Origin of the sequence: Streptomyces sp. NPDC059008, assembly GCF_042749045.1 — a bacterium.
GTDB lineage: Bacteria > Actinomycetota > Actinomycetes > Streptomycetales > Streptomycetaceae > Streptomyces.
On sequence record NZ_JBHYJC010000006.1, the window covers coordinates 1 to 57,008 of the forward strand.

Sequence of the window (57,008 nt, forward strand, 5' to 3'; positions counted from 1 at the left end):
GGCCCACGGAGGTCGGGGAGCCGGGCTCTTCAGCTCTGTACCTCGCGGACCCAGGCCGTGAGTCCGGCCAGGAAGCCGGCCCGGTCGCCGGGGGAGAGTCCGTCCAGCGCGCGCAGCAGCGGCTCGGTGCGCCGGGCGACGAAGGTTTCCAGCGGGGGGCGGTAGTCCTCGGACAGCGACACCAGGATCCGGCGGCGGTTCGTCGGGTCCTCGGCGCGTTCCACGATCCCGGCCCGGCTCAGGGCGCCGACCAGCTCGCTGGCGGTGGGCAGCGACACGTGCAGCCGTCGGGCGATCTCACCGACGGTCAGCGGCTTCCCGGCCAGCAGCTGCGGGAGCACCGCGCCGTGACGCGGTGTCAGCCCGTGGGCCTCCATGGCGTCGCGCAGGGGTGCCGGCATGAGGTCGCGCACCACCGAGCCGCGGAAGAACGGCTCCAGCAGCGGCACGAGGCCGGTGATCCGGAGCTCGTCGGGGTTCGGCATCCGGGGTGGCTGCCCGGCCTCGTGCGTATGCGGCATACTGCGAGTGTAGATGGTTTGTATATCCAAACCATTGGGACAACCGAAAGGTGGAGCCCGTATGCCGTCGCTCAGCTACAGCGATGCCCTCAACGACGCCCTGGAGCGGTTGGACGACCTCGGATACGAGCGAGGGCAGGGAGTGGACCTCGCCAACCACGGCCCGATGGGCGCCGAGGCGCTCGCCCGGCTCGGGCAGCAGGACGAGGTCGCCGCCTGGGTGCGGCGCTACCGGCGCGCGATGGAGCACCACGAGCCGCCCGCCGCGCGCTTCCCCCTGGACCCCGCCGACGAGTCCTCCTGGCGCCCCGCGCTCGGCGCCTTCGACCGGGCCGGGGACTGGGAGCGGCTCTTCGTGCGCGAACTGGCCGAGGCGCACTGGCGCGAGGTCCTCATCCGCTGGTGGCCCCGGCTGATCCCGGGCCTGTTCGCCGGGCTGACCCATGGCCTGATCCGCACCGCACACGCGGTGCGCGGCCTGCACGCCGCCGCCGACCGCCCCACCCGGCTCCAACTCGACGAGCTGGCGAGAGGGTTGGCGTACTGGGCGGCCCGCCACACCGTGCTCCCCGGCCGGCCCCGGCTGCGCGGGCACCGCAGTCTGTCGGCCGCGGTCGCCGCGCTGCCCCGTGTCCCGCAGGACGGCGGACTGCGACCCGGCACCGCCCGCCACCGCCTGGATGCCCTGGCCGAACTCCCCGGCTACCACGAGGCGTTGGAGTGGCCGGCGCCGGACGGGGCGGCCGCGCTGCTGAGCGAGATGACCAGTCAGTTCGCCGATGTCTACCTCGGTCACCCCGAGGTGTACCCGGTCCCGCTGGTCCACGGTGTCACCGCGCCGGCCGCGGTGCGCCTGGTGCTGCCCCATCTGCCGCCCGCCCTGCACGAGCCGACGCTGGAGCGGCTGTGGCAGGTGCAGACGGCGTTCCTGCTGGCCTTCACCGTCGACCGGCGGGACGAGGGCACCGAGGCGTGGCGCGGGGAGGTTCCGGAGCCGCCCCCGATGAGCGAACTCGGCGCCCGGGCCGCCGAACACGGCGACGAGCACGTCATCAAGTTCACCGAGGCCTGTCTGCGCGAGTACGCCCTGCGGCCCGATCCGCGCTACCCGGCCGCCGCGTTCGCGGCGCTGCGGCGCATACCGCGGCTGGACGCGGGCGGCGGGGTCGGCGGCGTGCGGGCGGACACGCCGTAGGCCGCACCCGGAGGCGGTGCGGGGAGCGGTCCCGCCCCCTTCACGGTGCGCAGGACGGGCGCGGTCTCCAGGGTGCGGATCTCGGTGCGGCTGCCCAGGCGGTGGGTGAGGTAGTGGTGCAGGGCCGCGGGCCCGGGGCACAGGGCGTGCGCGACCAGGTTCGTAGGGCCGGTGGTGGCGGCGACGAAGGCCAACTCGTCGTGCCGGGCGAGGTCGGTGGCGACCTGGTCGAGGTGGGTGGGGGCCACGGTCATCCAGAGCAGGGCCTGTGTGGTGGCGCCGTATGGCGCGTTGTCGACCTCGACGTCGAAGAAGAGCGTGCCGGCTGCTCGTAGCGCGGTGAGGCGGCGCGCGACGGTGGCCGGGGACCAGCCGGTGACCGCGGCCAGTTCGGCCTGGCCGGTCCGGCCGTCCCGCTGGAGCGCGGCCAGCAGACGGTCGTCGCCGTCGGTCAACTCCGCCGCGGCGTCGGGGATCCGGCCGCCGCCATGGTCGTCCCGGTCGTCCCGGCCGGTGTTCCCCTCGTCGTCCGCCCGTGTGTGGGGCGCCAGTTGGCGCTGCTGGGCCTCGTCCAGGGCGTTGGCGCGACCGCGCCAGGCGGTGGGGCCGCCGAGGTAGGTGTGGAGCAGGTAGTGGGCGGAGACCGCGGTGATGCCGGCGGTACGCGGGATGTCGTGCAGCAGCAGTGAGTGCCCGGCGGCATCGGCCGGGGTGTGCACGACCGTGATGATCTCGGTGCCGCCGGAGGCGAGCTTCACCCAGGAGGTGTCCGCGCGTCTGGCCAGCGCCTGGGCAAGGTCCTGGGCGCTGTGCGGGGCGGCGGTGAGCCGTACCAGCCACTGCGCCCGGCCCGCGCGGTGCGGATCGGCGAGTCCGACGACCCGCAGTCCGGCCACCGCGCACAGCCGCCGGTAGCGGCGGGCCACGGTCTGCGTCGACACCCCGAGCACCGCGGCGATCCGGCTGAACGGCGCCCGCCCGTCGAGGTGCAGCGCGTGAACCAGCCCGCGGTCGACGTCGTCCAGCCGCACGGCCGCACCTTCATGGACCCGCTCGATGGATGGATCCTTCATCAGCCTGGCTCCGATGGAAAAGATCGGCGGTCTTGGCGCCGTAGGTGGAATCCCACCGTACGCGCCCGCAGGCTCTCCCGTGCGCTTGGCCGCATCCATCGCATCCATCGCATCCGTCGCATCACACCCGCCGAAGGAGGACCCGTGCCCGCTCGCCGGCGCTGGGCCGCCCTGGTGATCCTGCTGATCGCCGAGGCCATGAATCTGCTCGACTCCACGATCATGACGGTCACCGCCCCGGTGATCCATGCCGATCTCGGCGGCCCCGCCTCCGCCATCCCCTGGTTCAGCGCCGCCTACACGCTGCCGTTCGCGGTGCTGCTGATCACCGGTGGCCGGCTGGGGGACATCGCCGGGCGCAAGCGGGTGTTCCGGATCGGGACCGCCGGGTTCGTGGCCGCCTCGGTGGCCTGTGCGCTGGCCACCTCGCCGGCGCTGCTGATCACCGCGCGGGCCGCCCAGGGCGCCGCGGCGGCGCTCGTCATCCCGCAGACCATCGGTCTGATCCGGAGCATGTTCGACGGCGACGAACTGGCCAGGGCCATGGGCAGCATCGGCCCGGTCATGGGCCTGGCCGCGGTCTGCGGTCCGGTACTCGCCGGCGTCGTGACGCACGCCGATCTGCTCGGCTCCTCCTGGCGGGCGGTGTTCTTCGTCAACGTCCCGCTCGGCCTGGGCGTGCTCGCCGCGACGCCCCTCCTGCGGGAGGACCACTCCGCGCGGCGGGTGCGCCTCGACCTCGCGGGCACCGCGCTGGCGGTCCTCGGCATGGGCCTGACCGTCCACCCGCTCATCGACGGCGGCCCGGCCTGGGGATCGCCCCGGCCCTGGGCCGTGCTGGCCACCGGCCTCGCCGTGCTGGCGGTCTTCGGCGCCCACCAGCGCCGCCGCGGCGCGCGGGGCCGCAGCGCGCTGGTCGAGGCCGGGCTCTTCCGCGACCGCGGCTTCCCGGCCGCGCTGGCCGCCTCCGTGCTCTTCTTCGCGGTGATCAACGGCCTGATGATGGTGATCGTGCTGCAGCTCCAACTCGGGCCGCACACCGATGTCCGGTCCGCGGGTCTCACCCTGCTGCCGTGGTCGTGCGCGATGGCGGTCTCCTCCTGGCTCGCGGGCGCGCGCCTGGTGCCCCGCCACGGCTCACGCGTGATGTTCGCCGGGCTGGCCGCCCTGCTCGTGGGCGCCCTGGCCGCCACCGCGGTCTACGTGTCCGGCCCGGCGACGTCCTACCCGTGGCCGCTGCCGGCCGCGCTGGCCGCCTGCGGCCTGGGGCAGGGGCTGTTCGCCGTCGCGTTCTTCACCACCGCACTGCACCGGGTCCGCCCGCACGAGACGGGCTCGGCGGCCGGGTTGCTCAACGCCGCCCAGCAACTCGGCGGCACGCTCGGCGTCGCGCTGCTCGGCGCGGTCTTCTTCCATGCCGCCGGCGCATCCGGCAGCGCCACCGCCACCGGTGCCTCGGCCGCGGACGCCGCGCTGCTCGGCGCCCGCAACGCCTTCTGCGCCGCCGTGGTGGCGCTCGCCGCCACCGGCGTCGCCGCGGCGCTGATGCACCGGCCTCGCAGCGGCTCGGCGCCGGCGGAGCGTCGCGACCGGACCGTCAAGTCCCGTGCCGGCTACGGAGGGTGACAGTTGCCTGGTGGGGGCCGCCGCGCTCAAAAGCGAGGCCGCATTCGGAGCGTCACCCGAAGGCACTTTGTGTGGTGATGAAAAGAATTTCAGCTTATGTCTGAAATTTCACGCATTTTTCCTTGTTGGTGGCAGGTTGGCGTCGTAGCTTGGGAGTTGACGGACCTGAAAAACGGCTCGTCAGCAAAGAACCCAACCGAGGAGGAAGCATGAGCTTCCGGAACGTCTTCCCACGTAGGCGCGACAGGTGCGACTGGGACGACCACGGCAGGGGCCGCGGCCGTCGGCGGTTCCGCCGCAGGCACGGTCGCAGGCTCCGTAGGCGCCGTTACTTCGGCTACTACGACTAAGTCAAAGCTCTGAGCTCGAGGCTGGCTCGCGTGACACGCGAGTCCGCCTCGTGCGTATAGGGGCACCCCGCGGTACCCCAGCCGAGGGCGTGTCCTTTGTGACCGGCCCTCCCGAGCAGCCCGAGATGACGTAGTCACCATGCATCTGCGCAGCTCCCGCCGGCGCACGGCACCGGACCAGGCGCCGACGCCGCCGCCCCAACAAGGCTCCGGAACACCGCCCGTTGGCCAGGGCCAAGGCCTCGGGCGAGGCCTGTGGGCGGCGCAGGCGGACCCCACGATCCGCACCAGGCGCGTCGGCCTCAAGGAATCGATCCGCCGCTTCTGGCCGCTGACCAGAGGCGACCGCCGCTGGATCTTCCTGGTCTGCCTGGCCGCCATCGCGGCCGCGGCCACCGAGACCGTGGCGATCCTGGTCTTCGCCCAACTCACCGACAACGCCCTGCAGAAGGGCTCGGTCAGCGCCTTCTGGCAGCCCGCCGGGGTGTGGCTGGGCGTCGCCGTCATCGGCGCGGTGGTGGCCTACCTCGGCAACTCGCTCGCGGCCTGGACCGCCGAGCGCTTCGTGATGCGCCTACGGGCCCGGGTCTTCGCCCATCTGCAGAAGCTGCCACCGCACTTCTTCCAGCGCAACCGCCGCGGCGACCTGCTGGAGCGGATGACCGGCGATGTCGACGCCATCGAGGAACTCGTGGTCTCCGGTCTCGTACAGGCCGCCGCGGCCCTGTTCGGCATCGTCTTCTACGCCGGCGCAGCCCTCTGGCTGCGCTGGGAGCTGGCGCTGGCCACGTTCCTGCTGGCCCCGCTGTTCTGGTACGCCACACAACGCTTCACCAGCCGGGTGAAGGAGGTCTCCCGCCGGGAGCGCGCCGCCGACGGCGCCATCACCTCGGTCGTCGAAGAGGGCCTGGTGAACGTCGTGATGACCCAGGCCTACAACCGGCAGCACGACGAGGAGCAGCGCCTCCAGCGCCGGGCGGACAACTGGTTCAGGGCCTCGGTGAGCAGCGCCCGCCTCAACGGCCTCTACGACCAGATCGTGGAGCTGCTCGAAACCCTCTGCGTGCTGGCGATCATCGGCCTCGGGGCGTGGGAGATCTCCGCGGGCCGGATGACCCTCGGACAGCTGCTGGCCTTCGCCGCCTTCGTCGGCTACCTCTACCCGCCGATCCGCTCCCTCGGCCAGCTCGGCCTGACGGCCACCGAAGCGACCGCCGGCTCCGAACGCCTGCTGGAGATCCTCGACGCCCGCCCCGCCGTCAGCGACCCGCCCCCGTCCCTGGCCGCCCCGCCGCGCTTCGACCGCGCCATCGGGGAGGTGGAGGCGCGGGAGGTCGACTTCCGCTACCCGGGAGGCACCGAGGACGTGCTGCACGACTTCTCCTTCACCGCGGTCCCCGGCGAACTGCTGGTCATCACCGGACCGAGCGGCGCGGGCAAGTCGACCCTGGCGGCGCTGCTGCTGAGGTTCTACGACCCGGACACCGGCAGCATCCGGCTGGACGACGTACCCGTGGACCAGATGCCGCTGGCCCAGCTCCGCCGCAACATCACGCTCCTGCCGCAGGACACCCTCGTCCTGCACGACACCGTGGAGGAGAACATCGCCTGCGGGCTCGTCCACGCCCGCGCCTCCCACGACGAGGTCGTACGCGCCGCACGGGCGGCCGACGCCCACGCCTTCATCAGCGCCCTCCCGGACGGCTACGACACCGTCATCGCCCCCGGCACCGCCCGCCTCTCCGGCGGCCAGATGCAGCGCGTCGCGATCGCCCGCGCCATGCTGCGCGACGCCCCCGTACTCGTCCTCGACGAGCCGACCACCGGCCTGGACGTGCTGGCCACCCAGCGCATCCTCGGCCCGCTGCGGCGCCTCGCCGAGGGCCGCACCGCGATCGTGATCAGCCACGACCTGGACCTCGCCGCGGAAGCCGACCGCATCCTCGTCCTGGACGGCGGCCGGCTGGTGGAGTCGGGCACCCACCCTCAGCTCCTGGCCCGGCACGGCCTGTACGACACGCTCTTCCACGCCCATCCCCCCACCCGCACCCACAACGGCGCCCCGAGCCGCGCCGCCGACCGAGCGAGGACCGGCCCGGTCAGAGAAGAGGCCGGTCAAGGGCCTGCTCGGCCCAGATGATCTTGCCGTCGGGGGTGTAGCGGGTCCCCCAGCGCAGGGCGAGCTGGGCGACGAGGAACAGACCGCGCCCCCCTTCGTCCTCCGCGGCGGCGTAGCGCAGGTGCGGAGCGGTGCTGCTGGTGTCGGAGACCTCGCAGATCAGCGTGGAGTCGAGCAGCAGGCGCACCCGGATCGGGCCGGTGGCGTGCCGGATGGCGTTGGTGATCAGCTCGCTGACGATGAGTTCGGTGGTGAAGGCCGCCTCCTCCAGGCCCCACCGCGTCAGCTGCCGGGTGATCTCCGCGCGCGCGTCGGCCACCGCCGCCGGGTCGGAGGGGACCTCCCGGTCCGCGATGCGCTCGGGGGCCAGCCGGCGGGTGCGCGCGACGAGCAGGGCGATGTCGTCGCGCTGGCGGTCCGGCAGCAGGGCGCCCAGCACGGCCTCGCAGGTCTCGTGCGGTGTGCGGCCCGGCTGCGCCAGCGCCGTCGCCAGCAGCTGCAGCCCGGTGTCGATGTCCCGCTTGCGGTCCTCCACGAGGCCGTCGGTGTACAGCACGAGGCTGCTGCCCTCGGGCAGCGGCAGGTCCGTCGACTCGAAGGGCAGCACGCCGAGGCCGAGCGGCGGGCCGGCGGGCAGCTCGGGGAACTCCACGGTGCCGTCGGGACGGACCAGCGCCGGCAGGAGGTGGCCGGCGCGGGACATGCTGCACACACCGGTGGAGGGGTCGTAGATCGCGTACAGGCAGGTGGCGCCCGCGACCATGGCGTCCTCGTTCGCCGCGGCCGTCTCCTGGTCGATGCGGTTGATCAGCTCGTCCAGGTGGCTGAGGAGGTCGTCGGGCGGCAGGTCGAGGGTGGAGAAGTTCTGCACCGCGGTGCGCAGCCGGCCCATCGTGGCGGCCGCGTGCAGGCCGTGACCGACCACGTCGCCGACGACCAGCGCGACCCGGGCGCCCGGCAGCGGGATGACGTCGAACCAGTCGCCGCCCACCCCGGTCTGCGCGGGCAGATAGCGGTGGGCGATGTCGAGGGCGTTCTGCTCGGGCAGACCGCGCGGGAGCAGGCTGTGCTGCAGCGTGACGGCCAGGGCGTGCTCACGGGTGAAGCGCCGGGCGTTGTCGATGCACACCGCGGCCCGGGCCGCCATCTCCTCGGCCAGGGACAGCTCGCCCTCCTCGAAGGGGGTGCTCTCCCGGGTACGCCAGAAATTGGCGACCCCCATGAGCACCCCGCGCGCCTGGAGCGGCACGGTGATCAGCGACTGGCACCCATGGCTCAGCACCAGCTGGAAGCGCTCGGTGTCCTGGTCGCGCCAGTGGTCGGCGACCTGCAGATCCGGTACGAGCACGGACTGCCCGGTCACGAAGACCATGGCCATCGGAGTCGTCCCGGCGAACCTGTGCAGCTCGCCCGCCGGGTAGAGGGGGTGGTCGTCGCGGATACCGGCGAGTGCCACCCGACGCAGCTCCGGAGCCTCCTGATACGACCCCTGCGGCGGCTCCTCGCCGCTCAGCACGGGCTCGGCCAGATCGACGGTGACGTAGTCGGCGAAGCGGCCCACGGCGACCTGGGTCAGCTCCTCGGCGGTGCGCCGCACATCCAGGGTGGTGCCGATCGCCACGCTCGCGTCGTACAGCAGCCGCAGACGGCTCTGGGCGGCCTCGGCCTTCCCCGCGAGGGCGAGCAGCTCGGTGGAGTCCCGCAGCGTGGCCACGCTGCCGGGCGGGCCCCCGCGGCGGTCGGTGGGCCGGCTGTTCACCGCCAGCAGCCGGTCCCCGACCTGGAGCACCTCGTCGGTGACCGCGCGCCGGGACGTCAGCAGGTCGGCCACCTGGGGGGAGAGCCCCAGGTCGTCGACCTGGCGCCCCTCCGCGTCGGGCGCCAGGTCGAGCAGCCGGCGCGCCTCGTCGTTCGCCAGCAGGACGCACCCGTCCGCGTCGACGATGAGTACGCCCTCGCGCACGGCGTGCAGCACCGCGTCGTGGTGCTCGTACATGCGGGTCATCTCCGCCGGTCCGAGCCCGTGCGTCTGGCGCTGCAACCGCCGGCTCACCAGCGCGGTGCCGGCCGTGGCCAGGCCGAGCGCCGCCGCCCCGGTGCCGAGGACGACCGGCAGCTGCCGGTCGATCGCGCTGCTGACACGGCTCACCCGCATACCGGCCGACACCAGGGCCACGATCTTGCCGCGCGCGTCCCTGACCGGCACCACCGCCTGCACCTCGTGGCCGAGCGGGCCGTTGACGCTCTCCAGCGTGACCTTGCCGGCGAGCGACGGCTTGATGGTGCCGACGAAACGCTTGCCGATCAGCTCCGGCTTGGGGTGTGTGTAGCGGATGCCGTTGCGGTCCATGACGACGATGAAGTCGAGCCCGCCCCGTTTGCGGGCGGCCTCCGTCCGCGGCTGGAGCACCGCCGACGGATGCTTCCCGTCCAGCGTCTCCACCAGGCCGGGGCTGTGCGCGAAGGCCTCGGCCGCCGCCAGCGAACGATCGCGCGCCCCCTGGAACCGGTCGCTGCGGGCCTGCACCAGCAGCGTGATCACCGCGGCCACGACGAGCAGCAGCACGATCAGGACCTGCAGAAGGAACAGCTGACCGGCGACGCTGTGGACACTGGCCAGCGGCCGCGGGCGCCGTCCTGGCGGTCCCGGCGAGGCGGCACTCCGTGCACGCCGACTGCGGCCCGGGCGCCGACCGGTGAACCAGCGCCCCGAAGGCAGCCACGGGAAGCGGCCGGAATTTCGGGCCATGTCCCATATGTACCGCTCGTTTGGCGCCTCCGACACACACCACGCCGGGGTATCGGATGACTGTACGACGGGAGTCGGTGACACCGACCCGCCTGGCGGGGCCGCCGAAGGGGCCGACGGGGGCGCTGAGGCGGCCGGGGAGACGGGCCCGCGTCCATGTCCCCCAGATGGCCCAGGCGGCCCGGGCGGTGCCTGGATGCGGCCGGCGGCCCGCCGACCCGGCGGACTGTCGAGCGGCGCCCGCCGACCAGGCTCAGCCGGCCCAGTGGCCGGTCATGAAGGTGACGGCGAGAACGGTCATGAGGGGGGCCGCGAGGCAGGCGTAAGCGGTGGTGACGCGGGGGTGGCGCACGCTCCGTGCGGCGATCAGGACCCACAGCGGCCACCACAGGAGGGTGGCGCGGGGTACGGACATGTACCAGTAGGAGGTGCCGAGCGCCCACAGGCTGAGGCCGGTGTAGACGGCCTCCGGCCAGCGTCGTCGGTACAGGAGCAGGCCGGTCAGGAGGAGGCCGAGGAGCATGGCGAGGATCTCCGCCTGGAACTCGATGGCGTAGCCGGTGGTCTGGGTCTGTCCGAAGGCGGCGTTCCAGGTGTGCCGGAAGGCCTCCCACGGGGTGTGGAAGTCGCGGTGCCAGCCGCGTTCCTGTGCGTGTTTCCATGCCATCCAGTCGCCGGTGTGCAGCCGCAGGTACCAGCTGTGGAGCAGCGGCGGAAGGGCGGGCAGCGCGAGCCAGGGCAGCGCCCGCCACCGGGGGCGGGGGCGCGTGGTGGTGAGCCAGTGGACGGCGAGGGCCGCGGCGAGGAAGAGACCGCTGACGCGGACGGTGACGGCCAGGCTCGCCAGGACACCCGCGAGGGGCCAGTTGTGCCGCTGGGCGGCGTGCCAGGCCGGCAGGGCCAGAGCGAGGAAGAGGGCCTCGGTGTAGCCGGCGGCGAGGAACACCGCGCAGGGCGAGAGCAGGAAGAACAGCACGGCGCGTCGGCCCGCGCCCACGTCGCGCAGGGCGAGCCGGGCGATGCGGGCGAGCGCCAGGACGGCGATGCCTCCGGCGACGAACGAGATCACCAGGCCGGCCGCCGTCCAGTGCGGGACGACGACGTGAACGGCGCGGAGCGCGAGGGGGAAGCCGGGGAAGAAGGCTTCCCGGTTGTCCCATCCGAGCACCCAGGGGCCGCCCCCGCCGGGGAAGTATCCGTCCTGGGCTATGTGCTGGTAGTGCCACCAGTCCCACTGCTGCCACGGCGCGAGCACCGGGAGCGGCAAACGGGTGGCGCCGTGCTGGGGGAAGAGCCAGCGCACGCAGTAGGCGGTGGTCCACAGCCCGACGCGGGTCAGCAGATACAGCCACAGCACCTCACGGTCGTCCCGCCCGAGCCGGCCCCACAGACGCCCCGCCACCACCCGGTACGACGACCCCCGGCCGGCCCAGCCGGCCGTACGCGCAAAGCCACCGGCCGCGGGAGGCGTACGCGTACGAGTACGAGTACCCGGAGGCGTACCGGTACCGGCACCAGCGCCAGCACCGGTACCAGCACCAGCACCGGCACTCGCACTGGTGCGGGCACTTGCACTGGTACCGGCATCGAACTCCGTGCCAACACCGGAAGAGGCACATCTCCCGCTCCCCTGCCCACCCACTCCCGCCCCACCGACTCCCGTCCCACCCACTCCTGCCCCATCGACTCCTCTGCCGGTCACGCGCGGCTGGTGCTGTTGACGACGAAGCCGCCGGCGACCCGGAGCGAAAGTGGGCATAGCGGTATCTCCTGGACGGGTTGAGGTGTGCGGGATCGCCTCGCGGCGGGATGCGGGGCCGACGAGGTGGGGCGAGAGGTCGTCAGCGGGACGGCGGCCCGGTCTGTGTCGCGGTGGCCGAAGCACCCGGAGGCGCAGTGGTGGGGGCTCCCGTCCCACTCGGTCCGTGCGTGCGGTCCGGGGTCGTCGGCGGGCCGGTACGGGACGCGTCCGGCCCCGGTGGCGGCGACGGCGGCGCCGTGGTCTCCGAGGGCAAGGCCGGAGGCTGCGAAGCCGGCGCCGTACGCGGTGAGTGCGACGGCTGCGACGGCGAGGGCGACGTGGCCGGCACGGTGCCGCCCGGGCCCCGGCCCAACAGCGCCGCCACCGCGACACCGGTGCCCGCGACGGCGAGAGCGGCCGCGACGGCCATGGCGGCGATCAGATTGCGGTGGGCCCGCCGTCCGCGCCGCGTGACGGCGGAGACGGGTGCGGCCTGGGTGTGGTCCTGCCCGGCCGCGGCGGCCTGCTGGAACAAGGAACGCAGGGGATCGTGCGGTTCAGTCACCCGGGGCCTCCTCGATGCGCGGGTCCTGCAGGCGGTGCGCGAGCGCGGCCCGGCCCCGGGACAGATGGGTCTTGACGGAACTGGCGGACAGCCCGGTCTCGGCGGCGATCTGCTCGACGGCGAGATCGCACACGTAGTGCAGGGCCAGCGTGCGGCGCTGCTGGGCAGGCAACTCCCGCAACGCCTCCACCAGCGCCACCGACTCCAGGCCCGGCCCCTCGGCCGGGGGCGGGGCGCCACTGCGCTGCCAGGCCACCGCCGAGCGGCGCACCCTGCGCCAACGGCTCACCGCCAACCGCCAGGCCACCGTACGGATCCACGCCTCGGGCGCACCGTCGCGGTCGAGCTGGCGCAGCCGGCCCCAGCCCTTGACGAACGCCTCCTGCACCACGTCCTGCGCCTCGTGCAGATCGCCGAGCATCACGTACAACTGCCCCGTCAGCCGGGTGACCGTTTGCGCATAGAACTCTTCGAACTCTTCGACGGTCACCCACCAGCTCCTGGATCTCTTCGGTCTCAGTGGGCATACGCCCACCGGCCCTCATCCGGTCGACACGAGCCAGTGTGATGCGCGTCACGAATGGCGCGGCACAGCCGACACACCAGCCACCCGAGCCGGCAACCAATCCGGAGCCCGCCCCCGGACAACACGCCAAAGACCCCGACCAGACCCCGACCGGGGCCTTACCCCGCCCCACCCGGCCCCTTCATCACCTCTTCAACGTCAACGCCGGCCCGTCCTCCAGAAACCCCCATCGGCATCCCCCGGACCGCTCCACCCCGTCCACTTCCCTCCCCTCACCTCACCTTGACCCGCACCGGCCGCCACGACGGGTCCTTGCCCATCTGTGCCGCCGCGGCGATCTCCATCCATCCATGCTCCTCGGCGAACACCTCGCCGGTGGCCTCGTCCAGAGCCCTGCGGACGATGCCGCACACATCGACCGGTCCCGCCTTGTGCACGGGGTCGACCACCACGACGGGATCCCCTTCCTGGTACCCGGACCACTCCCAGTGCCCCCCGGCCGTGCGCAAGACGGCCTCCCCCAGGTAGGCGCCCAGCCCACGAACGAGGAGATCGGCATTGCCCCCCTGCTCCAGGTAGGCGATTGCCGCTGCCTCCAGGACGGGCAGCGTCCCCGGGCTGTAGTCGTCCGCGAAGCCCTCCGGAAGCGGAAGCGCCCCCAGCTTGGACAACTCGACGACGATCTCGTCCAGCCACCCCCCAAGAAACCCCCCGGCCCCGGGCCCCTGGTCGCCTCCAGCCACCTGGCCACCTCCGCGGACGCCGCACTCTCACAATGGCCGCCCAGGGTACGGCCCCGGCCGGCCCTGTCGCGCTCAAGTGTCAAGTGAGCCTGCCGGGTTGGGGGGCGCCGAGCGCCATATGCGCGTCAGTCGAGTCACGCCCCTGTCGGCCGTCGCGAAGCAGGTCGGAGGTTTTCCGGACATCCCCACGGGTCTCGTGCGTGAGCACTACAGTCTTCAACTGTGTCGTACATCACATAACGGCACTGGGTGGGCTGCCTGGGTGGGGCAGCCAAGTGCCCGAGTTGCGAGATCTGGGGGGCTCCATGCATGACATGGCCAAGGGCTCGAACGTCGCGCTGACGACCCTGAGTGAGAATGCCGGTTCGGTGATCATCAGTTTGAGCTGGGTCAGTCCGACCGGCGAAGGCGATGCGGATGTGTCCGTCCTGCTGCTGGGTGCGAATGGCAAGGTACGCAGCGACAGTGACTTCTACTTTTACAACAACCCGGTTGCCGCCGACGGAAGTGTGCAGCTGCTGGGCAAGACGCCGACGGAGAGCGGTGACGAGGACCGGATCGGCTTCGACCTGACGGCTGTCCCGTCCGACATCGACCGGATCGTCGTGGCAGCGAGCCGCTACAAGGGGGCCGGCTTCGGGGAACTGGAAGACCTGAAGGTGACGCTGGCCGATGGGAGCGGCGAGAGCCTCCTCAGGTTCGCCATCGATGACGCCGGAACGGTGAGCGCGATCATCTTCGGCGAGCTGTATCGGCGCGGGGGAGAGTGGAAGTTCCGTGCCGTCGGACAGGGTTACGACGCCGGCCTGGCCGGACTGGCAACGGATTTCGGCGTCGACATCGACGACGACGCGGGCGCGGAAGAAGCGCTGAATGGCGCAGTGAGCAACGAGCAAGCCGATACGGCGGTTCAGGTTTCGGCCGTTGAGCGCGAACCGCAGGCGCCACCAGGCTTGGTTCCGTCTCCCCGCCCGACTTGCGACGAGGTGGGGCCGAAGAAGGCGGCACGGCCTCGCACAGCGAAGAAGAAGGTCACCATGCCCAAGGTGGCCAGGAAGTCTCTGGCGGAGAACGAGTCCTGGAAGCAGGCCAGGCTCTTTCCGGTTTCGGCGCTCAAGAGCGACCGGGACCGGGAGATGCGCGCTACGTCGGTACTGCTGTCGGTGATGGCACAAGTGCCGGAGTTCGGCCGGAGACTCACGGCGGCGTTCGGAGCACCGGCGGGCCGCATGGAGACGTTCACCGAGGTCTCCCTGCCGCACGGCGATACCCCGCGGCGCCCCGACGGAGTGATCCGCGTCGAGCGGGCCGGCAAGCTATGGACCGCGCTGGTGGAAACCAAGACCAACGGCAATGGCCTCAAGCCCGATCAGGTGCAGGCGTACATGGACATTGCCGCACGCCGTGGATACGAGGCTGTGATCACCCTGTCGAACGATGTGGCGCTGGATGGCAGCCCGCTCGTCGACGTCAAGATCGATGGACGGCGCAAGCACACGGTGGCCCTTTGGCACCTCTCCTGGGCCGAAGTCACGCACCAGGCACAGATGCTGATCCGGCACGAGGGCGTCAGAGACAAGGCACATGCCTGGCTGCTCCAGGAGTTGCTGTACTACCTACGGCATGACAACTCCGGTTGCCACGGCTTCCAGAACATGGGGTCGGCCTGGGTCCCCGTACGCAACGGGATCGATGACGAAACCCTGTGCCAGGGCGACTCGCGCGCTCTGGACGTGGTCGAGAGCTGGGAGCGGCTCGTCCGTCAGATCTGCCTCAGCCTCGGTGGCGAACTTGGACAGAAGACACTGCCCGTCCAGCGAGCCAAGCGTGGAACCGATCCGAAAGCACGCCGTAGCCTCCTGGCCGATCAGCTGTGCCGCGACGGCAGACTTCAGGCAGAGCTCCGCATCGAGGGCGCACCGGGGATCCTGGCGATCAGCGCCGACCTGCGCACCGCCAAGCTCCGCACTTCCATCGAGATCCCCGCACCCGAGCAGGGCTACCCGCTGACTTGGGCCAAGCGCCTCATCCGCCGACTGGCCGAGGCGCCGGCAGACCTGCACATCGAAACGCTCGTCGATGGAGAGGCCGGGGGGCCTCGGGGCACGCTGGAACGGCTCCGCCCGGAGCCGGCGGACATGCTCCCGAAGGGCAACGACACCCGGATCACCGGATTCCGCCTGTCCCTGTTCAAAGGCATGGGAAGCGGCAGGGGGAACGCCGAATCCGGCTTCATCCGCAGCGTCGACGACGCCGTGCAGCGCTTTTACACCGGTGTGGTTGTCCACCTAGATCGCCCAACGCCCCGGCGGGCATCAGCGATGGAACATGCCGTAACCGAATGACCGGCGGTTTGCGTCGCCGATCGCGCTCCCGCCCACGGGGCTTGGGCGCAGGCGCGCGCGTGGAATCCCGGCAAGTATGGCGAGACCGACGGCTGGTAGTCGCGGGTTGTGGATTAGCCGGTGGTCACCTGCCGATCCCGTCCTTGAACCGTCGAAGCCCTCCCCGCCGCATCTCGGAGCGGGGAGGGCTTCGAGGTTGGGATCAGGAGTGCCAGCGATTGCGGCCGTCAGAGGCCGGGCCGCAGATCAAAGGGGTGCCGGAGGAGGAGACAGCGACTGCACCGGCGGGGGAGCAGAACGCACCAGGTCGCTTGACCGGTCGACTGCCGCTGTCGTCGCCGGAGCCGCCCGAAGACGTAGAGCCGCCGGAACTGTTGGAGCCGTCGTTCCCCCCGTCGGGGGGATTCGGAACCGGATGCAACCTGCTGTCCTCAGACATCGGACACGAGGTGCCGGGCTCGGCGACCTTGAGGTAGGCCGTCTGCTGCCCTGGATTCTGGACTTCCTCGCCGGCCTCGGGCTCCTGGAAGCACACCTTCCAGTCGTCCGGCTCGGCGGGCGGGGTGACATCGGTGTACGCGCCCTCGGCCTCGATCTCGGTGATGCCCCTCTTCTCCACCGATTCCGACGCCTTGGCGAAGGTCATGCCGACCACGTCCGGCATCTTCGGCCAGGGGATCGGGTCGCCGTCCTCGGCCGGGCAGGGAGCACCGCTCTGGACTACGCCGAAGTCCAGCGTCGGCTTGGCTCCGGCCTGCTTCGCCTTCGCCTGGAAGCAGACGTGCCAGTTGGCGGCGTCCCACTGCCCGGCGTCGCCCTCGGAGGCGTCGTGGGAGATGGCGTCGTAGCCGTCGGTGGCGGCGGCATCTTTGGCTTCCTCGAGGGTCTTCCCGACGTAGCGAGGAGGCCCGCTCCTGCTGGGGGTGGGCGACGCCGCGGCTGACTGCTCGGTGGTCGGCTTCTGAGGCGGCCTGGCCTTCGCGTCGTCCTGCGGCGCCTTCGGGTCCGAGACGAGGATCACAAGGAACCAGAGCAGGGAGAGCGCCGTTGCGACGATCTTCTTCGTCGGGCTCCAGAGCGTCAGCCATGCCAGCACGATCCCGGCGGGCGGGAAGAAGATCAGCAGGAGGATGACTAACGCCGGGTGCTGCCACCAGCGCCGCACAGGTGCAGGCGGTGGCGGGACATAAGGCTGCGACGGGTACACGGCTTCCCTCGGGGAGATTCGAGCGGACTCTGGGAAGGGGGGTGGACGGGCGAGCGTACGCAGCGGACTGGAGGTTTCTCTGCTGAACAGAGGAGATCGGTCAGATCTGACCTGTCGGGCTCGCGGGTGAGGGGAAACCGATCACGCAAGGGCAACCAAAACTGCAGCCACGGAACGACGAGGGCCCCGACCGGAATCCGGTCGGGGCCCTCGTCTGCCCTACTGGGCGAGTGCGGAGGATACGAGATTCGAACTCGTGAGGGGTTGCCCCCAACACGCTTTCCAAGCGTGCGCCCTAGGCCACTAGGCGAATCCTCCGCCGCAAACAATACAAGACGTTGGGGAGTGCTCGCGAACATGATCCGGGGGAGGGGTGTGGAGGTGGGTCGGAGCGGGGGTGTGGGTGGGGCCGGGTTCGGCTGTCGGGCGGTGGATCCGCTACTGTGGTGCTCAGCCCCTCACGTGGCGCTATCTGACTGAACTCCCCCAGGGCCGGAAGGCAGCAAGGGTAGGTCGGCTCTGGCGGGTGCGTGGGGGGCGCTTGCGTTTGCGAGGGGCCTTCCCTGCTCGGGTGATGCCGGGAACTTGGGGAAGGGCCGGTTGTCAGTGGGGCCCGATATCGTCGTATGCGTGTCGTCCCTTGCGCTGTACCGCCGATACCGACCCGAGACCTTCGCCGAGGTCATCGGGCAAGAGCACGTGACCGATCCGCTGCAGCAGGCGTTGCGGAACAACCGGGTCAACCACGCCTATCTGTTCAGTGGGCCGCGCGGCTGTGGCAAGACGACCAGCGCTCGGATTCTCGCGCGATGCCTGAACTGTGAGGAAGGTCCCACTCCCACGCCCTGCGGGAAGTGCCAGTCGTGTGTGGACCTGGCCAGGAACGGGCGCGGGTCCATCGATGTGATCGAGATCGACGCGGCGTCGCACGGTGGCGTGGACGACGCCCGTGAGCTGCGCGAGAAGGCGTTCTTCGGGCCCGCCAGCAGTCGGTACAAGATCTACATCATCGACGAGGCCCACATGGTCACCTCCGCGGGGTTCAACGCCCTGCTGAAGGTGGTCGAGGAGCCGCCGGAGCATCTGAAGTTCATCTTCGCGACCACCGAGCCCGAGAAGGTCATCGGGACGATTCGGTCGCGGACCCATCACTATCCGTTCCGCCTGGTGCCGCCCGGGACGCTGCGCGACTACCTGGGGCAGGTGTGCGGGCAGGAGGACATTCCGGTCGAGGACGGTGTGCTGCCGCTGGTCGTGCGGGCCGGCGCCGGCTCCGTGCGTGACTCGATGTCGGTGATGGACCAGCTGCTCGCGGGCGCGGGCGCTGAGGGTGTGACGTATGCCATGGCGACGGCCCTGCTGGGGTACACCGACGGGTCGCTGCTGGATTCGGTGGTGGAGGCGTTCGCCGCCGGGGACGGGGCGGCGGCCTTCGAGGTGGTGGACCGCGTCATCGAGGGCGGCAACGACCCCCGCCGGTTCGTGGCGGATCTGCTGGAGCGGCTGCGGGATCTGGTGATCCTGGCGGCGGTGCCGGACGCGGGGGAGAAGGGGCTGATCGACGCCCCCGCGGACGTGGTGGAGCGGATGACGGCGCAGGCGTCCGTGTTCGGGGCGGCCGAGCTGAGCCGGGCGGCCGATCTGGTCAACACGGGCCTGACGGAGATGCGCGGGGCGACCTCGCCCCGGTTGCAGCTGGAACTGATCTGTGCGCGGGTGCTGCTGCCCGCTGCGTACGACGACGAGCGGTCGGTGCAGGCGCGGCTCGACCGCCTGGAGCGCGGCGCGGGTGCGGCGCTGCTCGGTGGGGCGGGCGGTGCCGGCGGTGTGACCGGCGGTGCCGGCGGTGACCTGGGGGCCGGGGTGGCGCCTGTGGTGGCCACCGGGGGGCCCGCGGCCGGGTATGTGCCGGGCCCTGAGGCGCATCCGGCGATGCCGGCCGCGGGGCCGTCCGGCCCGGCGGCGGCCCGTGCCGCGGTGCGGGGCGCGACGGGCGGCGGTGCGGCGGCGAGCGGTGGTCCGGGTGCCGGTGCGGGGGCACCGGCCGCTGCGGGCGGCCCGGCCGCGACGGCCCCTGCGGCTCCGGCTGCAGGTGGCTCGGGCGCGCCCGGTGGAGCCATGGCCGGGTCCGGTGGGGAGCAGCAGCGGGGAGCCGACGGCGGCGCCGCAGGCGCGCCGCAGGGCGGTCCGGCGGGCGGTGCGCAGGACGCCGGCCGTGAGGGCGCGCCCGCACGGCCTGGAGCCTGGCCCGGAGCCGCGGGCCGCGGCAACGGCGCGGGCGGAGCGGGCAGCGCGGGCGGGGCACGGCAGCCCGGCGGCTGGCCGACGGCCGTGGCGCCGGGCCAGGGCGGCCAGGGGCAGCAGAACCAAGGTGGCCAGGGGCAGCAGGGCGGTGCTGCCGCGGCGGCCGGCGCGCCCGTCCCGCCGCAGTCGGCGCAGACCGCTCCGGCGGCCGGTGGACCCCCGGCCGTACAGCAGCAGCCGCAGGCCGGGGCGGCTCCCGGGGCGGCTCCCGGGGCGGCGCAGGGTGCCGCTCAGGTGCGGCAGATGTGGCCGGAGATCCTGGAAGCAGTGAAGGACCGGCGGCGGTTCACCTGGATTCTGCTGAGCCAGAACGCGCAGGTCTCCGGATTCGACGGGACGACGCTGCAGATCGGGTTCCCGAATGCCGGTGCCCGCGACAGCTTCGCCAACGGTGGCAGCGAGGACGTCCTCAAGGACGTGCTCGCCGAGCGGTTCCAGGTGCAGTGGCGGGTGGAGGCGATCGTCGACCCGTCCGGCGGCGCCAATCCGCCCGCCGGCGGCGCGCCCCGCAGCGGCGGTGGCGGCTTCGGCGGCGGCCCCGGCGGAGGTGGCGGCTTCGGTGGCGGAGCGCCCGCCGCGCCGCCGCAGTCCGCACCCCAGCCGCCGCCCCAGCAGGGCGGCCCGGGTGCGTCCGAGTCCTCCGGCGGGCAGTACGGCCAAGGCGGCGCCACCGGCGGCAGCCAGGGTGCGCGGATGGCGCGGGAAGCGGTGGCCCCCTCGGCGTCCGCGGGGGGCGGGCAGGGCGGCGCCCCCGCCGCGGAGCCCTCGTACACCCCGGAGCCTCCGCCGATGTCGATCGAGTACGACATGCCGGCCGAGGACGACCCGGACCTGGTCGACTCCGCGCTCAGCGGCCATGACCTGATCGTGCGGGAGCTGGGCGCCACGGTGGTGGAGGAGTTCAACAATGAGTGAGCGGATACGGGGATGAGCGAATGCATGCGGGGATTGAGTAAGCGCATACGGGGATGAGCGAGCGCATGCGGGGATGAGTGTGTGCCTGCGGGGGAAGGCGGGCGTGGCGCGGTCGTAGGGGCCTGTTCCCGGGCCCCTCGGGCGGGGGCTTCGGTCCTTGTCCGCGGTTGTGGCACGAGGCGTCACCGGCGGGGCGGCGGCACGGCTGCCCCGGCGAATCGCCGCGGATGTCCCAGGTAGGACCGGTACAGGGCGAAAGGTCGGATCGGTGCGCGGCGGGGGACCGGCTCTGGGTGGGCGTACATCAGGCGTACACCCGTGCTCCTCCTTACGCAGTAGGGCGCGGGGCCGGTGAAACACGTAGGCTCGGGCTACCGCACCAATCGTTGTCGTATGGCAGGAGTCACGTCGTGATCCCCGGTGGTCAGCCCAATATGCAGCAGCTGCTCCAGCAGGCCCAGAAGATGCAGCAGGACCTCGCGGCCGCCCAGCAGGAGCTGGCGGAGACGCCCGTGGAGGGCTCCGCGGGCGGCGGCCTGGTCAAGGCGACGGTGACCGGCTCCGGTGAGCTCAAGGGCCTGGTCATCGACCCCAAGGCGGTCGACACCGACTCCGCGGAGGAGACGGCCGAGACGATCGCCGACCTCGTGCTGGCGGCGGTCCGGGACGCCAATGCCAGTGCCCAGCAGCTGCAGCAGCAGAAGCTCGGTCCGCTCGCCCAGGGTCTGGGCGGCGGTGGCATCCCCGGTCTCCCCTTCTGAGGAGTAGCCAACTAGCGTACGCAGCACGGCAGAAGAGAGAGAAGACGTTCCGTGTATGAAGGCGTGGTTCAGGATCTGATCGACGAGTTGGGCAGGCTGCCCGGCGTCGGTCCCAAGAGCGCGCAGCGGATCGCCTTCCACATCCTTCAGGCCGAGCCGACCGATGTCCGCCGGCTCGCGAACGCGCTGATGGAGGTCAAGGCGAAGGTCCGGTTCTGCAGCGTCTGCGGCAATGTGGCGCAGGAGGAGCAGTGCCGGGTCTGCCTGGACCCGCGGCGTGATCCGGCGGTCATCTGTGTCGTGGAGGAGCCCAAGGACGTCGTGGCCATCGAGCGGACCCGGGAGTTCCGCGGCCGCTACCACGTCCTCGGTGGGGCGATCAGCCCGATCGAGGGCGTCGGCCCCGACGACCTGCGGATACGGGAGTTGCTGGCCAGGCTCGCTGACGGCACCGTCACCGAGCTGATCCTGGCCACCGACCCGAATCTGGAGGGCGAGGCCACGGCCACGTATCTGGCCCGCATGATCAAACCCATGGGCCTGAGAGTGACACGACTGGCGAGCGGACTGCCGGTCGGAGGCGATCTGGAGTATGCCGACGAGGTCACGCTCGGGCGGGCCTTCGAAGGGAGGAGACTTCTCGATGTCTGATGCCACGCTGCACAACGCGACACAGGACCCGGACGACTTCGCCGTTTCGATCTCCGACTCGATCGAGAGCTTCATCGTCGCCGTCACGGAGGTCGCCAAGGGCGACGAGCCGGACAGCGCGGTGCCCTTCCTGCTGCTCGAGATCTCCCAGCTGCTGCTCACCGGCGGGCGGCTGGGCGCCCACGAGGACATCGTTCCCGACGAGCGGTACGAGCCGGACACCGGACCGGAGCCGGACGTCGACGAGCTGCGGGAGCGCTTCGCGGTCCTGCTCGACCCGGTGGACGTCTACTCCGAGGTCTTCGACCCGTATGTGCCGCGCAGCGAGCCGGTGGCGTGCCGCATCTCCGACGACCTGGCAGACGTCATCACCGACCTGCGGCACGGTCTGGCGCACTACAGGGCGGGCCGGGTCAGCGAGGCCCTGTGGTGGTGGCAGTTCTCCTACCTCTCCAACTGGGGCCCGACCGCCTCGGCCGCCCTGCGCGCGCTGCAGTCGCTGGTCGCCCACGTACGCCTCGACCAGCCGCTGGACGCGCTGGACGGCCTGGACACCGACAGCGGGGCCGACGGCGACGAGGAACGGCTCGCCGAGGAGGCCGGGAAGGTCATGGCGGCGGAGATCGCCGGCCCGCTGGGGCTGGGCGGGGTCTGAGTTCCGGGGCGCCCCGCCCTGTGACCTGGGTTACGTTTTCGTGTGTACCGGTCTGTAGCGGGCATGTGCTCGCCGAGCGGGCGCGATGGGGCGCCCGGCGGAACCGCCCAGGGAGGCGTGGCTCACGTAGTGGGTCCCGCGTCTCACGATGTGGTATTAGCAGGGCGGACTCCGCTTGCTCGATAGACTGAGCCGACCGCAGTACCCCCAATTTCGGGGGTCCGGGAGGAAACTCCCGAAGAGACAGTTGCGAGGAGCGCACGTGGGCCTTGTCGTGCAGAAGTACGGCGGCTCATCCGTTGCGGATGCCGAGGGCATCAAGCGCGTTGCCAAGCGAGTCGTCGAAGCCAAGAAGAACGGCCACCAGGTGGTCGTCGTGGTTTCGGCGATGGGCGACACGACGGACGAGCTGATCGATCTCGCGCAGGAAGTGTCCCCGATTCCGTCGGGGCGCGAGTTCGACATGCTGCTGACCGCCGGAGAGCGGATCTCCATGGCCCTGCTGGCGATGGCGATCAAAAACCTCGGTCACGAGGCGCAGTCCTTCACCGGTAGCCAGGCCGGTGTCATCACCGACTCCGTGCACAACAAGGCACGGATCATCGATGTCACGCCGGGCCGCATCAAGAGCTCGGTCGACGAGGGCAACATCGCCATCGTCGCCGGCTTCCAGGGCGTGTCCCAGGACAAGAAGGACATCACCACGCTGGGGCGGGGTGGCTCGGACACCACCGCCGTGGCGCTGGCGGCCGCGCTGGACGCCGAGGTCTGTGAGATCTACACCGACGTGGACGGCGTCTTCACCGCCGACCCGCGGGTCGTGAAGAAGGCCCGGAAGATCGACTGGATCTCCTTCGAGGACATGCTGGAGCTGGCCAGCTCCGGCTCCAAGGTGCTGCTGCACCGCTGCGTCGAGTACGCACGCCGTTACAACATCCCGATCCACGTCCGCTCCTCCTTCTCGGGGCTGCAGGGCACGTGGGTCAGCAACGAACCGCAAGGGGACCAGCCGATGGAGCAGGCAATCATCTCGGGCGTCGCACACGACACCTCCGAGGCGAAGGTCACGGTCGTCGGCGTCCCGGACAAGCCGGGCGAGGCCGCGCGCATCTTCCGCGCGATCGCGGACTCCGAGGTCAACATCGACATGGTCGTGCAGAACGTGTCGGCCGCCTCGACCGGCCTGACCGACATCTCCTTCACGCTGCCCAAGGCCGAGGGCCGCAAGGCCGTCGCCGCCCTGGAGAAGACCCGGGCCGCGGTCGGTTTCGAGTCGCTGCGCTACGACGACCAGATCGCCAAGATCTCGCTGGTCGGCGCCGGTATGAAGACCAACCCGGGCGTCACGGCGACGTTCTTCGAGGCGCTGTCGAACGCCGGCGTGAACATCGAGCTCATCTCGACCTCCGAGATCCGCATCTCGGTCGTCACCCGCGCCGACGACGTCAACGAGGCCGTGCGCGCCGTGCACACCGCCTTCGGTCTCGACACGGAGAGCGACGAGGCCGTGGTCTATGGCGGCACCGGACGATGATTCCGGCCGAGGCGGGCCGTCCGTCCCTCGCCGACACGGCGGGGGCGGACGCCCGTACGGCTCGCAGGCCGCATCTCGCCGTCGTCGGCGCCACCGGTGCCGTCGGCTCGGTGCTGCTCGGCATCCTCTCCGAGCGGGCCGACATCTGGGGTGAGATCCGCCTGATCGCCTCGCCCCGGTCGGCCGGCCGCAAGCTGACCGTACGGGGTGAGCAGGTCGAGGTCGTCGCGCTGAGCGAGGAGGCCTTCGACGGCATCGACGTCGCGATGTTCGACGTCCCGGACGAGGCCTCCGCGCAGTGGGCTCCGGTCGCGGTGTCCAAGGGCGCGGTGGTCGTGGACAATTCGGGCGCCTTCCGGATGGACCCGGATGTGCCGCTGGTCGTCCCCGAGGTCAATGCCCATGCCGCGCGGGTGCGTCCGCGTGGCATCATCGCCAACCCCAACTGCACGACGCTGTCGATGATCGTCGCGCTGGGCGCGCTGCATGCCGAGTACGGGCTGAGCGAGCTGATCGTCTCCTCGTACCAGGCCGTCTCGGGGGCGGGGAAGGCCGGCGTCGACACGCTGCGGGCGCAGCTGTCGGCGGTGTCCGGCACGGAGCTGGGCGCGACGCCCGGTGACGTACGGCGGGCCGTCGGTGACACGCTGGGGCCGTTCCCGGCGCCGATCGCGCTCAACGTCGTGCCCTGGGCCGGCTCGCTCCAGGAGGACGGCTGGTCCTCCGAGGAGCTCAAGGTCCGCAACGAGTCCCGCAAGATCCTCGGGCTGCCGGACCTGCGGGTCACCGCGACCTGCGTACGGGTGCCGGTGCTCACGACCCATTCGCTGGCCGTGCACGCGCGGTTCGAGAACGAGGTCACGGTCGCCGGCGCGCACGAGATCCTGGCCGCCGCCCCCGGGGTCGTCCTCAGCGACGACCCGGCCGAGGGGGAGTTCCCCACCCCGTCCGACGTCGTCGGTACGGATCCGACCTGGGTGGGCCGGGTGCGGCGTTCGCTGGACGATCCGCGGGCGCTGGAGCTGTTCGTGTGCGGGGACAATCTGCGCAAGGGTGCGGCTTTGAACACGGCGCAGATCGGCGAGTTGGTGGCGGGGGAGCTGCGGGGGTAGGACGCGGGCCGGGCCGACGGGGTCGCGCAGGCGGGGGCCGGTGGAGCGCGGTGGCCCTGGTGGGGCAAGCTGGGCGTCCGTCACCGGGGGCGTAAGTCCTGGGACGGCGGCAGTGGGTTCGGGTGACTTGGCGGGATTGGCCGTCGCGACCCGACCGCCTGGGAGATACTTTGCGGGATGTGTGAAGATCCTGTGAGCGAATTGCTGGTCCATACGTCTTGATCTGGGCTGACGATCTGTTCGACCATTCGCTCCCCGCCGCACTGCAACCGGCAGTTGGGCGGGGAGCGTCTTTGTGGCCGCCCTCAGGGGTGGCCCGGGATGTCCGCGGGCGGCTTGGTGAGCCCCGGGTATCAGGACAAACGCGTCAAGGTGAATGGGACATTCGGGAAGAGCTGGTACGCATGAGGGCATTTGATGCATCGTCAAAAGCGGTGCCTTGCGCGTACAACCCTTATGGGGGGAAGCGTGTCCAACAGGCGTGGCAGAGGTACTCGGATTCACGATCGCCCCAGCGGGCGCAGCAGGGGCAGCAGTGCGCCCGCAGCGGCCCCGTGTGGCCGGGGGCATGCCGGTGATCGCCCCCTGGCCCACCACGCGCCCCGCGCAGCTTCCTGCTCAGAGTGGGGACTCTGACGAGGCGATGGCAGCGGGCACCACAGTCGACCACCTCACCGAGACCTACCGCGCGCACTACCGCTCGCTGCTCGGTCTCGCCGCGCTGCTCCTCGACGACACCGCCTCCTGCGAGGACGTCGTCCAGGAGGCCTTCATCCGCGTGCACTCCGCGCGCGGACGGGTGCGCGACCCCGAGAAGACCCTCGCCTACCTCCGGCAGACCGTCGTCAACCTCTCGCGCTCCGCGCTGCGCCGCCGCATCATCGGGCTCAAGCTGCTCTCCAAGCCGATGCCCGACATGGCCAGCGCCGAGGAGGGCGCGTACGACCTGCTGGAGCGGGATCAGCTGATCAAGGCGATGCGCGGACTGCAGCGCCGCCAGCGCGAGGTACTGGTCCTGCGCTACTTCGCCGACATGACCGAGGCACAGGTGGCCCAGACGCTGGGCATATCACTGGGCTCGGTCAAGGCGTACGGATCGCGCGGGATCGCGGCGCTCCGCGTCGCGATGGAGGCTCCCGCATGAGTGGCACGAGGTTCGACCGGTACGACTCGGTGGGCGCGTGGGGAACACGTCGCCTGCGAGAGCCGGTTGGTGCGCACGGGGCGTTCGGTTCGTATGCGGTGCGTGAGGCGCAGGGGCGCCAGGAGGGCGAGCCGGCCGGCGGCCGTCCGTGCGGCGGCGCGGCGCTCGGCCGAAGCGTCGAGACGGGCCCGGACGCTGAGACGGGCCGGGGCGGTGAGACGGGTCGGCACACCGCGGTGAGCCGGGGTGCTGAGACGGACCAGGGTGCTGAGACGGACCGGGGCGCTGAGGCGGACCAGGGCGACGCCAGTGCCTGTGACGACGCCAGTGCCTGTGACGACGCCAGTGCCTATGACGACGACGCCGCCTACGACGACGCCGCGCACGACCGTGATGCGCTGGCCGACGTCACCTTCGGCAGCGGTAGCGGCAGTGGCGGCGATGACGACGACCGGCACGGCCGCAGCCATCCCACGGGCGGTGGCTTCGGCGGCGAGGACGAACTGAGGCGGCTCCTGCAGTCCCGCGTCGGCGACCTCGAACCGGCGGCGGACGCGCTGGAGCAGCTGCGCCGCGCGGTGCCCGCCCGCCGCCAGCGCCGTCGTCATCTCGTCGTCGGAGCGGCCGCCGCGCTGCTGCTCGGCGGTACGTCCATCCCCGCCATGGTCCATGTCGTGGACCTCGCGGACGGCTCCACGGACCGCTCCGCCAACACCGCGAGCAGCCAGCGCGCCCAGGGCGGTGCCGAAGGCGCACACGGCGAGGGGACCGAACACGCCGGACCGCGGCCGACCGACGAGGCCGGCGCGAAGCCCGGCGGGCGCGCGCCCGAGGGCAAGGGCAAGGCCGCCGAAAAGAACGGCGCGGGACATGGCGCCGGGGCCGGCACCCCCGCCCCGGACGCGACCATGGACGTCACCTCGCCGGTCTGCTCCCGCGACCAGCTCGGCCAGGGCACCGGCACGGTCCTCCCGGCGGACTCCGCGGGCCGCGTCTATGGCTCGTTCCGCGTGGTCAACACCTCCGCCACGGCCTGCTCCGTCGAGGGCGGTGGCGCCGTCGGCGTCGTCGCCCAGGGCTCCACGAACCCGGACCGCATCCACGTCGTCGACCACACCTCGGGCGACGAGGCCACCGGCCTGCCCGACCCGGCCATCACCCCCGACCAGCTGGTTCTCAAGCCGGGGGAGGCGTACGAGGTCAAGTTCGCCTGGATCCCCGAGTCCGGTGGCGGCCCCACCGGATGCGTCACCCCGGGGCCCTCACCGACCCCCGACGCCTCCCAGCAGCCGGACCAGTCCCCGGACTCCGGGGCGGCACCGGCCGGTGACGGCAGCGGTCAGGCGGGCGGCGACGACGGGACCGGCGGGGGCGGAACCGCGGCCGGAGGGGTCGTTCTCAGCCATACGCCGGAGGCCGGGGAGCCCGCCGCGACCGAGGCGACGATCGCGGACGCGTGCGCCGGGACGGTCTACCGCACCGAGGCGCTGGCGACCCAGTAACGGCCGACGGCCCAGGCCCGCGCGGATCGGTGCGGACCATGGAGGGGCAGTGCGGACCGTGGAGGGGGCGGCGGGGACCGTGGAGGGGGCGGTGCGGCCCCGCCGTACGGGCCCCGTACCGTTGGTGGTGTGTACCGGTTCCTGCTGACCCCGCGGTGGTGGGGGATCAACGTCTTCGCCGTACTGGCGATTCCCTTCTGCATCTTCATGGGCAGCTGGCAGCTGAGCCGCTTCGAGGACCGGGTCGACTCCCACCAGCAGCAGGAGGACCGCTCCGCCCGGGCCAAGGCCGCGGCGGCCCGTCCCCTCGCCAGTCTGCTGCCCGTCGATCAGATCACCTCCGGCCGTCAGGCCAGCGCTCGCGGACACTACGACCCCGGTCACCAACTGCTCGTACCCGACCGCTCCCTGAAGGGCGAACACGGCGACCGGCAGGGCTTCTACGTCCTCAACCTCCTGCGTACGGACAGCGGCAAGGCCCTGCCCGTCGTGCGGGGCTGGCTGCCCGGTGACGCCGGTGCCAAGGCCGATACGGCGAAGGTGCCCGCGCCGCCCAAGGGCGAGGTGACGGTCACCGGGGCGCTGCAGGCCTCCGAGAACCAGGGCACCGACGGCGTCCAGGCCGGCGGCGGGCTGCCGCGGGGGCAGCTCGGCATGATCAGCGCGGCGTCGCTGGTCAACATCGTTCCGTACGAGGTCTACGACGGCTGGATCACGCTCACCGACGTCCAGGCCCCGCTGCGTGCCGTCCCCCCGGCCGCCGCCGAGGGCAGCGGCCTGGACCTCAAGGCCTTCCAGAACCTCGGCTACACCGGCGAGTGGTTCGTCTTCGCCGGCTTCGTCGTCTTCATGTGGTTCCGCCTCTTCCGCCGCGAATCCGAAGCGGCGAGGGACGCAGCGCTGGGGATCCTGCCGGAGGAGTGAAGAAGGACGAGGGGGGAGGGGGAGGGGCCGGGGTGTGGGGGTGTGAGTGCGGGGGCCTGAGGGCTTCCCCCCGGCCCTCCCCCCCCGGGGGGCCTCCCCCCCCGCCCTCCCCACCCCCACCCACCCCACCTGCAATGGTTTTGCACCTGGTCAGCGGGCGTACGACCGTTGTAGCCGCAATCGATTCGGCGTGCCACGGTAGGCCGTATGGCAGGCAACCACTCCCGCTCGCACGGCCATGACCACCCGCACTTCGCCGATCACGGTCACGACCAAGCGCCCGCCGACCGCCATGCATCCGCTGACCCGCACCTCGCCCACCATGGTCACGGCCCCGGTCACGTGCCCCATCACGGTCACGCTGCCCACGACGGTCACCCTCACGGCCACGTCGGCGTCGGCGACCACAGCCATGCCGACCGTCACGGTCAGGCCGCCCCCGGTGCTCATGCCATCCCCGTCGGCGGGAACGTCACCGCGCACGACCACCACGGTGCCGGGCGGTGGGCGCGGCTACGGCACCAGCTCGTCCATCTGGTCACCCCGCATAGCCATGAGGCCATGGACAAGGTCGACACGGCGATGGAGACCTCCCGCGAGGGGATGCGCACCCTCTGGCTTTCGCTCGGGATCCTCGGTCTGACCTGCGTGTTCCAGGCTGTGATCGTTGCGATGTCCGGGTCGGTGGCACTGCTCGGCGACACGATTCACAACGGTGCCGACGCCCTTACCGCCGTCCCGCTGGGCATCGCGTTCGTCCTGGGCCGTCGCGCCGCGAACCGCCGCTACACCTACGGCTACGGCCGTGCCGAAGATCTCGCCGGTATCGCCATCGTGCTGACCATCGCCGCTTCCTCCCTCCTGGCCGGCTATGAAGCCGTCGACCGCTTGCTGCACCCTCGTGAGGTCACGCACCTGTGGGCGGTCGCGCTGGCGGCCCTGGTCGGATGCGTCGGCAACGAGTGGGTGGCCCGATACCGCATCCGCACCGGCCGCAGGATCGGCTCCGCCGCCCTCGTCGCCGACGGACTGCACGCCCGCACCGACGGCTTCACCTCCCTGGCCGTCCTCCTCGGCGCCGGCGGCGCCGCCCTGGGCTGGCGCCTGGCCGACCCCCTCATCGGTCTGCTGATCACCGCCGCCATCCTCCTGGTCCTGCGTGACGCGGCCCGAGAGGTCTACCGGCGGCTGATGGACTCCGTCGACCCCCGTTTCATCGACACCGCCGAGACCGCCCTGCGGACCGTGGACGGTGTCCGCGACGTCGGGCAGGTCCGTATGCGCTGGATAGGCCACACCCTGCGGGCCGAGGCCGACATCGTCGTCGACTCCGCTCTGACCGTGGTGCAGGCCCACGCCCTCGCCGTCGCCGCCGAGCACGCCCTCATACACGCCGTCCCCCGGCTCACCGCCGCGACCGTCCACACCGACCACACCACCGAAGGCACCGACCCGCACGCCGCCCTCGCCCATCACACCGCACGCTGAGCAAGGGCGCCGGCCCTGAGCCGGGGGCGGCGGCCCCCGGCCTAGGGCTCCCCCCGGGGCGAGGGCCGCGCGGCAGTCGGAGCGGTCACCTCACCGAGGGCTGCGTCCGTGTGGCTGTGGCTGTGGCTGTGGCTGTGGCGCTCGGTGGGGCCGGCGCGGCCGGAGTGGCCCGTAGTCCCGGTGGGACGGTGGGATGGTGGGACGGTTGGGGCAGAAGTGGACGAGTGCCTGCCCCACCCGCTGTCCCCGTCAGCTCTCCCGCTTCGTGTCGATGACGTACCGCTGGGCGAATTCCAGCTCCAGTCGGACCTGCTTGATGCGCTCTTCCACGACGAGGGAGCCGTGGCCGGCGTCGTAGCGGTAGACCTCGTGCGGGTGGCCGCGCCGCTCCAGCCGCTCGACGTAGTTCTCCACCTGCCGGATCGGGCAGCGGGGGTCGTTGACGCCTGCGGAGATATAGACCGGTGCCCGCACCGCGTCGACGTACGTCAGCGGAGACGACGCCTCGAAGCGCTCGGGGACCTCCTCGGGGGTGCCGCCCAGCAGCGTCCGGTCCATCGCCTTGAGGGCTTCCATCTCGTCGTTGTAGGCGGTGACATAGTCCGCGACCGGGACCGCCGCCAGGCCCACGGCCCAGGCGTCCGGCTGGGTGCCCAGCCCCAGCAGGGTGAGGTAGCCGCCCCAGGAGCCGCCTGCCAGCACCAGCCGCTCCGGGTCCGCCAGCCCGGACGAGACCGCCCACTCGCGCACCGCGGCGATGTCCTCGAGCTCGATCAGGCCGACACGGTGCTTGAGCGCGTCCGTCCAGGCGCGGCCGTATCCGGTCGAGCCGCGGTAGTTGACGCGTACGACCGCGAAGCCGTGGTCCACCCAGGCCGCCGGGGACGAGGCGAAGGCGTCGCTGTCGTGCCAGGTCGGGCCGCCGTGTATGTCGAACACGGTCGGGAAGGGACCGTCGCCCGCCGGCTGCTGCACCAGCGCATGGATACGGCCTCCGGGGCCCTCCACCCAGACGTCGCGCACCGGCACCGACCCGGGTGCCTTCATTCCGGGCGGGTCCAGCACGACCCTGCCGCTCGTCGAGCGCACCTCCGGAGGCTGCGCGGCCGACGACCACAGGAACTCGACCGTGCCGTCCGGCCGTGCCGTCGCGCCCGAGACCGTGCCGGCCGGGGTCTCGACCCGGGCCAGCCCCTGGGCGCCCGCCCCGGACAGTTCGTAGCGCCACAGCTCGCTGCGCGCCTGGTACTCGTGCTCCACCAGCAGTGCCGAGCCGTCCGGATACCAGTCGGCGCCCACATCTCCGGGCAGATCGATGGCGAGGGCCGTCTCCTGGCCGGTCAGCGGATCCCAGACCATGGGCTCCCAGCGGCCCCGCCGCTGGTGCCCGACCAGCAGTCTGGAGTCGCCGTCCACCGGCGCGAAGCCCATCACCGACAGGCCCAGCTCCTCGGCCCCGCCGTTGGTGTCGTCCAGCTCGGCGACCACGGAGCCGTCGGGCCGCACGACGCGGATCGCGGAGTGCATCGCGTCGCCGTGCTCGGTGTGCTCGATGGCGATCAGCGAGCCGTCGTGCGAGAGGGCGCCGACGCCCGCCGACTCCCGATGGCGGTAGATCTCCACCGGCGGCTGCCCCGGCCGTACGACATGGACCGTCGAGCCGTCCTCGTCCGTGGAGCAACCGACGACCGCCGTACCGTCGCGGCCGATCTCCAGGCCGCCGGGGTACGAGGGGGCCAGGCCCGGGGTGGCCGGTTCATCCGGGCCGCCGCCGAACGGCTGGCGCATCCAGACGCCGAACTCGTCCCCGTCGGTGTCCGAGAACCACCAGATCCACTCGCCGTCCGGCGACAGCGTGCCGTCCGTCGTGCCGTTCGGCCGGTCCGTTGCCTGGCGCTGCCCGCCCGTCGCCCGGTCCCAGGCGTACAGCTCGAAGGTGCCGGTGGCGTTCGAGACGAACAGGGAGCGGTCCGGGGCGTCCTCGGCCCAGTCCGGCAGCCCGATCCGCGGCGCGCGGAAGCGCTTCTCCCAGTCGGGCATCTCCGTGCCCGCTATCGGCCCGGCCGGGCCCGTCCCGGGGGAGCGGTCGGCTGCGGCCGCCGGGGCGATCGGATCGATGGAGGGGTCGGGACCTGGGGTCGTCTCGTCAGTCATGGGCCCATTCTGCGCCCGGCGCTCGAATTGCGTTGGCGAGGGCCGCAAGGCTGTGGATAACTTCGTCGTATGCAAGGACATAGCGGCCCCGACGACTGGCGGGAGGCCAATCGCGCCAGGTGGGACGAGCGCGTGGCCATCCACACCGCGAGCGATTACTACGACCAGGACGGATTCCGCCGGGCCCGGGACGTCATCCGCGACTTCGAGGTCGCCGAGGTCGGCGACGTCACCGGCCGGTCCCTGCTCCACCTCCAGTGCCACTTCGGACAGGACACCCTCTCCTGGGCCCACCGCGGCGCCGCCCGCGTCGTCGGCCTGGACTTCTCCGAGCAGGCCGTCGAAACGGCCCGTGAGCTGGCCGCCGAACTCGGCTACGCGCCGGACCGCGCGGCGTTCGTCGCGGCCGACGTCTATGACGCCGCCGAAGCCGTCCCCGACCCCGCGTACGACATCGTCTACACCGGCATCGGCGCCCTGAACTGGCTCCCGGACCTGGAACGCTGGGCCGACACCGCCGCCTCCCTCGTCGCCCCGGGCGGGTTCCTCTACCTCGCCGAGTTCCACCCGCTGTGCGACGTGCTGGACGACGAGACCGGGTCGCGCATCATCCACGACTACTTCAGCCGGGACGCCTGGGTCGACGAAATCCCCGGTACGTACACGGACTTCGACGCGCCGACGGTCAACAACCGCAGCGTCGAATGGCAGCATCCGCTCGGCGAGGTCGTCTCCGCCCTCGCCGGCGCCGGTCTGCGCATCGACTTCCTGCACGAACACGACATGACGATGTTCCAGCGCTTCACGGCCCTGCGCCGCGCCGACGACGGCTACTACCGCTTCCCCGGGGACCGCCCCCGCATCCCCCTCATGTACTCGCTGAAGGCGTCCCGTCCGCGCTGAGAAAGGGCGCACGTGCCGGCCGAGCCGTCCCGGTGAGGGCGGTCCGGCCGCGCCGAGGGCCGGCCCGGGGCCGCCGCCGTCCCCCTCCCCCGCGGCGGCTAACCTGACTGCCCGGTCGGGCCGGACGGGGGCGCGGTCGACGGCCGTGTGGTGAGGCGCCAGACGGCACAGATCAACGGGGGTTCGCCGTGCGGAAGCCGATACGTATCGCTGGGGCCGCGGGTGTCAGCGCGCTCATGCTGCTGGCCGTGGGGTGCTCCGGCACGGCCGGTACGGCCAAGAAGCCGGGGGCGTCGGAATCCGTCACGCCCGCCAAGCCGCTGCCGATGAAGGCCACACCGCGCCAGGCCACCTGGACCGACTCCGACGACAAGGCGCATCCGCTGCGGCTCACACCCACCCGGCTCGCCCGCGGCTCGGACTCCGACCTCTCGCACATCCGGCTGGACGACGATCTCCAGGGGATGGTGCCGTACTACCTCACCTTCTCCTACACCAACACGGCCAAGAGCACGCTGAGCCAGGTGGATCCGTCGCGGAACTTCTCCGTCAACGGGGCGAACGGCGAGGCCGCCCAGCGGGTCTCGCTGTTCCAGTCCAACCCGTTGGCGACCGGATCCGGTCTGCCGCCCGAGTGCCGCGAGGGCGGCGCCGCCGAACTGGCCGCCGGGGCCACGTCGGCGATCTGCCAGATCTTCATGCTGCCCAAGGGACAGTCACCGGCGACCGTCTCCTACAAGGACGACGGCGGCGACACCCTCATCTGGCCGGTCGGCGGTGCCGAGGGCGGCTCCAAGGGAGTGCTGGCCCCGGACGTGCCCGCCGACGGCATCACGGAGGACAGCCGCAACCGCCCGGTCTCGCTGCGCATCACCCCCAAGGGCGTGCGCACCGGCTCCCCCGCCGACCTCGGCCGCTTCGACCTGGACGCGGACCAGAAGAAGATGGTGCCGTACTACGTCACGATGCAGTACCGCAACAGCGGCAAGTACGACCTGCTGCCGAGCATGAGCCAGGGGATCGCGCTGCGGACCGCCGGCGGGCAGACCGTGAAGAGGATGCTGCTGATCGACATCGGCGGCCCCGGGGTCGCCAAGTGCCCCGAAGCCGTGCCGGACAACATGGTCAAGCCCGACGGCGTGGTCACCGAGTGCTCGATCCACCTGCTGCCGAAGGGCGATGCCCCGGCCGCCGTCGTCTTCACCGGTGAGGGGCAGGGCGCGCAGTCGGTCACCTGGCGGGCGCAGGTGGACGGCGGGCGGTGACCGCCGCCGGGCGGGGGAGCGCCGGCCCGCTCCCCCGCCCGCCGTCCGCGGCTACCCCAGCCGCAGCGGCAGTGACGCCAGCCGCCAGTTACCGGGCAGCGGCAGCCGCTCCAGCCGCTCCGGTTCGACACCCAGCGACAACTGTGGGAAGCGCGCCAGCAGTTTGCCGAACGCGACCTCGCCCTCCTGTCTGGCGAGCGAGGCCCCCAGACAGTAGTGCGGCCCGTGCCCGAAGCCCACATGGTTCTCGGCGTGGCCCGCGGGGTGCCGGGTCAGGTCGAGACGGTCCGGGTCGGTGTAGTGGCGCGGGTCGTAATTGGCCGACACCAGGATGAGTTGTACGGCGTCGCCCTTGCGCAGCCGCGTACCGGCGAGCTCGATGTCCTCGGAGGCGTAGCGCAGTTGGGTCATGTGCACCGGCCCGCACCAGCGCATCAGCTCGTGGACCGCGCGCGGAAGCAGCGCCGGGTCGTCCCTGAGCAGGCGCAGCTGGTCGGGGTGGGCGAGCAGCGCCGCCGCGCCGTTGGCTATGAGGTGCGCGGTGGTCTCGTGACCGGCCAGGACCAGGGTGAGGACCATGGTGACCATCTCGACGTCGCTCAGCCGGCTGCCGTCGTCGTCGTGGGTCTGGATCAGCTCGCTGAGCAGGTCGTCGGTGAGCGCGCCGCGCCGTTCGCGGATCAGCTCGTGGATGTGGTCGATCATCGCGGGGAACGTCCTGCCGAGCCGGTTCGGCTCCAGCGAGACCAGGTCGGCGCCCCACGTGCGCCACAGCGGACGGTCCGCTTCGGGTATGCCGACGAGTTCGCAGATGACGGTGATCGGCAAGGGATAGGCGAAGTGCTGGATCAGGTCGACCACGCCGTCCTCGGCGTGCTCGGGGAGCCGGGCCAGCAGCTCGTCGGCGATCTGCTCGACGCGCGGACGCAGCGCGGTGATCTTACGGGCGGTGAAGGCGCGCGACACCAGGCGGCGCAGCCGGGTGTGATCGGGGGCGTCGTAGTTGAGGATCGAGCCGGTCAGATAGACGCGCAGGTGCTCGGGGAAGCCCATCATGTCCATCATGCGGTCCCTGGGCGACTGTCCGGGCGCATCGCCCAGCGCCGAGGAGACCGGGTTGTTCACGAACCGCTGGTCACGCAGGACCTGGCGGACCTCCTCGAAGCGGGTCACGAACCACACGGGTGAGTCGTCCATGAACCGCCCGCGGACGACCGGAGCCTGCTCGCGCAGCGCGCCGTAGCCCCTGAACGGGTCACCGATCAGCGCCGGATCCATCACGTTCGGCTCGCCCGGGTGTTTCCCCACGTGCTCGGCGAACGGAGAGCTGGGTAATGCCGACATCGCGTTCTCCTCCGGTTGGGAGTCGGTCGGGAGTTGTGGAGTCAGGGTGGGACTCGAAGATCAGCTGCGAACCTGCCGGCGCATCTCCTGCGCCCTGTGCTCCCCCAGTTGCTCGTGGAGCGCGATGATCTCGGGCGCGGCCGCGACGACGGCGTCGTGAACGGGGCCGGAGCCGGGGGCCGGGCAGGGGCCGTGGCCGGGCACGCCTGACGTTTCCAGGGTGCTCCGGACCGTCTGGGCGAGGAGTTGCGCACGTACCTGCGGGGTGTCCGGGGCACGGTCGTGGAGCAGCGCTTCGGACATGAAGAAGCCGGTGACGATCGCCATCAGGGTGTACTGCTGGTGGTGCAGGTCGGTGTCGTCGCGCATCAGCCCGTGGGCGCGCAGCACCTGAAGGTGGCGGTACAGGGTCCGGTCGCCGTGCGCGATCAGCTCGGCGAACTCCTTCTTGGCGGTGTCGTTGAGCCGGCCGAGGATGTCGGAGTCGTCGGTGTAGAGGGCGCGCAGCACCGGCTCGTCGAGGAAGTCGAGGAAGAGCCCGCTGACGTGCCGGCCCGGCAGGACCTCCAGAGGGTCGGCGCGCATCCGCTCCAACTGGCGCTGGTGGGTCCGGGTCTGCGCCTTGAGCACGACGGCCAGGAGCAGGGCCTCCTTGGTCTTCCAGTGCAGGTAGACCGTGCCCTTGCCGACCTTGGCCCGCCGGGCGATCTCCTCGATCGTCAGCCGCCCGTACCCCCAGGCGAGCAGCAGTTCCCCCGCCGCCTCCAGGATGCGCTCGGCCCGCTCCGCCCGTTCCACGCCTGCCCCCTCCGCTGCCGTGACCAGATTTCAAATCTGGTCACACAGTCAACGGTAGGTCCGGCGGCGCAAGGGGGTAAGGCGGTTTCCGGTCAGCCGGGCGTGCGCGGCCGCTGATCGGCAGGGGTGCGGATCCGCGGACGGGTCGGCGCGGGGAAGACCGGTCCTCAGATCTCGGCGACGGCTTCCAGGGGGCTGAGGGCGGCCGCCCGGCGGGCCGGGACGGCGGCCGCGAGCGCGCCGATCGCGAGGGAGGCCAGGCACACCAGCAGCAGCGTCCCCCAGGGCAGCGCCAAGGAGTACTGCTCCAGCGCGCCGTTGGCCAGCGCGCCGACCGCCCAGGCGCCGAACAGCCCGCCCGCCAGGCCCAGTAGCGTGCCGAAGGCGGCGACGGTCACCGACTCCAGGCGGATCATCCGCCGGACGCCGGCGCGGTCCATGCCGACGGCGCGCAGTACGCCGATCTCGCGGGTGCGTTCCGCGACCGACATGGCCAGCGTGTTGACGATGCCCAGCGCGGAGATCACGGCGCCGATGGCCAGCAGCCCGTACATCAAGGTCAGCAGGTCGCCCAGGGCGCCGGCGGCCTCGTGGACGAGTGCCTCCCGGTCCCGCACCGTCAGCAGCGGGCTGTTGCCCACGGCGGCGCGCAGCCGGTCCTCGGTGGTCTTCGAGGCCGCGCCGTCGTCGGTGCGCACCAGGATGCGCTGGACGGAGCCGGGCCGGAAGCTGCTGCGCTGCACCTCGCCGCGGGCGCCCAGCGCGTCGTGGGCGACGGGGTTGTCCTTGTAGACGCCCACGACGGTGTACTGCTCGACCTGCTGGCTTCGGCCCATGCGGGCGCTGAGTCTGTCGCCCGTGCTCACGCCGTGTTCCCGGGCCGTGGTGCTGGAGACGGCGATCCGGCCCGGCCCGAGGTCCTTCACGGAGCCGCTGACGAAGTCGAGCTTCATGACGGCGGGCACGGCGTCGGGGTCGACGCCGGAGATCTGCCGGACGCCGCCGCCGATGAACACGGTGGAGTCCGTGACGGCGGCCGCGGTCCGCACCCCGGAGGTGTCGGCGACCCGCCGTACCGCGGCCGGGTCGATGCCCGTCGTGGGGGTGCGGGTGCTGATGACGTAGTCGGCGCCGAGGCCGGCCGCGGCCTGGCGGTCGAGGGCCTGTCCGGTGGAGTTGCCGATGACGGCGAGCCCGGTGACCAGAGCGGTGCTGATCATCAGCGAGGCGGCGGTGGCCGCGGTGCGCCGCGGGTCGCGCAGCGCGTTCTCCCGTGCCAGGCGGCCGGTGATCCCGAAGCGGCCGGTCAGGCGTCCGGTCAGCCGGATCACGGCAGCGGCGAGCAGCGGCGCCAGCATGATCATGGCGACGACGAGGACGGCACAGCCGAACATCGCGCTCTGCAGGTTCTCCACCGAGGCGTCCTTCGCCCCCGTGAGCGACACCAGCAGCCCGGCACCGAGGACGAGGAGGACCAGCCCCACCGCGCCGCGGATCCGGGAACCGGTCGCCGCGGGCGGCTGCTCGGCCGAGCGCATCGCCTCGACGGGCGCGACCTTCGCCGCCCTGCGGGACGGTAGCCACGCGGCGAGCACGGTGACGCCCACGCCCACGCCGAGCGCCGCCACGACGGGGCGCGGGCCGATCACCAAAGGACCGTCGGGCAGCGGGTCCTCCGCGCTGCCCAGGACGTCGGGCAGGACGGCGGCGATGCCGAGGCCGAGCAGGAAGCCGGCCGCCGACGCGGCGAGGCCGAGCAGCAGCGCCTCCAGCAGGACGGAGCGGACCACCTGGCGGCGTTCGGCGCCGACCGCCCGCAGCAGCGCGATCTCACGGGTGCGCCGCGCCACGAGCATGGTGAAGGTGTTGACGACGAGGAACGAGCCGATGAACAGCGAGACCCCGGCGAAGACCATCGGCAGCTTCTCGTAGCCCCGGGTCAGGGTGTCGACGTAGGTGGCCTGCTGGGCGGCCTGGGCAGCGCCGCTGGTGGCCTCGGCCCGGTCGGCCGGGAGCTGGGCGGTGACCCGGTCGGCGAGTGCGGCCTGGTCGGTGCCGGGCGCGGCGGACAGGTCGATTGCGGTGTAGTGGCCGGGGGAGGCGAACAGCCGCTGGGCGGTCGCCTTGTCGAACAGGGCGAGGGTGCCGCCGCTGGTCACCCGGGTGTCGTGGGTGGTGACGATCCCGACGAGCCGCTTGGTCATGACCGGGCCGTCGGTGGCCAGCGTGATCGTGTCGCCGATGCCGAACCGGCCGGCCGAGGCGGTGGCCTCGTCCACGACGATCTCCCCGCCGCCCTGCGGGGCGCGGCCCTTGAGCAGCGGATAGCGGGCGTCCTTGCCGTCCTTGCCCGGTACGTAGGCGGTGGCCAGGTTCGCCCACGCCTTGCCGGCCCGGAGCGGAGTGCCGTCCGCCGCGTTCAGGGTGGCCGAGCCGTCGGCCGACGGGCGCACGGCGGCGACACCGGGCACGCCGGCCAGTTTCCGCACGAGCGCGTCGTCCAGCACGGTGCCGCGCTGCTCCGCGCCGGCTCCCGGAGCGGGCGCCTTCGCGGTCACGGTGACCGCGATGTCCGCGAAGCTCCGCGACGCGGCGGCGCGGTGGGCGGCGGCGGAGGAGTCCGCGAAGACGAGGGTGCCGCAGACGAACGCGACACCCAGGCAGACCGCGAGGACGGTCATGGCCAGACGGGCCTTGTGCGCGAGGACGTTGCGCAGGGCTGTTCTCAGCATGGGCGGCTTTCGGTGACGGGGGAGAGGTACGGGGAGGGGCGACGCGGGCGCGTGAGGGCCGGGTGGCCGGGTGCGACGAAGGCGAGCGGGGGGCCGGTCCGGTGCGGTCGCCGGTCAGTCGGCGCGGGCGCGCCTCAGCTGGTGCGCGGGCGGGTGTCGAAGCTCTTCATGACGTCCAGGACCCGGTCGGGGCTGGGGTGCGCCATCTCGTCGACCAGGCGGCCGTCGGCGAGGAAGACCACGCGGTCGGCGTATCCGGCGGCGACGGGGTCGTGGGTGACCATGACCACGGTCTGGCCCAGTTCGCGCACCGAGTCGCGCAGGAAGCCCAGGACCTCGCCCCCGGAGCGGGAGTCGAGGTTGCCGGTGGGCTCGTCGGCGAAGACGATCGCGGGCCGGGAGGCCAGGGCGCGGGCCACGGCGACGCGCTGCTGCTGCCCGCCGGACAACTGCGCCGGCCGGTGGCCGAGGCGCTGGGAGAGACCGACCATGGCGACCACGCGGTCCAGCCACTGCTGGTCGGCGCGGCGACCGGCGATGGTCGACGGCAGCGTGATGTTCTCCAGCGCGGTCAGCGTCGGCAGCAGGTTGAACGCCTGGAAGACGAAGCCGATCCGGTCGCGGCGCAGCCGGGTGAGCTGCCGGTCGTCGAGCGTGCCCAGTTCGGTGGTGCCGATGCGGACGGAGCCGGAGTCGAACGCGTCGAGCCCGGCGGCGCAGTGCATCAGGGTGGACTTGCCGGAGCCGGAGGGGCCCATGATCGCGGTGAACTCGCCCTCGCGGAAGGTGATGCTGACCCGGTCCAGGGCGACGACACGGGTGTCGCCGCTGCCGTAGGCCTTCGACAGGTCGGTGGTGGCGGCCGCGATCCCGGTCGGCGGATGCGGGGCGGGCGTGCCAAGGGGGCGGGCGGTCACGGGGGACTCCTCTTCGGGTGCCAAAGGGTGCACGTCGAAGGGTGTCCGGGGAACGTATCGGGGCCTGGGCCACCGTGTATCGGGGCCTGCTTCACCGTGTATCGGTTCTGTATGCGCAGCGGTTCCGCGGCGGCCGGGCGGTCAGTCCGGCAGGCGCAGGGTGGCGACGGCGCCGCCGTCCGGGGCGTTGCCCAGGCGCAGCTCGGCGCCGAGGAGCCGGGCCTGGCCCAGGGCGATGGTCAGGCCCAGGCCATGGCCCGAGCCGCGTTCCCTCGCGCCCGTGTGGAAGCGGCGCGGGCCTTCCAGCAGCAGGTCGGCGGGGAAGCCGGGGCCGTGGTCGCGCACGACGACCGTAGGGCCCTGGACGGTGACCCGTACGGGCGTGTCCCCGTGCCGGTGGGCGTTGGTGACGAGGTTGCCGACGATCCGTTCGAGGCGGCGCGGGTCGGTCTCCACCGTGGGCGCGGGCTGTGTGCCCGGTGCCTCCACGACGGCGACCTCGGTGTCGAAGCCGGTGCGCGTCACGGCCTCGGTGACGACCGCGCCGAGCGGGACACGGGCACGGACGGGCTGTTCGGCCCCGGCGTCCAGCCGGGAGATCTCCAGCAGGTCCTCGACCAGGCCGCGCAGATCGCGCACCCGGGCGCGCAGCAGATCCTCCGTCTCACCGGGCGGCAGCAGGTCGGCGGCGGCCAGCAGACCGCCGACGGGGGTGCGCAGCTCGTGGGCCACGTCCGCGGTGAACTGGCGCTCGGTGCGCAGCCGTCGGCTGAGGCTGTCCGCCATGTGGTCGACGGTGGCGGCGATGTCGGCGACCTCGTCGCGGCCGTCGGTGGGCCCGGTGCGGGCGTCCAGGTCCCCGGCACAGATCCGGCCCGCGGTCTCGGAGACCTGCCGCAGCCGGCGGCCGAGCAGCCCGGCCCCGTAGACGGCCAGGGGCGTGGCCGCCGCGAGCGCGATCAGCGAGGCCACCGCCATGGTCATGTCGAGCCGGCGCAGATCGTGCAGCTCCGAGCTCATGTTGATACGGACGGCCAGCACCGGAGAGTCCGGGCCGCCGACGCGCTGGGCACCCCAGACGCTCGGGCCCAGATTGTTCTCTACGTGCCCGTCGTAGGCCGTGTGCCGCCTGCCGTCGGCCAGGCGGCGCAGTTCGGCGGGCAGCTCGTCCGGATCGAGATGGGCGCCGTCGATCAGCGTTCCGGTGCGCCGGTAGGTGTCCATGGCCGCGTACACCGTGTTGAAGGCCTGCATGCCGGCCCTGGCCCGGATGTCACGCGCGGTCCACAGGTGCACCAGGACACCCACCGCCACCGCCACCAGGCAGGCCGTGGCCGCGGCCAGCGCGGCGATCTTCCAGCGCAGCGCCACCCGGGCGCTGCGCAGCCGATAGAACGGGCGCACCGGCCTCAGCGCCTGAGCTTGTAGCCGAAGCCGCGGACCGTCTCGATCCGGTCCCGGCCCAGCTTCCTGCGCAGCCGCTGCACGCACAGGTCCACGACCCGGCTGTCGCCGTCCCAGCCGTACTCCCAGACGTTGCGCAGCAGCGTGTGCCGCTCCCGCACGATGCCCGGGTGGGCGGCGAACTCCAGCAGCAGCTTCAGTTCCGTCGGGGTCAGCGCCACCGGACGTCCGGAGACGAACACCTCCATGCCGCCGGTGTCGATGGTCAGATCCCCGAAGACCAGCAGCTCCGTCCCGGACGGCGGCGTCCCCTCGCCCGCCGCCCGCTCGGGCCCCGGGGCAGGCGCGTACGTCGCCCGCCGCAGCAGCGAGCGGATGCGCGCCACGAGCACGTAGGTGTCCACGGGTTTGACCACATAGTCGTCCGCCCCGGCCTCCAGACCGGCGACGACATCGAGTCCGTCGCCGCGGGCGGACATCATCAACACGGGCACCAGGCTGGTCTCCCGGACCCTGCGGCACAGGCCGATCCCGTCCAGACCGGGCAGCATCACATCCAGAATCAGCAGGTCGAAGGTCTCGTCGCGAAAGCGCTCGAGCCCCGCCAGCCCGTCGGCCGCGGCCGCCATCTGGTAGCCGTAGCGCTCCAGGGCGACGGTGAAGGACCGGCGCATCAGCTCGTCGTCCTCCACCAGCAGCACGCGGACGGGCCGCACGGAGGCCGGCGCCGGGGCGGACGAGGACACGGGCGGATCACTCCTGTTCAGACGGTCGTGCGCACGGTCCCCGTGTGCACGTACACGCGACCGGCGACCTGAAAGGAACGATAGGGCAGGCACCGCCCTGGGCAGCGCACCGCTCCGGGATCACGGCACCCGGACGCCCGCGAGGAGGTCGGCGCGCGCCGGCCGGTGGACCAGCGCGGCCGTGTCCTGTCTTCCGTCCCGCCCCGTGTCCACGCTCATGAGACGGGGGCGTACCGGCCTACGGAAGACGGCGGAGTCCCCGGTGCGACGGCGCCGTATCGGGGACTGGGCCCCGGACCCCGACGCTCACGGGGCGGGCGGGCGCGGCCGGACGTTCTCGACGACGTCCCGCTGCGCGGGGAACGCGACGGGCTCGGAAGCCGGGGCAATTCCGCGAGCGGGGACGACGCACCGGCGCCCCTGCCCCGCTTCCCCTGGAAAAGCGTCTTACCTGGCGGGCGATGCATAAATACTCTTCGGTCGGTTATTCATATACCAGTGACGCCTGCCGCTCGCATGGTGATAGGGCGGCAGATCGCTCGCGCAGTCGGGAGCGCATTCGGCAGGGAGTCCCAGTGGCCGCCCCAGGCCTCAGTTGTTCGAGGATGGGGAAGCGAGCAGTGTATCGATCGCGCCAAAAAGTGATGCCAACCACCCGCCCCTGAAGAGCAGTTGAGCGCGCTGTCGACCGACAAGGCCCCTCGTGACCTCGGGTTTGTGTGTCTTCAGGGTCAGCCGAAAAACGTCCAGCGGGGTCAAACTCACGTTTGAGGGCACCTTGATCACTTAATGTAGCTGCAATGTTCCCGCAACAACCGGGGAATTGGCTGCTCAGCCCCTCGCCAGGGGCGACACACGGTGAAATTGGAGACGTGAACTCCGCTTATTGCCGCGCAGAACGACGCTGGCCCGTGGCTGTATCGGTCGCCTAACATCGTGAATGTCTGCCAGCCCGCCAGTGACCGCGGCGGATAAGCGGATCCCGCAACTCCATACAGCGGACGTCGCGAAGTCACAGGAATTCGCGGCTCCGCGACTAGTAGTGCCCGAACCCCCCTCTCGCCCACCTCCAGTCTTTTACCGACAGGGAGAAGCATGTCCGCAGTAGCCAGCAAAGCGCCGCAAGTGCCGGAGCAGTCGGCTCGGTTCGCCGAGATCCTCAAGCGGCTCATCGACAAGTCGGTGGACGGCTACTACAACCCGTACCGCGAGTTCGACTGGCCCGATTCGCTGCCCGAGCAGATGTCGTGGATGAGCGATGACCTGGTCTCCACCTACGGCACCGAGGTCGCCAAGGAGCTGACGACCGAGGAGGCGCAGCGGCTGTCCCGCTGGGAGAGCATCAACTTCTACAGCCTCAACGTCGAGGGAATCCGCGAGCTGCTGATCGAGGTCATCAAGCGGATCCACACGACCGGCTTCGAATTGCCGTCGGACTTTTTCCACCACTTCATCGGCGAAGAGAACGAACACATGTGGTTCTTCGCCGAGTTCTGCCTCCGCTACGGCGACAAGATCTACAGCGGGCCGAATCTCAACTCCATTCCGCATGACAACGCGCAGGTGGAGAACTTCCTGGTGTTCTCCAGGATCCTTCTCTTCGAGGAGATCGTCGACTTCTACAACATGCGGATGGCCGCCGACGACTCCCTGCACGAGACCATCCGCAAGGTCAACCGGGTGCACCACGAGGACGAGTCCCGGCACATCGCGTTCGGCCGCGAGCTGGTCTCGATGCTCTACTCCCAGCTGGCGAAGACCATGACCGACCAGCAGCGCCTGGAGATCGAGCAGTACCTGAAGCGGTACATCGTCTTCAGCCTCCGCTCCTTCTACAACCCGCAGGTCTACCGGGACGCCGGCATCGCCAAGCCGCTGGAGTTCCGCGAGCGGGTGGTCTCCGACCCGGCCCGCCGCGAGCTGGAGCGCAAGGTCGTGCGCAAGCCGATGTCCTTCATGCTCAAGTCGGGGATCTTCGCCGACGACCTGCTGCCGGACGTCTGATCCGGGCGAAGGAGGTCGGAATGGAAGCGAACGGTCTCGCCTACCTGCCCGCCGGCGAAGCCCGACTCCTGCGGCGCCTGGACGACATGTTCGAGCGGTGGGGCATCGGGGTCGGCGCCGAACCGGTCATCGGAGCACCGCTGCTGCCCGTGGCCAAGCTGGCCAAGCTCGACTACTACCAGAACTTCCCGCACCAGGCGCTGGTGGTCAACGCGCTGGACCTGGAGCACCGCCCGCAGGGCCAGGACGCCTGTGCCATCGAGGCGTTCCCACCGGAGCAACTGCAGAGTGCGGAGATCGCCCTGCCGTCGGCCACCTGCTACGCGGTCTACCTGGGGATGGAGGGTACGAGCCTGCCGGGCAACACCCTGATCACCCTGGTCGGCCGCTGCTTCCGCCGGGAGGAGCGGTACACCGGGCTGCGCCGGCTGCTCGGTTTCCACATGCGGGAGATCGTGGCCCTGGGCGAGCAGGAGTTCGTCGAGGAGCACATCGACCGCTTCTCCTCGCGCATCCTGCGGTTCGCCGAGGAGCTGGACCTGCCGCTGCGCAAGGAGGCGGCGACCGACCCGTTCTTCGACGGCGAGGGCCCGCGCGCACTGCTGCAGCGCATCGCGCCGGTCAAGTACGAGTTCCTGGCCGGGGAGCTGGCCATCGCGTCGGTGAACAAGCACCGCAACTTCTTCGGCGAGCGCTGCGACATCCAACTGGCCGACAGCGGACGGCCGGTGTTCACCAGCTGCGTCGCCTTCGGTCTGGAGCGGTGGCTCGCCGTACTGCACGACCGCTACGGCGACTGGGCGGCGGCCGACGAAGCCGTCGCGAAGGCAGACCAGGCACTGGCATCAGCCGCAACTACCGAAGGGACGTCCCATGCAGACTGAACAGGAACAGCTCAAGCAGTGGATCCTGGCCCGCCACCCGGAGATCTCCGACATCGACGCGGACCTCGACATCCTGGAGAACCGGCTCATCGACTCCCTGGCCTTCGTCGAGTTCATGCTGCTGGTCTCCCGGCTCAGCGGCGAGGAGATCGACATGGAGACCCTGGACGTCGACGACTTCCGCACCCTGCGGCGGATCGAGGGGCGGTACTTCCGGGCGGGCGTGGCGTGACGGCACCCGCCGTCGAGACCGTCCCCGAGCGGTTGCTGCGTGCCGAGCGCGAGACCCTGGTGCCCGCGCTGCGCGACCTGCCGTCGGGCATGGTCGAGCGGGTCACTACGGCGTGCCCGGCGTGGACGGTGCGCGACGTGGTGGCGCACTGTGCGGCGGCACTGGTGGGGCTCACCGCCGGCGCGGCGTACAAGGCGAGCCATGACCAGAACCAACGGGACGTCGAGGAGCGCCGGGACTGGCCGTTCGCCGACGTGCTGGCGGAGTTCGAGCGCGGTCTGACGGTGGCCGGCCCCGCGATCCGCGCGGCCGGCGGCGCCAAGGATCTGGCGGCCCTGGGCACCTGGATCCACGGCGGTGACGTCCGCGACGCGCTGGGGATGCCCGACGCGTACCGCAGCGCGGGGGTGCCGGAGGCGCTGGAGGCGCTCGCCGGATGCGCCCGGGTGGTCGCCACCCCGCAGGTGCACGTCACGCTCGACGACCGGGAACTGGTCCTCGGCGCACCGGTCGAGGACCGGGAGCCGGCGCGGCTGCACACCGATGTCCCCACCCTCTTCCGGCTCTACACCGGCCGACCGGCCGACCCGGAACGGTACCGGCTGGCCGGAGCCCGGCCGGAGGAACTCATCAGCGCGGAATGGTAGGTCGGTTCGGCAAATGCTCTACCTAGAAGATTTTCACGTGGGGGACGTGTTCGAGCTGGGCAAGGTCGAGGTCACCGAGGAGGAGATCCTCAGCTTCGGCCGCGCCTACGACCCGCAGGTCTTCCACACCGACCCGGAGAAGGCCCGGGACTCCTCCTTCGGCGGCCTGGTGGCCAGCGGCTGGCTGACCGCCTCGCTGTTCATGCGGCGCTACGTCGAGGAGATCCTCAACCGGTCCGCCGGGGAGGGCTCGCCCGGGGTGGACGAGCTGCGCTTCCTCCAACCGGTTCGGGCCGGGGACGTACTGCAGGCCCGGCTGACGGTGCTGGGGATCGCCCCGGTGCTCGGCCGCCGCGGTTCCGGCATCGTCCGCCCCCGGTGCGAACTGCTGGACCCGCAGGGAACCGCGGTCTTCAGCATGGTCCTGCACAGCATCTTCCGGCGCCGGGATGTCTGACCCCACCCGGGCCCACTTTCTACAGACGGGGAGCAGTGACACATGGAATCGGTGAATCAGGTCATGGAGCCGGTGTCCAAGACCGCGCAGTGGACCGCCGCCGCACGCGCGATGGAGTCCGAACGGCCGGACCGCATCTTCGACGACCCCTACGCGCGGCTGGTCGCCGGTGAGACCGGCTTCGAACTGCTCGAACGCTACGCCGGTTCCGCGGTCGTCCCGTTCGTGCTGGTGCGCACCCGCTACATGGACGACGCCATCGTCCGCACCGTCAAGGAACGCGGCATCCGCCAGGTGGTGCTGGTGGCCGCCGGGATGGACATGCGGGCCGTCCGGCTGACCTGGCCCGAGGGCGTCACGCTCTACCAGCTCGACCGGCCGGCGCTGCTGGAGACCAAGGCGGCGCTGCTGGCCGAGAACCCGCCGCGGCAGGCGGCGGGGGCCGTCAGCGAGAGCCACTCCGTTCCGGTCGACCTGGCCGCCGGATGGCAGGACGAGCTGCACGCCGCGGGCTTCGACCCCGGGCAGCCGACCCTGTGGGTGGCCGAGGGGCTGTTCTTCTTCCTGCCCGAGGACGTGGTGCGCGACCTGCTGGGTTCGCTGCGCGGGCTGTCCGCGCCCGGGTCCGTGCTGATCGGCGACATGACCAGCCGGGCCACCCTCCACAACCCGCTCGCCAAGGGCTTCATGCGGGTGCTGATGGAGGACGGCAACCCCTGGCTGTTCGGCACCGACGAGCCGGAGGAGTTCCTGGAGTCCTGCGGCTGGGCGACCGAGCAGCTGCTCCAGCCCGGTGAGGAGGGCGCCCACTTCGACCGCTGGCCGCACCCGGTGCCGCCGCGCTCGATGCCCAACGTGCCGCGGTCCTTCCTGTTCACCGCCGGGGTGAAGCCCGCGTGACGTACGCCGGATCCGCCGAGCCCCCGTTCGGCCATGTGGACCGGGTGCTGGCGATCGTCGCGCACCCGGACGACGTGGACTTCAAGGCGGGCGGCTGCATCGCGCAGTGGACCGCGGCGGGCACCGAGGTGACCTATCTGGTGCTGACCGACGGGGCGGCCGGGGGCGAGGACCCGGCCGTCCCGCGCGCCGAACTGGCCGCCGTCCGGGAGGCGGAGCAGCGGGCCGCCGCCGACATCCTCGGTGTCAAGGAGGTCGTCTTCCTCGGTCTGGCCGACGGGGAGCTGACGGCCGGCCTGGAGCTGCGGCGGGAGATCACCCGGGTGATCCGGCGGGTCCGGCCGCAGCGGGCGCTGATCCAGAGCCCCGAGATCAACTGGGACTTCCTGCCGGACGTCCATCCCGACCACCGCGCCGCGGGAGAGGCCGCGCTGGCGGCGCTCTACCCGGACGCCCGCAACCCGCGCGCCTACCCGGAACTGCTGCTGTCCGAGGGGCTGGCGCCGTGCGTCGTCCCGGAGATCTGGGTGATGACCTCACCGCGCCCCGACACCTGGGTCGACGTCACCGACGCCTTCGACCGCAAGCTGGCCGCACTGCGCGCCCACACGTCGCAGACCGCCCACCGTGCGAACCTGGCGGACGACATACGTTCGAGGTTGCGCGGGCAGGCCGCGGCGGGCGGTCTGGCCGACGGCCGACTGGCCGAGGCCTTCCAGGTGATACGTACCGAACCGGCTGCCCAGCCTGTCGAGCGCACCCGTTGAAGGAGGGTTCCTTGCCGATTTCGAAGTTTCTGGGCGGCGTCCTGGTGATGGTGATCTGGGGGGTCAACTTCGCCATCATCGACATCGGACTGCGGTCGTTCGACCCCTACCTGCTGGCCTCACTGCGGTTCCTGCTGGCGGCCCTGCCCGCGGTGTTCTTCTTCAAGCGCCCCCAAGTGCCGTGGCGCTACATCGCGTTATACGGGCTGTTCTTCGGCATCGGGCAGTTCGGGCTGCTCTTCGCCGGGATGCACTTCGGGTTCTCCGCCGGGCTCGCCTCGGTGGTGATGCAACTCCAGGCGTTCTGGACCATCGGGCTGGCGGCGGCGATGCTGCGCGAGCGGGTCGTCCCGCGTCAGCTGACCGGCGTGGTGGTGGCGGCCGTCGGCATCGCGTTGATCATCGGGATCACCGACGGGTCGGTCACCGCTGTCGGCGCCGTGCTGGTGATCGGCGCTTCGCTGTCGTGGGCGGCGGCCAACATCGTCATCAAGAAGGCGCACCCGACCGACGCGCTGGCGTTCACGGTGTGGGCGAGCCTGATCCCGCCGATCCCGATGTTCCTGCTCTCGCTGGGCGTCAACGGCTGGGGTTCGATCACCCACTCCTTCGAGAACATGGGCTGGGTGGGCCTCGGCTCGCTGGCCTACATGGTGTACCCGACGATCCTCTTCGGCTTCACCCTGTGGGGTCATCTGCTGCGCAACTACAAGACCTCGCACGTGGCGCCGTTGTCGCTGCTCGTGCCGGTCTTCGGGATGGCCTCCTCGATGCTGCTCCTCGGTGAGCCGCTCGGTCCGCTGAAGGCCGCGGCGATCGTGCTGGTCATCCTGGGACTGGTCATCAACCAGTTCGACCTGGTAGGCCGGTTGAAGAGGCGCCGGCAGGCCGCACCGGCCGCGCCCGCGCCGGCCGAAGTCGCCGGCGGCGACCCGGCCGCCAGCACCAGCACCAGCACCACGAAAGCGAGTTGACCCAGATGCACAGCCGTCTGCTGACCGACGACGGACCCCGGATGTTCGCCGTCGTCTTCGACCAGGACGATGACGTGCTGCCCGAGTTGGAGAAGTTCGCCATCGACCACTCGGTGGCCGGGGCCTCGTTCACCGGTATCGGCGCCTTCCGCGACGCCGGGCTCTCGCTCTTCGACCCGGAGACCAGGACGCATGTACCGATCCCGGTCACCGAGCACACCGAGGTGCTCAGCCTGACCGGCAACATCGCGCTCAAGGACGGGCGGCCCTCGGTCCACATGCACGCGGTGCTCGGCCGCCGGGACGGCACGACCGTCGGTGGACACGTCCAACGGGCCACGGTGCGACCGACGTTGGAGGTCATGGTCACCGAGTTCCCGAGCCCGCTGACCAGGCGTCTGGACGAGGCGCGCGGGCTGCCCGTCATCGATCTGGAAGCGGACCGCTAGACAAGGGCGGCGACCGGAGGGGGATGCACGATGCGTGTGGCGGTGATCGGTGGTGGAGCGGCGGCGGTCAGCCTGCTGGACAGCATGCTGCGCCGTTTCGAGGGCGAGGAGACGCGCTGTGACCTCACGGTGTACGAGGGATCGGCCAACCTGGCCACCGGTCGCGCCTACCGCCCGGACCTGGACTGCGCCCTGGTCAACAGGGAGGCCGGGTACATGTCGGTGCGGTGCGCGGAAAGGGACCACTTCCTGCGCTGGCTGCACCGCGAACCGCGGTACCGGGACACCCCCTACGCGTCGCAGCCGGTGGACTCCTACGTTCCACGGCGGGTCTACGGCGAGTACCTGACGTCCCATCTGGAGGCCAGTCGCGCCGAGGCCGAGCGGCGCGGCTGGACGGTGGGGGTGGTACCGGAGTTCGCCGTCGAGGCGAAGGCGACCGCCGCCGACGTGATGATCCGCAGCGCCGGCGGCGTCAGCCACTTCGACCGGGTGGTGCTGTGCCTGGGGACCGGCGAGCCCGCCGACCCCTACCGGCTGACCGGCACCCCCGGCTTCCACCCGGACCCCTATCCGCTGCGCTCGGTACTGCCCCGGATAGCCGCCGACGCCCACGTCCTGGTGCTGGGCACCGGCCTGTCCGGAGTGGACGTCGCCCTCGGTCTGCTGCGCTCCGGACACCGCGGGCCGATCACCATGACCTCTCGGCACGGTCTGCTGCCGGGGGTACGTGCCACCCAGACCCCCTTCCAGCTGCGCCACACGACGCCGGAGGCGGTGCGGCACCGGGCCGGGCACGACGGGACCCTGCGGATACGGGACGCCTGGCGGCTGCTGCGCGACGAGCTGACCGCGGCCGGGGTGGACCTCCGCGCGCTCGCCGCGGACCGGCCCGCGGCCGAGCGGCTGCGCGAAGACCTCTCCCGGCTGGACTACAACGCCTGCCACGCGGCGGTGGCGGCGATGATGCACCAGGCACGAGAACCCCTCTGGTGCGCCATGCCGGACGCCGACCGGCGGCTGTTCCTGAACCGGTTCCATCCGTTCGGCAAACCGCTGTACAACCCGATGCCGCCGCCCACCGCAAGGGCGCTGCTGGACGCCATGGACAGCGGCCAGTTGACGGTACGGTCCCGCACCGCCGGCGTCACCGCGCGCGCCGGAGGCGGGTTCACGCTGGAGGACGGCGGCGGACGGCTGACCGGTGTGGACACGGTGGTCGACGCCACCCGTTCCGGCCTGGCCGGTACCGGCAGCCGGGCCGAGCCCTTCGTCGACTCGCTCACCGAATCCGGCCTGGCCGTCCGCAACCCGCTCGGCGGCATGCGCATCGACGTCGCCACCAACGCCCTGCGCTCCCCCCTCCCCGAAGACGTCCCGCGCTTCTTCGCACTGGGCGACCTCGCCTCCGGGGATCTCTTCTACGCGGGCAGCATGTACATGATCAACGCCCGCGCCGAGGTGATCACCCGCACCCTCGCCCGGACCGCGAACGACGGACGGTGAACGAGGCGACGACGCCGACGGCAGCGAGCCGGCCGCCCCCTCAGCGCCTCAGCCCCTTCCGACTCACGCTTCCGGATGGGGAGTCGGGCCCGTCGTGGCAGTTCCTCCTGCGCTCACTGCGGGTCTTGTGTGGAGGACCTCGCGAGCCTGCTCCGTGGCGCGCAGGATGCTCTCGCTGATGAAGTCGCTGAAGCGGGCGATGTTCTCCAGGCGGGTGGCGGCCGGGCTGTCGCGGCCGAGGATGCCGACGCCGCGCCGTGCGGTCTCGGCGACCTGCGCGATGCCGCGGGCGCTGTCGACCGTCGACTGGTACCAGACGTCGTCGTCGACGAAGTAGCGATCGCGGCGGCGCTCGTCGCGTTCCCGGCGGATGAGGCCCTGACCTTCGAGGACCGCGATCGCCTTGGAGATGGACCCTGGGCTGACCTGGAGGTGCTGGACGAGCTCGGACGCGGTGAGGCTGCCCGCGTCGGCGATGAAGAGACAGGTCAGCACCCGGGCCGTCATCTTGGGCATGCCCTGTTGCATCAGGAGCGTGGTGAACGACTCCTCGTACTCGCGCACGGCCTCGGTGTCGCGCCCGTGGCCCTGCGCGGGCGCTTTCTGCCCTCGGGGCGCGGCCGGCCTGCGCCGATGGGCACGGCGCTCGGTGGCGCGGTGGGCCAGGTCGGCGCGGTAGGCGGTGGGGCCGCCGTTGCGCATCACCTCACGCGTGACCGTCGAGGTCGGACGGTCGAGGCGTCGGGCGATCTCGGCGTAGGGGAGGCTGTCGGCCAGCCCCAGCGCGATCTGCTGGCGTTCGGACTGGGTGAGCCTGCCTCCCGGCATCGCGATCTCCTCGGTGATCCTTCGTAGCGTTCCCTGATCTCCCCCACCATAGCGTTCACTGCTCACTCATTGCAACGTGAGGCCCCGCTCGCATTGCATTGCCGTCACATCCATTGCAACAGTTTGCCGCTGTCTACCTGCGAAAATGCACACTAGGTGCAACATGTACGTTGTCAAGTAACGAAAGGCAACGTAGCGTTTCTGGTGTCAGAAACACCGAACGACCACGGGAGAGCATGATGCAGAAGTTCGACACCCCGGCCCCGATCTCCGCCGTCCTGGACATCCCCGCCGGACGCGTCCAGTTCCTCGCCGCCGACCGCGCCGACACCACCGTCGAGGTCCTGCCCGCCAACCCCTCCAAGAGCCGGGACGCCAAGATGGCCGAGCAGACCACCGTCGCCTACGCCGACGGAGTCCTGCGGATCGCGGTCCCGAACCCCGACAACCAGCTCTTCGGTCCCTCCGGGTCCCTGGAGGTCACCGTCCAACTGCCCGCCGGCTCCCACATCGAGGCCAAGGCCGCCAGCACCGAGCTCCGCGGCGTCGGCCGCCTCGGCGACGTCGCCTTCGAAGGCGCGTACCGCCAGATCAAGATCGACGAGGCCGCGAGCGTCCGCCTCACCGCGACCGACGGAGACGTCGAGGTCGGCCGGCTGGGCGGCCCCGCGGAGATCAGCACCGCACGGGGCGACATCCGGATCGCCGAGGCCGCGCGCGGCACGGTCGTGCTCAGCACCCAGTCCGGCAGCATTTCGGTCGCTGCCGCGGCCGGAGTCTCGGCCGCCCTGGACGCCGGCACCCTCCACGGCCGCATCAGCAACGCCCTCAAGAACGACGGCACCGCCGAACTCGACATCCGGGCCACCACCTCCCACGGCGACATCACCGCCCGCAGCCTCTGAAGGAACAGCGCCAGGACTGTCCGGCCGGGTCACCGCGATCGAGATCCACTCGGTCGTCGCGCAGGACCCGGCCGTCCGCCCCAAGGGCCTGCGCTCCACCTGCCGGGCCCGGCGAAGCCGTACCGGACGCCCACAGGACGCCCGCAGGACGCTCAACACGACCAGGAGGAACGCATGGTGAGGAACAGCACCTCCCCGGCCAAGGCGACGTGGACCGGCATGGTGCCGGTCGACGATACGGCCCTGGCCGTCACCGACACCGGCGGTACCGGCATCCCGGTGGTCTACCTCAACGGCCACTTCGCCACCCAGGGGTACTGGCGGCGGGTCATCGCCGACCTGGGGACTGCGTGGCGGCACATCACCTACGACGAGCGGGCCCGCGGCAGGAAGTCGAAGCGTTCGGCGGACTACTCCTTCGAGGCCGCCGTCCGGGACGTCGATGCCGTTCTCGCGGCCAGGGGCGTGGACCGGGCGCTGGTGGTGGGCTGGTCCTACGGGGCGTTCGTCGGGGCGCACTGGGCCAGCCGCAATCCCGACCGCTGCCTGGGGGCGGTCCTGGTCGACGGCGCGCAACCGTACGACTGGCTCACCGAGGAGATGGAGCAGGGGATCCGCAAGTTCTTCCAGCGGATGGGCTGGTTCATGCCGCTGCTGCGCCCGACGGGCCTGACCCCGCGGATGACCGCCGAGCAGATGGCGAACAGCAACATCGAGGTCGGCAAGCTCGCCCGCGAGCGCGAGCTGGGCCCCGTGCTGGACGACATCACCGTCCCGGTGCGGTATGTGCTTGCTTCGGGGACGTCCTTCGGAAGCAAGGGCGATGAGCAGGAACGCATCCGCGCGGGTCTTGACCCGGTGTTCGAGCGCAAGCCGAACATAAAGCTCAGCGCGAAGGTCGCCAGCAACCACGGTGCGATCCTGAGGAAGGACTCCCCGGCCGTCGCCGAGGCCGTACGCGAGGTCGCCGCCCTCGACCGCGCGGGGCGCTGACGCCACGCAACTGCCGTACGACGGCGGTACTTTGAAGTCCACCCAGCTCCACCGGAAGAAGACCGTCCAGCAGATCGCCGAGATGCGTTCGGCGTCCCGGCCGACGCTGCAGAAGCATCGCGACAAAGCCGAGACCGGCCGTCCGCCGTTCACGGTATGGGCGAGCAACGCCGGATGGTGGGGACGGAGGGCCGCAGCAACGGTCCGGGGACCAGCCGGCGGCCTCGCCCCTGTTGGCGATCTGGTCGGCTCCGCCAGCAGACCCTCGACGAACTGCGCGAAAACCACCCGAGGGCCCGGCCGGTTGAACAATTACCCCCAACTCGCCGGCCCGAGAGGAAAGTTCGGCACCGCACTCGGCTATCTACTCAGCCGTCGCACCCCTCATCATGCCGCTCAACGACCCACCCCAGCCCCAGTCGGAAGATCTCCGGCTGTAATACCCGGGGCGAATGGCTGACAGGTGCGGCCGGTCAGCTGATCACAGTGGTGGAAGCTGCAGCCGCCGTCGCTGCAACCGCCGCAGCTACGGTCTCCTCATCGGAGATCTTGCCCCCCTTAGCCTGCCAACCGGTCTTCCTGTAGCCCTTGGAACCCTTGGCGCCCCTGAGGCCAGAATCCTTGCGGTCACCCTTGGTCTTCTTGAAGAACAACTCACTTCTCCTCGTGCTGAGACGTTTTTGCCGTTGCGTACATGATCGCAAAGACGGGCGGGGCGGCCGGTGACGGAGGTGGCCCGGTGGGCACCCTGACCACGGCTGAGCGCGAGGAGCTGCTCCGGCTGCGCCGGAAGATGCGCCGGCAGGAACAGACGATCGAGGCGCTGGGAAAGACGACCGCCTGCTTCGCGAATCCGGGCCGGCACCACCACCTTGTTCGCCGCCCTGAAGGTGGCGAGCGGGAAGGTAACCCGATCCCTGCACCACCGGCACCGGGCCGAGAACGGACTCGTCTTCTCGTCGGCGGTGGGGAAGGAACTCGACTCGACCAACGTACGGCGAGCCTTCCGCCAAGCGCTCAACAAGGCCGAGGGGGTGAACGCCGGGGAAGGGACGCCGCATGAGCTGCGCCACAGCCTTCCGTGATCCCAGCGGGAGCGGTCGCCATGGACGGGATCTTCAAGGTGAATCCAGAGCGATAGTCACGCAGTTAGTCACGCACAAAGCAGGAGAGGCACCTACGGAGATCCGTAGGTGCCTCTGACCTGTGTTCCTTCAGTCGGGGTGGCGGGATTTGAACCCACGACCTCTTCGTCCCGAACGAAGCGCGCTGCCAAGCTGCGCTACACCCCGAAGCAACGAGCTCTACTTTAGCGGACTGATCCCCGTAGGCGAAATCCGGTTCTTGCGGAGCCGCGGAGTCGGCCTGACCTGGTCGATCGCGAGGGCGGCCAGGGGGAGGAGGCAGCTCGCCACGGCGATGGTGAGGGTGGGGGCCAGGGCGCGGGAGGGGGCGGTGCCCGCGGGGGCCGGGAGGGGGAGGGTGAAGCCGAGGTAGAGCAGGGGGTAGGCCGGCCACTGCCAGGCGAAGGGGAGGCGGAATCCGCGCGGGCTGGTCAGCAGGAGCCAGTCGGCGGCGGTGGCGAGCGGGGTGAGCGTGAAGAGGAGGAGGTGGGAGATCGCCTGGGCCGTGGTGGGGGCGGCGGCTTCGGGGAGTGCGAAGGGGGCGGGGGCGCCGGTCGGAAGGTGGTGGAGGAGGGCCGTGAGGGAGACGTAGGTGAGGAGGGCGCCCGTGAGGCGGGGGGTTACGGGTCGGCGGCCGGTCCAGGCGCGGTGCGCGGTGCAGACGGAGACCAGCGCTGTGGCGAGGGCGGCCTGTGCGGTGAAGGAGGCGGCGAGGCGGGCCGGGGCGGGGGTGGCGAGGGCCTCCAGGAGGAGGCCGGTCAGGGCGACCGCGGCCAGAAGGAGACGGAAGGCGCCCGCGAGGGGGCGTCGGAGGGCGGGGGCGACGGCCGCGGCGGGGGTGCGGGCGGCGGCGCCGGCCGGTCCGGTGGCGTGGCGCGTGGACTGCGAGGTCCGGGTGGGGTCGGACATTCCTCCACGGTAGGGGGACGGAGGATCGGGGACGGGTGGGGGAACCCCGTGTCGGAAGAGCACCGGGTGCGGAGGGCGGCGGGCCGTGGCGGAAGCGGGCCATGGAGGTACCGCGGTCCATGAAGGCAGCGGGCCGCGGGGGCGTAGGCGCCCCTCGCGCCCCGCACGGTGTGTTCAGCATCGCCGCAGCCCGCAGCCCGCAGCCCGCAGCCCTCGGTGCTCGTCCCCGGCCCGTACGCCCGGGTGGTGGTCGTCCTACGCCCGCGCCGTGAGGGTCAGCAGCGTCGCCTCCGGGGGGCAGGCGAAGCGGACCGGGGTGTAGCGGTTGGCGCCGCAGCCGGCGGAGACGTGGAGGAAGGAGGTACGGCCGTCGGCGGTGTGGGTGGACAGGCCCTTGACGCGGTCGGTGTCGATGTCGCAGTTGGTGACCAGGGCGCCGTAGAAGGGGATGCAGATCTGGCCGCCGTGGGTGTGGCCGGCCAGGATCAGCGGATAGCCGTCGGCGGCGAAGGCGTCCAGGCAGCGCAGGTAGGGGGCGTGTACGACGGCCAGGGAGAGGTCGGCGCCGGATTCCGGTCCGCCGGCCACCTCGGCGTAGCGGTCGCGCTTGATGTGCGGATCGTCCAGCCCGGTCAGGGCGATCTCGAAGCCCTCAAGCTTGAGGCGGCCGCGGGTGTTGGACAGGTTGACCCAGCCGGCCGTGTCGAAGGCGTCGCGCAGCTCTTCCCAGGGGTTGTGGACGGCGCCCACGACGGGGGCGTTCCCGTTGAGGCCGTGCCGGCCCTGGACCCGCTCGAGCAGATAGCGGGCGGGGTTGCGCAGCCTGGGGCCGTAGTAGTCGTTGGAGCCGAAGACGTACGCGCCGGGGAACTCCATCAGCGGGCCGAGTGCGTCCAGCGTCTCCGGGACGCCCTCGGGGTCGGAGAGGTTGTCACCCGTGTTGATGACGAAGTCGGGGCGCAACCCGGCGAGCGACTGGAGCCAGCGCTGCTTCTTGCGCTGCCCGCCGACCATGTGGATGTCGGAGACCTGTAGGACGCGCAACGGGCGCATGCCGCGGGGGAGTACGGGTACGGTCACGCGTCGCAACCGGAAGGAGCGGGCTTCGAAGCCGGCGGCATAGGCCAGGCCGGCCGCGCCGACTGCGGTCAGGGTCAGGGGTACTCCGTATCGCGCGCGCATGACCCCATCGTTGCAGAGTGGCCGGGGCGGGTGCAGTCAGGGCGGGCCGGGGCGGGGCGGCTGGGAGGAAAAGGCGCGGCGGTTGTCGGTGGGGGGAGGCATACTCGACGTCATGACCACGCTCAAGACCAAGCTGCAGGACGACCTCACCACCGCGATCAAGGCGCGCGACGAGCTGCGCTCCTCCACCCTCCGCCTCACGCTGACCGCCATCCAGAAGGAAGAGGTCGCGGG

49 protein-coding genes, 2 tRNA genes, 1 other RNA gene and 1 pseudogene (1 of these 53 running past the window's edge) are annotated in these 57,008 nt (G+C 71.5%); 31 read left to right on the forward strand and 22 right to left on the reverse strand.

Features of this window, described 5'->3' with window-relative positions; translation table 11 throughout:
• Positions 1–29 precede the first annotated feature (29 nt).
• Positions 30–521, reverse strand: a complete 492-nt coding sequence (locus ACFWZH_RS10345) for a MarR family winged helix-turn-helix transcriptional regulator (protein ID WP_384427760.1) — start codon at positions 519–521, stop codon at positions 30–32.
• A 61-nt stretch (positions 522–582) separates the two neighbouring features.
• On the opposite strand from ACFWZH_RS10345, the gene ACFWZH_RS10350 reads away from it, so the two are divergent.
• On the forward strand, positions 583–1,716 hold the full coding sequence (locus ACFWZH_RS10350; protein ID WP_384427762.1) for a hypothetical protein: 1,134 nt from the start codon (positions 583–585) through the stop codon (positions 1,714–1,716).
• On the opposite strand, the gene ACFWZH_RS10355 is transcribed toward ACFWZH_RS10350, so the two are convergent.
• Positions 1,626–2,789 carry an Lrp/AsnC family transcriptional regulator gene (locus tag ACFWZH_RS10355; protein WP_384427764.1) on the reverse strand — a complete coding sequence of 388 codons (1,164 nt, stop codon included), beginning with the start codon at positions 2,787–2,789 and terminating at the stop codon, positions 1,626–1,628. The genes ACFWZH_RS10350 and ACFWZH_RS10355 overlap by 91 nt on opposite strands.
• Before the next feature lie 144 nt (positions 2,790–2,933).
• Between ACFWZH_RS10355 and ACFWZH_RS10360 the strand changes: the two genes are divergently transcribed.
• Together ACFWZH_RS10360 and ACFWZH_RS10365 are read left to right on the forward strand one after the other, a co-directional pair.
• Positions 2,934–4,415 carry an MFS transporter gene (locus ACFWZH_RS10360; RefSeq protein ID WP_384427766.1) on the forward strand — a complete coding sequence of 494 codons (1,482 nt, stop codon included), beginning with the start codon at positions 2,934–2,936 and terminating at the stop codon, positions 4,413–4,415.
• A 489-nt stretch (positions 4,416–4,904) separates the two neighbouring features.
• On the forward strand, positions 4,905–6,905 hold the full coding sequence (locus ACFWZH_RS10365) for an ABC transporter ATP-binding protein (protein WP_384427768.1): 2,001 nt from the start codon (positions 4,905–4,907) through the stop codon (positions 6,903–6,905).
• Here the strand turns inward: ACFWZH_RS10365 and ACFWZH_RS10370 are convergent.
• From ACFWZH_RS10370 to ACFWZH_RS10390, 5 genes are all read right to left on the reverse strand, one after another.
• Complete coding sequence (locus ACFWZH_RS10370) at positions 6,865–9,633, reverse strand: SpoIIE family protein phosphatase (protein ID WP_384427770.1); 2,769 nt, start codon at positions 9,631–9,633, stop codon at positions 6,865–6,867. The genes ACFWZH_RS10365 and ACFWZH_RS10370 overlap by 41 nt on opposite strands.
• A 253-nt stretch (positions 9,634–9,886) precedes the next feature.
• Positions 9,887–11,038: a mannosyltransferase family protein gene (locus tag ACFWZH_RS10375; RefSeq protein WP_384427772.1), complete on the reverse strand. Its 1,152-nt coding sequence runs from the start codon at positions 11,036–11,038 to the stop codon at positions 9,887–9,889.
• Positions 11,039–11,474: 436 nt separating this feature from the next.
• Complete coding sequence (locus ACFWZH_RS10380) at positions 11,475–11,939, reverse strand: hypothetical protein (protein WP_384427774.1); 465 nt, start codon at positions 11,937–11,939, stop codon at positions 11,475–11,477.
• Positions 11,932–12,429 (reverse strand): SigE family RNA polymerase sigma factor, encoded by a 498-nt coding sequence (locus ACFWZH_RS10385; protein WP_384427776.1) that lies wholly within the window; start codon positions 12,427–12,429, stop codon positions 11,932–11,934. Before ACFWZH_RS10385 ends, ACFWZH_RS10380 begins: the two co-directional genes overlap by 8 nt.
• A gap of 308 nt (positions 12,430–12,737) precedes the next feature.
• The gene (locus tag ACFWZH_RS10390; protein ID WP_384427777.1) at positions 12,738–13,208 is read right to left on the reverse strand and encodes a hypothetical protein; all 471 of its coding nucleotides are present in this window, start codon (positions 13,206–13,208) and stop codon (positions 12,738–12,740) included.
• Between the two features lie 305 nt (positions 13,209–13,513).
• On the opposite strand from ACFWZH_RS10390, the gene ACFWZH_RS10395 reads away from it, so the two are divergent.
• Positions 13,514–15,553, forward strand: coding sequence for a TerD family protein (locus ACFWZH_RS10395; protein ID WP_384427779.1), 2,040 nt, complete (start codon positions 13,514–13,516; stop codon positions 15,551–15,553).
• Between the two features lie 202 nt (positions 15,554–15,755).
• Here ACFWZH_RS10395 and ACFWZH_RS10400 read toward each other — a convergent pair whose 3' ends face one another.
• Complete coding sequence (locus ACFWZH_RS10400) at positions 15,756–16,718, reverse strand: PASTA domain-containing protein (RefSeq protein WP_384427781.1); 963 nt, start codon at positions 16,716–16,718, stop codon at positions 15,756–15,758.
• A 275-nt stretch (positions 16,719–16,993) separates the two neighbouring features.
• Positions 16,994–17,078 (reverse strand) — tRNA-Ser (locus ACFWZH_RS10405).
• 131 nt (positions 17,079–17,209) lie between these two features.
• Between ACFWZH_RS10405 and ffs the strand changes: the two genes are divergently transcribed.
• The 10 genes from ffs to ACFWZH_RS10455 all read left to right on the forward strand — a co-directional run bounded on the left by ffs (position 17,210) and on the right by ACFWZH_RS10455 (position 28,262).
• An RNA gene (gene ffs, locus ACFWZH_RS10410) (signal recognition particle sRNA small type) lies at positions 17,210–17,308 on the forward strand.
• An 82-nt stretch (positions 17,309–17,390) separates the two neighbouring features.
• Positions 17,391–19,979 (forward strand): DNA polymerase III subunit gamma and tau, encoded by a 2,589-nt coding sequence (locus tag ACFWZH_RS10415; protein WP_384427782.1) that lies wholly within the window; start codon positions 17,391–17,393, stop codon positions 19,977–19,979.
• 410 nt (positions 19,980–20,389) lie between these two features.
• A complete protein-coding gene (locus tag ACFWZH_RS10420) occupies positions 20,390–20,740 on the forward strand; it encodes a YbaB/EbfC family nucleoid-associated protein (protein ID WP_384427784.1) in 351 nt (116 codons plus the stop codon).
• Positions 20,741–20,791: 51 nt separating this feature from the next.
• Positions 20,792–21,391: a recombination mediator RecR gene (recR, locus tag ACFWZH_RS10425; protein WP_006604196.1), complete on the forward strand. Its 600-nt coding sequence runs from the start codon at positions 20,792–20,794 to the stop codon at positions 21,389–21,391.
• Positions 21,384–22,046: a DUF5063 domain-containing protein gene (locus ACFWZH_RS10430; RefSeq protein ID WP_384427786.1), complete on the forward strand. Its 663-nt coding sequence runs from the start codon at positions 21,384–21,386 to the stop codon at positions 22,044–22,046. The genes recR and ACFWZH_RS10430 overlap by 8 nt, the downstream gene beginning before the upstream one ends.
• Before the next feature lie 262 nt (positions 22,047–22,308).
• A complete protein-coding gene (locus ACFWZH_RS10435) occupies positions 22,309–23,580 on the forward strand; it encodes an aspartate kinase (protein ID WP_384427788.1) in 1,272 nt (423 codons plus the stop codon).
• Positions 23,577–24,692, forward strand: a complete 1,116-nt coding sequence (locus tag ACFWZH_RS10440) for an aspartate-semialdehyde dehydrogenase (protein WP_384427790.1) — start codon at positions 23,577–23,579, stop codon at positions 24,690–24,692. The genes ACFWZH_RS10435 and ACFWZH_RS10440 overlap by 4 nt, the downstream gene beginning before the upstream one ends.
• Before the next feature lie 481 nt (positions 24,693–25,173).
• Positions 25,174–25,836 (forward strand): SigE family RNA polymerase sigma factor, encoded by a 663-nt coding sequence (locus ACFWZH_RS10445; RefSeq protein WP_384427792.1) that lies wholly within the window; start codon positions 25,174–25,176, stop codon positions 25,834–25,836.
• The gene (locus tag ACFWZH_RS10450; protein WP_384427794.1) at positions 25,833–27,338 is read left to right on the forward strand and encodes a hypothetical protein; all 1,506 of its coding nucleotides are present in this window, start codon (positions 25,833–25,835) and stop codon (positions 27,336–27,338) included. The genes ACFWZH_RS10445 and ACFWZH_RS10450 overlap by 4 nt, the downstream gene beginning before the upstream one ends.
• 129 nt (positions 27,339–27,467) lie before the next feature.
• The gene (locus ACFWZH_RS10455) at positions 27,468–28,262 is read left to right on the forward strand and encodes an SURF1 family protein (RefSeq protein ID WP_384427796.1); all 795 of its coding nucleotides are present in this window, start codon (positions 27,468–27,470) and stop codon (positions 28,260–28,262) included.
• Positions 28,263–28,412: 150 nt separating this feature from the next.
• Here ACFWZH_RS10455 and ACFWZH_RS10460 read toward each other — a convergent pair whose 3' ends face one another.
• Positions 28,413–28,745 carry a hypothetical protein gene (locus ACFWZH_RS10460; protein ID WP_384428208.1) on the reverse strand — a complete coding sequence of 111 codons (333 nt, stop codon included), beginning with the start codon at positions 28,743–28,745 and terminating at the stop codon, positions 28,413–28,415.
• Here ACFWZH_RS10460 and ACFWZH_RS10465 point away from each other — a divergent pair.
• Positions 28,716–29,750 (forward strand): cation diffusion facilitator family transporter, encoded by a 1,035-nt coding sequence (locus ACFWZH_RS10465; RefSeq protein ID WP_384428179.1) that lies wholly within the window; start codon positions 28,716–28,718, stop codon positions 29,748–29,750. The genes ACFWZH_RS10460 and ACFWZH_RS10465 overlap by 30 nt on opposite strands.
• A 249-nt stretch (positions 29,751–29,999) precedes the next feature.
• On the opposite strand, the gene ACFWZH_RS10470 is transcribed toward ACFWZH_RS10465, so the two are convergent.
• Complete coding sequence (locus ACFWZH_RS10470) at positions 30,000–31,790, reverse strand: S9 family peptidase (protein WP_384428180.1); 1,791 nt, start codon at positions 31,788–31,790, stop codon at positions 30,000–30,002.
• A gap of 183 nt (positions 31,791–31,973) precedes the next feature.
• Here ACFWZH_RS10470 and ACFWZH_RS10475 point away from each other — a divergent pair, with 183 nt between their 5' ends.
• Together ACFWZH_RS10475 and ACFWZH_RS10480 are read left to right on the forward strand one after the other, a co-directional pair.
• Positions 31,974–32,807 carry a class I SAM-dependent methyltransferase gene (locus ACFWZH_RS10475; protein ID WP_384427798.1) on the forward strand — a complete coding sequence of 278 codons (834 nt, stop codon included), beginning with the start codon at positions 31,974–31,976 and terminating at the stop codon, positions 32,805–32,807.
• 188 nt (positions 32,808–32,995) lie between these two features.
• Positions 32,996–34,072: a hypothetical protein gene (locus ACFWZH_RS10480; protein WP_384427800.1), complete on the forward strand. Its 1,077-nt coding sequence runs from the start codon at positions 32,996–32,998 to the stop codon at positions 34,070–34,072.
• Positions 34,073–34,123: 51 nt separating this feature from the next.
• On the opposite strand, the gene ACFWZH_RS10485 is transcribed toward ACFWZH_RS10480, so the two are convergent.
• The 6 genes from ACFWZH_RS10485 to cseB form a co-directional block, all read right to left on the reverse strand.
• Positions 34,124–35,416 carry a cytochrome P450 gene (locus tag ACFWZH_RS10485; RefSeq protein WP_384427802.1) on the reverse strand — a complete coding sequence of 431 codons (1,293 nt, stop codon included), beginning with the start codon at positions 35,414–35,416 and terminating at the stop codon, positions 34,124–34,126.
• A 60-nt stretch (positions 35,417–35,476) separates the two neighbouring features.
• Positions 35,477–36,214 (reverse strand): TetR/AcrR family transcriptional regulator, encoded by a 738-nt coding sequence (locus ACFWZH_RS10490; protein WP_384427804.1) that lies wholly within the window; start codon positions 36,212–36,214, stop codon positions 35,477–35,479.
• Between the two features lie 167 nt (positions 36,215–36,381).
• Entirely contained in the window at positions 36,382–38,946 is a 2,565-nt protein-coding gene (locus tag ACFWZH_RS10495; RefSeq protein ID WP_384427806.1) for an ABC transporter permease, read from the reverse strand.
• A 134-nt stretch (positions 38,947–39,080) separates the two neighbouring features.
• Positions 39,081–39,863: an ABC transporter ATP-binding protein gene (locus ACFWZH_RS10500; RefSeq protein ID WP_384427808.1), complete on the reverse strand. Its 783-nt coding sequence runs from the start codon at positions 39,861–39,863 to the stop codon at positions 39,081–39,083.
• 141 nt (positions 39,864–40,004) lie between these two features.
• The gene (locus tag ACFWZH_RS10505) at positions 40,005–41,267 is read right to left on the reverse strand and encodes a sensor histidine kinase (RefSeq protein ID WP_384427810.1); all 1,263 of its coding nucleotides are present in this window, start codon (positions 41,265–41,267) and stop codon (positions 40,005–40,007) included.
• A gap of 5 nt (positions 41,268–41,272) precedes the next feature.
• Positions 41,273–42,013, reverse strand: a complete 741-nt coding sequence (gene cseB / locus ACFWZH_RS10510; RefSeq protein ID WP_384427812.1) for a two-component system response regulator CseB — start codon at positions 42,011–42,013, stop codon at positions 41,273–41,275.
• A gap of 1,095 nt (positions 42,014–43,108) precedes the next feature.
• Here cseB and ACFWZH_RS10515 point away from each other — a divergent pair.
• The 10 genes from ACFWZH_RS10515 to ACFWZH_RS10560 are packed head-to-tail and all read left to right on the forward strand — an operon-like array spanning position 43,109 to position 50,833.
• Positions 43,109–44,017 (forward strand): diiron oxygenase, encoded by a 909-nt coding sequence (locus tag ACFWZH_RS10515; RefSeq protein WP_384427814.1) that lies wholly within the window; start codon positions 43,109–43,111, stop codon positions 44,015–44,017.
• 20 nt (positions 44,018–44,037) lie between these two features.
• Entirely contained in the window at positions 44,038–44,901 is an 864-nt protein-coding gene (locus ACFWZH_RS10520; RefSeq protein WP_384427816.1) for a hypothetical protein, read from the forward strand.
• Positions 44,891–45,133 carry an acyl carrier protein gene (locus tag ACFWZH_RS10525; RefSeq protein ID WP_384427818.1) on the forward strand — a complete coding sequence of 81 codons (243 nt, stop codon included), beginning with the start codon at positions 44,891–44,893 and terminating at the stop codon, positions 45,131–45,133. Before ACFWZH_RS10520 ends, ACFWZH_RS10525 begins: the two co-directional genes overlap by 11 nt.
• A complete protein-coding gene (locus ACFWZH_RS10530) occupies positions 45,130–45,780 on the forward strand; it encodes a maleylpyruvate isomerase family mycothiol-dependent enzyme (protein ID WP_384427820.1) in 651 nt (216 codons plus the stop codon). The genes ACFWZH_RS10525 and ACFWZH_RS10530 overlap by 4 nt, the downstream gene beginning before the upstream one ends.
• A gap of 37 nt (positions 45,781–45,817) precedes the next feature.
• Positions 45,818–46,237, forward strand: coding sequence for a MaoC/PaaZ C-terminal domain-containing protein (locus ACFWZH_RS10535; protein WP_384427822.1), 420 nt, complete (start codon positions 45,818–45,820; stop codon positions 46,235–46,237).
• Between the two features lie 42 nt (positions 46,238–46,279).
• On the forward strand, positions 46,280–47,137 hold the full coding sequence (locus ACFWZH_RS10540) for a class I SAM-dependent methyltransferase (protein WP_384427824.1): 858 nt from the start codon (positions 46,280–46,282) through the stop codon (positions 47,135–47,137).
• Entirely contained in the window at positions 47,134–47,904 is a 771-nt protein-coding gene (locus tag ACFWZH_RS10545) for a PIG-L deacetylase family protein (protein ID WP_384427826.1), read from the forward strand. Before ACFWZH_RS10540 ends, ACFWZH_RS10545 begins: the two co-directional genes overlap by 4 nt.
• A gap of 11 nt (positions 47,905–47,915) precedes the next feature.
• Positions 47,916–48,878, forward strand: coding sequence for an EamA family transporter (locus ACFWZH_RS10550; protein ID WP_384427828.1), 963 nt, complete (start codon positions 47,916–47,918; stop codon positions 48,876–48,878).
• A gap of 5 nt (positions 48,879–48,883) precedes the next feature.
• Entirely contained in the window at positions 48,884–49,327 is a 444-nt protein-coding gene (locus ACFWZH_RS10555) for a PPC domain-containing DNA-binding protein (protein WP_384428182.1), read from the forward strand.
• Positions 49,328–49,357: 30 nt separating this feature from the next.
• On the forward strand, positions 49,358–50,833 hold the full coding sequence (locus ACFWZH_RS10560) for an FAD/NAD(P)-binding protein (protein ID WP_384427830.1): 1,476 nt from the start codon (positions 49,358–49,360) through the stop codon (positions 50,831–50,833).
• A gap of 63 nt (positions 50,834–50,896) precedes the next feature.
• Here ACFWZH_RS10560 and ACFWZH_RS10565 read toward each other — a convergent pair whose 3' ends face one another.
• On the reverse strand, positions 50,897–51,661 hold the full coding sequence (locus tag ACFWZH_RS10565) for a helix-turn-helix domain-containing protein (protein WP_384427832.1): 765 nt from the start codon (positions 51,659–51,661) through the stop codon (positions 50,897–50,899).
• Positions 51,662–51,900: 239 nt separating this feature from the next.
• Between ACFWZH_RS10565 and ACFWZH_RS10570 the strand changes: the two genes are divergently transcribed.
• Positions 51,901–52,566, forward strand: coding sequence for a DUF4097 family beta strand repeat-containing protein (locus ACFWZH_RS10570; protein ID WP_384427834.1), 666 nt, complete (start codon positions 51,901–51,903; stop codon positions 52,564–52,566).
• Between the two features lie 174 nt (positions 52,567–52,740).
• Positions 52,741–53,559 carry an alpha/beta fold hydrolase gene (locus ACFWZH_RS10575; RefSeq protein ID WP_384427836.1) on the forward strand — a complete coding sequence of 273 codons (819 nt, stop codon included), beginning with the start codon at positions 52,741–52,743 and terminating at the stop codon, positions 53,557–53,559.
• 473 nt (positions 53,560–54,032) lie between these two features.
• Here ACFWZH_RS10575 and ACFWZH_RS10580 read toward each other — a convergent pair whose 3' ends face one another.
• Entirely contained in the window at positions 54,033–54,212 is a 180-nt protein-coding gene (locus tag ACFWZH_RS10580) for a hypothetical protein (protein ID WP_384427838.1), read from the reverse strand.
• A 285-nt stretch (positions 54,213–54,497) separates the two neighbouring features.
• Here ACFWZH_RS10580 and ACFWZH_RS10585 point away from each other — a divergent pair.
• A pseudogene (locus ACFWZH_RS10585) lies at positions 54,498–54,635 on the forward strand (site-specific integrase); the annotation flags it as partial.
• A gap of 142 nt (positions 54,636–54,777) precedes the next feature.
• Here the strand turns inward: ACFWZH_RS10585 and ACFWZH_RS10590 are convergent.
• The 3 genes from ACFWZH_RS10590 to ACFWZH_RS10600 form a co-directional block, all read right to left on the reverse strand.
• Positions 54,778–54,851 (reverse strand) — tRNA-Pro (locus ACFWZH_RS10590).
• Positions 54,852–54,863: 12 nt separating this feature from the next.
• Positions 54,864–55,592, reverse strand: a complete 729-nt coding sequence (locus ACFWZH_RS10595; RefSeq protein WP_384427840.1) for an integral membrane regulator — start codon at positions 55,590–55,592, stop codon at positions 54,864–54,866.
• 255 nt (positions 55,593–55,847) lie between these two features.
• Complete coding sequence (locus tag ACFWZH_RS10600; protein ID WP_384427842.1) at positions 55,848–56,774, reverse strand: metallophosphoesterase; 927 nt, start codon at positions 56,772–56,774, stop codon at positions 55,848–55,850.
• A 112-nt stretch (positions 56,775–56,886) separates the two neighbouring features.
• Between ACFWZH_RS10600 and ACFWZH_RS10605 the strand changes: the two genes are divergently transcribed.
• Positions 56,887–57,008, forward strand: partial view of a GatB/YqeY domain-containing protein gene (locus ACFWZH_RS10605; protein WP_384427844.1) — the beginning only. It continues 343 nt past the right edge of the window; the window shows 122 of its 465 coding nt (coding positions 1–122); it begins with the start codon at positions 56,887–56,889; its stop codon lies off the right edge, out of view.

What these genes read in the sequence shown, in the direction of transcription:
- ACFWZH_RS10345 (WP_384427760.1), bottom strand. Translation starts at nt 521, where the DNA reads ATGCCGCATACGCACGAGGCCGGGCAGCCACCCCGGATGCCGAACCCC.
- ACFWZH_RS10350 (WP_384427762.1), top strand. Translation starts at nt 583, where the DNA reads ATGCCGTCGCTCAGCTACAGCGATGCCCTCAACGACGCCCTGGAGCGG.
- ACFWZH_RS10355 (WP_384427764.1), bottom strand. Translation starts at nt 2,789, where the DNA reads ATGAAGGATCCATCCATCGAGCGGGTCCATGAAGGTGCGGCCGTGCGG.
- ACFWZH_RS10365 (WP_384427768.1), top strand. Translation starts at nt 4,905, where the DNA reads ATGCATCTGCGCAGCTCCCGCCGGCGCACGGCACCGGACCAGGCGCCG.
- ACFWZH_RS10370 (WP_384427770.1), bottom strand. Translation starts at nt 9,633, where the DNA reads ATGGCCCGAAATTCCGGCCGCTTCCCGTGGCTGCCTTCGGGGCGCTGG.
- ACFWZH_RS10395 (WP_384427779.1), top strand. Translation starts at nt 13,514, where the DNA reads ATGCATGACATGGCCAAGGGCTCGAACGTCGCGCTGACGACCCTGAGT.
- ACFWZH_RS10430 (WP_384427786.1), top strand. Translation starts at nt 21,384, where the DNA reads ATGTCTGATGCCACGCTGCACAACGCGACACAGGACCCGGACGACTTC.
- ACFWZH_RS10440 (WP_384427790.1), top strand. Translation starts at nt 23,577, where the DNA reads ATGATTCCGGCCGAGGCGGGCCGTCCGTCCCTCGCCGACACGGCGGGG.
- ACFWZH_RS10450 (WP_384427794.1), top strand. Translation starts at nt 25,833, where the DNA reads ATGAGTGGCACGAGGTTCGACCGGTACGACTCGGTGGGCGCGTGGGGA.
- ACFWZH_RS10470 (WP_384428180.1), bottom strand. Translation starts at nt 31,790, where the DNA reads ATGCCCGACTGGGAGAAGCGCTTCCGCGCGCCGCGGATCGGGCTGCCG.
- ACFWZH_RS10475 (WP_384427798.1), top strand. Translation starts at nt 31,974, where the DNA reads ATGCAAGGACATAGCGGCCCCGACGACTGGCGGGAGGCCAATCGCGCC.
- ACFWZH_RS10485 (WP_384427802.1), bottom strand. Translation starts at nt 35,416, where the DNA reads ATGTCGGCATTACCCAGCTCTCCGTTCGCCGAGCACGTGGGGAAACAC.
- ACFWZH_RS10495 (WP_384427806.1), bottom strand. Translation starts at nt 38,946, where the DNA reads ATGCTGAGAACAGCCCTGCGCAACGTCCTCGCGCACAAGGCCCGTCTG.
- ACFWZH_RS10515 (WP_384427814.1), top strand. Translation starts at nt 43,109, where the DNA reads ATGTCCGCAGTAGCCAGCAAAGCGCCGCAAGTGCCGGAGCAGTCGGCT.
- ACFWZH_RS10520 (WP_384427816.1), top strand. Translation starts at nt 44,038, where the DNA reads ATGGAAGCGAACGGTCTCGCCTACCTGCCCGCCGGCGAAGCCCGACTC.
- ACFWZH_RS10525 (WP_384427818.1), top strand. Translation starts at nt 44,891, where the DNA reads ATGCAGACTGAACAGGAACAGCTCAAGCAGTGGATCCTGGCCCGCCAC.
- ACFWZH_RS10540 (WP_384427824.1), top strand. Translation starts at nt 46,280, where the DNA reads ATGGAATCGGTGAATCAGGTCATGGAGCCGGTGTCCAAGACCGCGCAG.
- ACFWZH_RS10555 (WP_384428182.1), top strand. Translation starts at nt 48,884, where the DNA reads ATGCACAGCCGTCTGCTGACCGACGACGGACCCCGGATGTTCGCCGTC.
- ACFWZH_RS10560 (WP_384427830.1), top strand. Translation starts at nt 49,358, where the DNA reads ATGCGTGTGGCGGTGATCGGTGGTGGAGCGGCGGCGGTCAGCCTGCTG.
- ACFWZH_RS10565 (WP_384427832.1), bottom strand. Translation starts at nt 51,661, where the DNA reads ATGCCGGGAGGCAGGCTCACCCAGTCCGAACGCCAGCAGATCGCGCTG.
- ACFWZH_RS10570 (WP_384427834.1), top strand. Translation starts at nt 51,901, where the DNA reads ATGCAGAAGTTCGACACCCCGGCCCCGATCTCCGCCGTCCTGGACATC.
- ACFWZH_RS10575 (WP_384427836.1), top strand. Translation starts at nt 52,741, where the DNA reads ATGGTGAGGAACAGCACCTCCCCGGCCAAGGCGACGTGGACCGGCATG.
- ACFWZH_RS10595 (WP_384427840.1), bottom strand. Translation starts at nt 55,592, where the DNA reads ATGTCCGACCCCACCCGGACCTCGCAGTCCACGCGCCACGCCACCGGA.
- ACFWZH_RS10600 (WP_384427842.1), bottom strand. Translation starts at nt 56,774, where the DNA reads ATGCGCGCGCGATACGGAGTACCCCTGACCCTGACCGCAGTCGGCGCG.